51 protein-coding genes (2 of these 51 only partly in view) are annotated in these 57,671 nt (G+C 41.5%); 25 read left to right on the forward strand and 26 right to left on the reverse strand.

Annotated elements, in window-relative coordinates; genetic code table 11:
- Window positions 1-2,648 carry the 5' portion of a transcription-repair coupling factor gene (mfd, locus tag ACN0T8_RS00560; protein WP_417878746.1) on the reverse strand. The gene continues 850 nt to the left of window position 1, outside the view, so 2,648 of the gene's 3,498 nt are visible here — the first part of the coding sequence; the start codon lies at window positions 2,646-2,648; its stop codon lies beyond the left edge, outside the window.
- A gap of 311 nt (window positions 2,649-2,959) precedes the next feature.
- Between mfd and lolC the strand changes: the two genes are divergently transcribed.
- Genes lolC through lolE form a run of 3 tightly spaced genes read left to right on the forward strand, consistent with a single transcriptional unit; the run spans window position 2,960 to window position 6,210 of the window.
- Window positions 2,960-4,183, forward strand: a complete 1,224-nt coding sequence (lolC, locus tag ACN0T8_RS00565) for a lipoprotein-releasing ABC transporter permease subunit LolC (protein ID WP_417878747.1) — start codon at window positions 2,960-2,962, stop codon at window positions 4,181-4,183.
- A gap of 57 nt (window positions 4,184-4,240) precedes the next feature.
- The gene (lolD, locus tag ACN0T8_RS00570; RefSeq protein ID WP_417878748.1) at window positions 4,241-4,963 is read left to right on the forward strand and encodes a lipoprotein-releasing ABC transporter ATP-binding protein LolD; all 723 of its coding nucleotides are present in this window, start codon (window positions 4,241-4,243) and stop codon (window positions 4,961-4,963) included.
- Window positions 4,964-4,965: 2 nt separating this feature from the next.
- Window positions 4,966-6,210, forward strand: coding sequence for a lipoprotein-releasing ABC transporter permease subunit LolE (lolE, locus tag ACN0T8_RS00575; RefSeq protein ID WP_417878749.1), 1,245 nt, complete (start codon window positions 4,966-4,968; stop codon window positions 6,208-6,210).
- 240 nt (window positions 6,211-6,450) lie between these two features.
- Here lolE and ACN0T8_RS00580 read toward each other — a convergent pair whose 3' ends face one another.
- Window positions 6,451-6,960: a DUF2062 domain-containing protein gene (locus tag ACN0T8_RS00580; protein WP_417878750.1), complete on the reverse strand. Its 510-nt coding sequence runs from the start codon at window positions 6,958-6,960 to the stop codon at window positions 6,451-6,453.
- Between the two features lie 5 nt (window positions 6,961-6,965).
- On the opposite strand from ACN0T8_RS00580, the gene ACN0T8_RS00585 reads away from it, so the two are divergent.
- The 7 genes from ACN0T8_RS00585 (at window position 6,966) to ACN0T8_RS00615 (ending at window position 15,189) form a co-directional block, all read left to right on the forward strand.
- Window positions 6,966-9,371, forward strand: a complete 2,406-nt coding sequence (locus ACN0T8_RS00585; RefSeq protein WP_417878751.1) for a DNA internalization-related competence protein ComEC/Rec2 — start codon at window positions 6,966-6,968, stop codon at window positions 9,369-9,371.
- A 67-nt stretch (window positions 9,372-9,438) separates the two neighbouring features.
- Complete coding sequence (gene msbA, locus ACN0T8_RS00590) at window positions 9,439-11,187, forward strand: lipid A ABC transporter ATP-binding protein/permease MsbA (protein ID WP_417879466.1); 1,749 nt, start codon at window positions 9,439-9,441, stop codon at window positions 11,185-11,187.
- 48 nt (window positions 11,188-11,235) lie between these two features.
- Complete coding sequence (gene lpxK, locus ACN0T8_RS00595) at window positions 11,236-12,243, forward strand: tetraacyldisaccharide 4'-kinase (RefSeq protein WP_417878752.1); 1,008 nt, start codon at window positions 11,236-11,238, stop codon at window positions 12,241-12,243.
- Window positions 12,224-12,403, forward strand: coding sequence for a Trm112 family protein (locus tag ACN0T8_RS00600; protein WP_417878753.1), 180 nt, complete (start codon window positions 12,224-12,226; stop codon window positions 12,401-12,403). The genes lpxK and ACN0T8_RS00600 overlap by 20 nt, the downstream gene beginning before the upstream one ends.
- Window positions 12,403-13,152, forward strand: a complete 750-nt coding sequence (kdsB, locus tag ACN0T8_RS00605) for a 3-deoxy-manno-octulosonate cytidylyltransferase (RefSeq protein ID WP_417878754.1) — start codon at window positions 12,403-12,405, stop codon at window positions 13,150-13,152. The genes ACN0T8_RS00600 and kdsB overlap by 1 nt, the downstream gene beginning before the upstream one ends.
- 261 nt (window positions 13,153-13,413) lie before the next feature.
- Entirely contained in the window at window positions 13,414-13,593 is a 180-nt protein-coding gene (locus ACN0T8_RS00610; RefSeq protein WP_417878755.1) for a hypothetical protein, read from the forward strand.
- A 786-nt stretch (window positions 13,594-14,379) separates the two neighbouring features.
- A complete protein-coding gene (locus ACN0T8_RS00615; RefSeq protein ID WP_417878756.1) occupies window positions 14,380-15,189 on the forward strand; it encodes a PhzF family phenazine biosynthesis protein in 810 nt (269 codons plus the stop codon).
- A 23-nt stretch (window positions 15,190-15,212) separates the two neighbouring features.
- Here ACN0T8_RS00615 and ACN0T8_RS00620 read toward each other — a convergent pair whose 3' ends face one another.
- From ACN0T8_RS00620 to pflB, 6 genes are all read right to left on the reverse strand, one after another.
- Window positions 15,213-16,778, reverse strand: a complete 1,566-nt coding sequence (locus ACN0T8_RS00620; protein WP_417878757.1) for a SpoVR family protein — start codon at window positions 16,776-16,778, stop codon at window positions 15,213-15,215.
- 11 nt (window positions 16,779-16,789) lie between these two features.
- Window positions 16,790-18,061, reverse strand: a complete 1,272-nt coding sequence (locus ACN0T8_RS00625; RefSeq protein ID WP_417878758.1) for a YeaH/YhbH family protein — start codon at window positions 18,059-18,061, stop codon at window positions 16,790-16,792.
- A gap of 101 nt (window positions 18,062-18,162) precedes the next feature.
- Window positions 18,163-20,097, reverse strand: coding sequence for a PrkA family serine protein kinase (locus ACN0T8_RS00630; RefSeq protein WP_417878759.1), 1,935 nt, complete (start codon window positions 20,095-20,097; stop codon window positions 18,163-18,165).
- A gap of 322 nt (window positions 20,098-20,419) precedes the next feature.
- Complete coding sequence (locus ACN0T8_RS00635) at window positions 20,420-20,920, reverse strand: YfbU family protein (RefSeq protein WP_417878760.1); 501 nt, start codon at window positions 20,918-20,920, stop codon at window positions 20,420-20,422.
- 81 nt (window positions 20,921-21,001) lie between these two features.
- On the reverse strand, window positions 21,002-21,742 hold the full coding sequence (pflA, locus tag ACN0T8_RS00640; protein ID WP_417878761.1) for a pyruvate formate lyase 1-activating protein: 741 nt from the start codon (window positions 21,740-21,742) through the stop codon (window positions 21,002-21,004).
- Between the two features lie 180 nt (window positions 21,743-21,922).
- Window positions 21,923-24,199, reverse strand: a complete 2,277-nt coding sequence (pflB, locus tag ACN0T8_RS00645; protein ID WP_417878762.1) for a formate C-acetyltransferase — start codon at window positions 24,197-24,199, stop codon at window positions 21,923-21,925.
- Between the two features lie 684 nt (window positions 24,200-24,883).
- Between pflB and ACN0T8_RS00650 the strand changes: the two genes are divergently transcribed.
- The 4 genes from ACN0T8_RS00650 to ACN0T8_RS00665 all read left to right on the forward strand — a co-directional run bounded on the left by ACN0T8_RS00650 (window position 24,884) and on the right by ACN0T8_RS00665 (window position 28,101).
- A complete protein-coding gene (locus tag ACN0T8_RS00650) occupies window positions 24,884-25,654 on the forward strand; it encodes an ABC transporter ATP-binding protein (RefSeq protein ID WP_417878763.1) in 771 nt (256 codons plus the stop codon).
- Window positions 25,655-25,838: 184 nt separating this feature from the next.
- Window positions 25,839-26,609: an ABC transporter substrate-binding protein gene (locus ACN0T8_RS00655; RefSeq protein ID WP_417878764.1), complete on the forward strand. Its 771-nt coding sequence runs from the start codon at window positions 25,839-25,841 to the stop codon at window positions 26,607-26,609.
- Window positions 26,610-26,677: 68 nt separating this feature from the next.
- Complete coding sequence (locus tag ACN0T8_RS00660) at window positions 26,678-27,421, forward strand: ABC transporter permease (protein WP_417879467.1); 744 nt, start codon at window positions 26,678-26,680, stop codon at window positions 27,419-27,421.
- Between the two features lie 2 nt (window positions 27,422-27,423).
- The gene (locus ACN0T8_RS00665) at window positions 27,424-28,101 is read left to right on the forward strand and encodes an ABC transporter permease (RefSeq protein WP_417878765.1); all 678 of its coding nucleotides are present in this window, start codon (window positions 27,424-27,426) and stop codon (window positions 28,099-28,101) included.
- Window positions 28,102-28,170: 69 nt separating this feature from the next.
- Here the strand turns inward: ACN0T8_RS00665 and xthA are convergent, their stop codons facing one another.
- From xthA to ACN0T8_RS00695, 6 genes are all read right to left on the reverse strand, one after another.
- The gene (xthA, locus tag ACN0T8_RS00670) at window positions 28,171-28,977 is read right to left on the reverse strand and encodes an exodeoxyribonuclease III (protein WP_417878766.1); all 807 of its coding nucleotides are present in this window, start codon (window positions 28,975-28,977) and stop codon (window positions 28,171-28,173) included.
- A 199-nt stretch (window positions 28,978-29,176) separates the two neighbouring features.
- The gene (locus ACN0T8_RS00675; RefSeq protein WP_417878767.1) at window positions 29,177-30,337 is read right to left on the reverse strand and encodes a JmjC domain-containing protein; all 1,161 of its coding nucleotides are present in this window, start codon (window positions 30,335-30,337) and stop codon (window positions 29,177-29,179) included.
- Window positions 30,338-30,614: 277 nt separating this feature from the next.
- Window positions 30,615-31,988 carry an adenylosuccinate lyase gene (gene purB, locus ACN0T8_RS00680; RefSeq protein WP_417878768.1) on the reverse strand — a complete coding sequence of 458 codons (1,374 nt, stop codon included), beginning with the start codon at window positions 31,986-31,988 and terminating at the stop codon, window positions 30,615-30,617.
- Window positions 31,989-32,069: 81 nt separating this feature from the next.
- Entirely contained in the window at window positions 32,070-32,687 is a 618-nt protein-coding gene (gene hflD / locus ACN0T8_RS00685; RefSeq protein ID WP_417878769.1) for a high frequency lysogenization protein HflD, read from the reverse strand.
- Window positions 32,688-32,774: 87 nt separating this feature from the next.
- Window positions 32,775-33,917, reverse strand: a complete 1,143-nt coding sequence (gene mnmA, locus ACN0T8_RS00690; protein ID WP_417878770.1) for a tRNA 2-thiouridine(34) synthase MnmA — start codon at window positions 33,915-33,917, stop codon at window positions 32,775-32,777.
- A 102-nt stretch (window positions 33,918-34,019) separates the two neighbouring features.
- The gene (locus tag ACN0T8_RS00695; RefSeq protein ID WP_417878771.1) at window positions 34,020-34,718 is read right to left on the reverse strand and encodes an rRNA large subunit pseudouridine synthase E; all 699 of its coding nucleotides are present in this window, start codon (window positions 34,716-34,718) and stop codon (window positions 34,020-34,022) included.
- A gap of 397 nt (window positions 34,719-35,115) precedes the next feature.
- On the opposite strand from ACN0T8_RS00695, the gene ACN0T8_RS00700 reads away from it, so the two are divergent.
- Window positions 35,116-37,347, forward strand: coding sequence for an NADP-dependent isocitrate dehydrogenase (locus ACN0T8_RS00700; RefSeq protein ID WP_417879468.1), 2,232 nt, complete (start codon window positions 35,116-35,118; stop codon window positions 37,345-37,347).
- Between the two features lie 396 nt (window positions 37,348-37,743).
- Here the strand turns inward: ACN0T8_RS00700 and cspD are convergent, their stop codons facing one another.
- On the reverse strand, window positions 37,744-37,965 hold the full coding sequence (gene cspD / locus ACN0T8_RS00705; protein ID WP_417878772.1) for a cold shock domain-containing protein CspD: 222 nt from the start codon (window positions 37,963-37,965) through the stop codon (window positions 37,744-37,746).
- A 352-nt stretch (window positions 37,966-38,317) separates the two neighbouring features.
- On the opposite strand from cspD, the gene clpS reads away from it, so the two are divergent.
- Both clpS and clpA read left to right on the forward strand, forming a co-directional pair.
- Window positions 38,318-38,638, forward strand: a complete 321-nt coding sequence (gene clpS / locus ACN0T8_RS00710; RefSeq protein WP_027696127.1) for an ATP-dependent Clp protease adapter ClpS — start codon at window positions 38,318-38,320, stop codon at window positions 38,636-38,638.
- An 85-nt stretch (window positions 38,639-38,723) separates the two neighbouring features.
- Window positions 38,724-40,991: an ATP-dependent Clp protease ATP-binding subunit ClpA gene (gene clpA / locus ACN0T8_RS00715; RefSeq protein ID WP_417878773.1), complete on the forward strand. Its 2,268-nt coding sequence runs from the start codon at window positions 38,724-38,726 to the stop codon at window positions 40,989-40,991.
- A gap of 189 nt (window positions 40,992-41,180) precedes the next feature.
- Here the strand turns inward: clpA and infA are convergent, their stop codons facing one another.
- The 3 genes from infA to aat form a co-directional block, all read right to left on the reverse strand.
- Entirely contained in the window at window positions 41,181-41,399 is a 219-nt protein-coding gene (gene infA, locus ACN0T8_RS00720) for a translation initiation factor IF-1 (RefSeq protein ID WP_001040192.1), read from the reverse strand.
- Between the two features lie 118 nt (window positions 41,400-41,517).
- Complete coding sequence (locus tag ACN0T8_RS00725; protein WP_417878774.1) at window positions 41,518-42,210, reverse strand: arginyltransferase; 693 nt, start codon at window positions 42,208-42,210, stop codon at window positions 41,518-41,520.
- Window positions 42,211-42,214: 4 nt separating this feature from the next.
- Window positions 42,215-42,925, reverse strand: a complete 711-nt coding sequence (gene aat / locus ACN0T8_RS00730) for a leucyl/phenylalanyl-tRNA--protein transferase (RefSeq protein WP_417878775.1) — start codon at window positions 42,923-42,925, stop codon at window positions 42,215-42,217.
- 121 nt (window positions 42,926-43,046) lie between these two features.
- Here aat and aroA point away from each other — a divergent pair, with 121 nt between their 5' ends.
- The 7 genes from aroA to pyrF all read left to right on the forward strand — a co-directional run bounded on the left by aroA (window position 43,047) and on the right by pyrF (window position 49,838).
- Window positions 43,047-44,339, forward strand: coding sequence for a 3-phosphoshikimate 1-carboxyvinyltransferase (gene aroA, locus ACN0T8_RS00735; protein WP_417878776.1), 1,293 nt, complete (start codon window positions 43,047-43,049; stop codon window positions 44,337-44,339).
- A 205-nt stretch (window positions 44,340-44,544) separates the two neighbouring features.
- Window positions 44,545-45,225, forward strand: coding sequence for a (d)CMP kinase (gene cmk / locus ACN0T8_RS00740; protein ID WP_417878777.1), 681 nt, complete (start codon window positions 44,545-44,547; stop codon window positions 45,223-45,225).
- Between the two features lie 145 nt (window positions 45,226-45,370).
- Window positions 45,371-47,041, forward strand: coding sequence for a 30S ribosomal protein S1 (rpsA, locus tag ACN0T8_RS00745; RefSeq protein ID WP_027696121.1), 1,671 nt, complete (start codon window positions 45,371-45,373; stop codon window positions 47,039-47,041).
- Between the two features lie 59 nt (window positions 47,042-47,100).
- Window positions 47,101-47,403, forward strand: a complete 303-nt coding sequence (gene ihfB / locus ACN0T8_RS00750) for an integration host factor subunit beta (RefSeq protein ID WP_346656333.1) — start codon at window positions 47,101-47,103, stop codon at window positions 47,401-47,403.
- 201 nt (window positions 47,404-47,604) lie between these two features.
- Window positions 47,605-47,895 (forward strand): LapA family protein, encoded by a 291-nt coding sequence (locus ACN0T8_RS00755; protein WP_417878778.1) that lies wholly within the window; start codon window positions 47,605-47,607, stop codon window positions 47,893-47,895.
- Window positions 47,896-47,907: 12 nt separating this feature from the next.
- Window positions 47,908-49,077 carry a lipopolysaccharide assembly protein LapB gene (gene lapB / locus ACN0T8_RS00760; RefSeq protein ID WP_417878779.1) on the forward strand — a complete coding sequence of 390 codons (1,170 nt, stop codon included), beginning with the start codon at window positions 47,908-47,910 and terminating at the stop codon, window positions 49,075-49,077.
- 62 nt (window positions 49,078-49,139) lie between these two features.
- Window positions 49,140-49,838: an orotidine-5'-phosphate decarboxylase gene (gene pyrF, locus ACN0T8_RS00765; protein WP_417878780.1), complete on the forward strand. Its 699-nt coding sequence runs from the start codon at window positions 49,140-49,142 to the stop codon at window positions 49,836-49,838.
- Window positions 49,839-49,941: 103 nt separating this feature from the next.
- Here the strand turns inward: pyrF and ACN0T8_RS00770 are convergent, their stop codons facing one another.
- Window positions 49,942-50,358 carry a VOC family protein gene (locus tag ACN0T8_RS00770; RefSeq protein ID WP_417878781.1) on the reverse strand — a complete coding sequence of 139 codons (417 nt, stop codon included), beginning with the start codon at window positions 50,356-50,358 and terminating at the stop codon, window positions 49,942-49,944.
- Between the two features lie 187 nt (window positions 50,359-50,545).
- Here ACN0T8_RS00770 and ACN0T8_RS00775 point away from each other — a divergent pair, with 187 nt between their 5' ends.
- Window positions 50,546-51,346: an alpha/beta fold hydrolase gene (locus tag ACN0T8_RS00775; protein WP_417878782.1), complete on the forward strand. Its 801-nt coding sequence runs from the start codon at window positions 50,546-50,548 to the stop codon at window positions 51,344-51,346.
- 27 nt (window positions 51,347-51,373) lie between these two features.
- Here ACN0T8_RS00775 and ACN0T8_RS00780 read toward each other — a convergent pair whose 3' ends face one another.
- The 7 genes from ACN0T8_RS00780 to elyC all read right to left on the reverse strand — a co-directional run.
- Window positions 51,374-51,697: a DUF2007 domain-containing protein gene (locus ACN0T8_RS00780; RefSeq protein WP_417878783.1), complete on the reverse strand. Its 324-nt coding sequence runs from the start codon at window positions 51,695-51,697 to the stop codon at window positions 51,374-51,376.
- Window positions 51,694-52,335: a CDP-alcohol phosphatidyltransferase family protein gene (locus ACN0T8_RS00785; RefSeq protein WP_417878784.1), complete on the reverse strand. Its 642-nt coding sequence runs from the start codon at window positions 52,333-52,335 to the stop codon at window positions 51,694-51,696. The genes ACN0T8_RS00780 and ACN0T8_RS00785 overlap by 4 nt, the downstream gene beginning before the upstream one ends.
- On the reverse strand, window positions 52,328-53,005 hold the full coding sequence (locus ACN0T8_RS00790; RefSeq protein WP_417878785.1) for an ATP-binding cassette domain-containing protein: 678 nt from the start codon (window positions 53,003-53,005) through the stop codon (window positions 52,328-52,330). Before ACN0T8_RS00790 ends, ACN0T8_RS00785 begins: the two co-directional genes overlap by 8 nt.
- Entirely contained in the window at window positions 53,002-54,678 is a 1,677-nt protein-coding gene (locus tag ACN0T8_RS00795) for an ABC transporter permease (RefSeq protein ID WP_417879469.1), read from the reverse strand. The genes ACN0T8_RS00790 and ACN0T8_RS00795 overlap by 4 nt, the downstream gene beginning before the upstream one ends.
- Window positions 54,679-54,718: 40 nt before the next feature.
- Window positions 54,719-55,879, reverse strand: coding sequence for an ABC transporter substrate-binding protein (locus ACN0T8_RS00800; RefSeq protein WP_417878786.1), 1,161 nt, complete (start codon window positions 55,877-55,879; stop codon window positions 54,719-54,721).
- Between the two features lie 131 nt (window positions 55,880-56,010).
- The gene (purR, locus tag ACN0T8_RS00805) at window positions 56,011-57,015 is read right to left on the reverse strand and encodes an HTH-type transcriptional repressor PurR (RefSeq protein ID WP_417878787.1); all 1,005 of its coding nucleotides are present in this window, start codon (window positions 57,013-57,015) and stop codon (window positions 56,011-56,013) included.
- 226 nt (window positions 57,016-57,241) lie between these two features.
- Window positions 57,242-57,671, reverse strand: partial view of an envelope biogenesis factor ElyC gene (gene elyC, locus ACN0T8_RS00810; RefSeq protein WP_417878788.1) — the 3' portion only. 368 nt of this gene lie beyond the right edge of the window; the window shows 430 of its 798 coding nt (coding positions 369-798); its start codon lies off the right edge, out of view — the gene reads right to left on this strand; it ends in the stop codon at window positions 57,242-57,244.

Here is a 57,671-nt window from a genome sequence, read left to right on the forward strand (position 1 = left end):
GTGGTACAAACCAGCAAGTTAAAGCGCTGGTGGTAGAAATCATTCATGATGCCTTCCAGTTCACGTTCGCGCATTTGTCCGTGGGCGGTGATCACGCGTGCTTCTGGAATTAATTTAGCTAAATCTTCGGCAACTTTTTCTATGGTTTCGACATTGTTATGTAAGAAATAGACTTGGCCACCGCGCATAATTTCACGCAGTACTGCTTCGCGAATCACACTACCTTCACTTTGACGGACAAAGGTTTTGATGGCTAAACGTCGTGCTGGTGGAGTGGCGATAATCGATAAATCACGCATACCACTCATTGCCATGTTCAAAGTACGAGGGATCGGTGTAGCGGTGAGTGTCAAAATATCCACATCGGCACGCATCGCTTTTACTTTTTCTTTCTGGCGCACACCAAAGCGGTGTTCTTCATCGACAATCAATAAACCGAGATCGCGGAATTTAATATCATCTTGCAGCAGTTTATGGGTGCCGATAATGATATCGACTTTACCTTCAGTGATATCATTTAAAATCTGCTTTTGTTCCTTAGCTGATTTAAAGCGCGATAACACTTCAACTCGTACCGGTAGGTTGGCGAAACGATCACGGAAGTTTTCAAAATGTTGTTGAGCAAGTAGGGTGGTTGGCACTAGTACTGCAACTTGCTTACTGTTATCCACTGCAAGGAATGTTGCTCGCATAGCTACTTCGGTTTTACCAAAACCAACATCACCACAGACGAGTCTATCCATGGCCTTTGCTTGGCACATATCGGAGAGAACTGCATTAATCGCCATAGACTGATCATCGGTTTCTTCAAACGGGAAAGTGGCTTTAAAGTGCGCGTATTGTTCTTTATCGTGAATGAACTTAAAGCCCTTTTTGATTTCACGTTTGGCGTAAACATCTAACAATTCTGCTGCTACATCACGGACTTTTTCTGCGGCGCGTTGACGAGCTCTATTCCAAGCATCACTACCCAGTTTATGTAATGGAGCGGTTTCTTCTGCACCACCTGAATAACGACTGATTAAGTTGAGGGAGGATACTGGAACATACAGTTTGGCATTATTTAAGTACTCAAGGGTGACATATTCGGTGGCGAGCCCACCAGCTTCTAAGGTTTGTAAACCAATATAGCGACCGATACCGTGATCGAGATGCACTACAGGTTGACCGGGTTTTAATTCTGCAAGATGGCGAATTACGGTATCGCTATTGACCGCTTTACGATCTTTTTTGCGACGCTGGATCACGCGGTCGCCAAGTACATCACTTTCACAGATAAAGGTAAAATCAGGCGAATGATGAACAAAGCCGTGTTCAGTTGAGCCGAGTATTAGAGAGTACTTTTGTTTAGATGCTAATGCTTGGGAAAGGTTGTCACATTCTTTCGGTTTTATTTTTATTGGGCTTAATAGCTCATTTAATGTTTCACGGCGACCTTCTGATTCTACCGAGAAGATCACCTTACCTTGCGGGGTGTCAGTTAAGTATTGCTCAAGATATTGACGCAGTGCGATAAGTGGCTCTTTAAGCTGGTGCTGGGCATGTAAATTAGGCAGAGGAGTAACGGAAGCGTTTTTACGGCCAGCTTTGTCTTCTACCGCTTCAACTGATAAGGCTACTTGAGGCATACCTTTGAAGCAGCTAAATAGTTCATTTTTCTTTAACCATAATTCATGAGGCTCAAGTAATGGGCGAAGTGGATCAACTTTACGTTGTTCAAAACGGTATTCAGCATCGGCTAAAAAGGTATCAATACTTTTTTCAAGTTCACCAAGCGTCAGTAGCAAGGTGTTTTCTGGTAGATAGTCGAATAAGGTATCGGTATGCTCAAAGAACAATGGTTGCCAATATTCGATGCCAGCAGGCCAAGTGCCTTTTGATACTTGCATATAAACGGATTCAGGTTCACGTCGCGCTTCAAAACGTTGACGCCAGCGAATGCGAAAATCTTCTATCGCCGCTTCAGTAGTTGGAAACTCATGAGCAGGTAGTAGACGAATGTCTTGTATATCTTCTATCGTGCGTTGAGTTTCAGCATCAAAGGTACGGATACTATCGATTTCATCATCAAAAAAATCGATTCGATATGGGTTATCACAGCCCATTGGGAAAAGGTCGATAATCGAACCTCGGCTGGCGTATTCACCCGGGCCAAACACTTGATCAACATGGCGATAACCAGAACTTTCCAGTTGCATACGTAGTTTGTCGAGTGAATAAAGATCGCCATTTTTGACCATTAATGTGGTTTTGAGTAGGTAATCTTTCGGTGATTGACGCTGTAATAGTGTGCTGATTGGAATAATGATTAAGCCGTTTTGCTGCGTTGGTAATTGATACAGCTGCGCGATACGGTCTGAAATAATATCTTGATGCGGAGAAAAGTTATCATACGGCAGCGTTTCCCAATCAGGGAATAAAGACACCGAATGATCGGTGAACTGGCTTACTTCGTGCTGCAGCTTTATCGCTATTTGCGGATCAGGTACAGCAAGTAATGTGACTCCTGAATGTTGTTCGCTAAGCTCTGCAATGGAGAGTGCGAGTGAACCGCCGACTAATTGGCCTATGTGCTTTTTGTCACCAGCTTTAGTTGGCAGTGGCAGTTGCAAGAGAGAAGACGCTGACGTGGATGAAATTTCAGACATAATTCGATTAGGCTTTTATAAATTGAATGTTGCGCTAGTTGTAGCACTTTGAGTGGTTTGATTATCGTCATGTAGGCAAACTAATCAAGGGAATGTGCACAATTGTTGTTTTTTAATCAATTTCTCACCACTAATAGTAAGAAGTATGTGAATTATTGCGTTTGCTATTTGTAAAATGGTCAGAGATAGAATAACGATGATCATATTCAATTTGCCTTGCCTAAAGCTTGTTTTATTCTTGCTGAAACTTGCACCTTGAAGTTACTTGGGTATATGCTCCGGTTTCATTATTTTATTCAGGGATTATTGGAATGTTTCACCCAGTTTCGGCCTATATTGGTTTGCGGTATTTGAAAGGTCGATCAGGCGATAAATTCAGCCGATTTGTCTCGTATATGTCGACCGCCGGTATTTCTATCGGTGTTCTATCTCTTGTGACGGTATTGTCCGTGATGAATGGCTTTGAAGGGCAACTAAAGCAAAAAATTCTCGGCGTGCTTCCTCAAGCTGTGATCTCACAAGCCGATGATAAAACCCTAATCTCAGATACGCCACCCGCTTTCCTAAATGCTATCCCCCATGTTGAAGATATTTCTCCCATTGTGCGTAGCGAAGCGATTATCCAAAGTTCAACTAAGTTAAGCGCAGGTTTAATGGTCGGCATTGAGCCAAGAGAGCAAGATCCTATCGCAAAACGTATGATGATGGGGCAAGTCTCACAATTAACACCGGGAAGTTATCACGTCTTTCTAGGTCACACTTTAGCCAGAACATTAAATGTGAATGTTGGATCTAAAGTGCGATTAATGGTGACGAACGCTAGCCAATATACACCGCTAGGGCGCATTCCTAGCCAACGTAATTTTACTGTGGCGGGCATCTTTAATACCGGCTCTGATGTTGATGGCATGTTGATGGTCACTAATATCGAAGATGCAGGACGTTTATTGCGTTATTCCAGTGATCATATTTCAGGTTGGCGATTATTTTTTGATGACCCATTTGTGGTGGCTGGTTTAGCACAACAAGTGAAAAACAATGATTTATTACCTGAAAAATGGTTTTGGTCTGATTGGCGTGATCAACGTGGTGAACTATTTCAAGCAGTACGTATGGAAAAGAATATGATGGGCTTGATGTTAGGGTTGATTATCGCGGTGGCGGCGTTCAACATTATTTCAGCGTTAATTATGGTGGTGATGGAGAAGCAATCAGAAGTCGCCATTTTGAAAACCCAAGGCATGTCGAATCATCAAATATTAGCGATATTTATGGTGCAGGGCGCGAGTAGTGGGGTGATTGGTGCACTAGTCGGTGGACTACTAGGCACACTACTGGCAGCGAATCTAAACAATGTGATGAGCGCTTTAGGTTTGTCATTGTTTGCGCCGGGCACGGAACTGCCCGTGGTGATTGAACCGCTTCAGGTTACGGTAGTGATCATTCTTGCTATTGGCTTGAGCTTATTGGCGACCTTATTTCCATCTTATCGCGCCGCTTCGGTTAAACCGGCAGAAGCGCTTCGTTATGAATAACACTTTCTCAAAGGCTGCGATTATTTACGCGGCTTTTTGGCTACAAGGCAAGACATTATGAATCCTTTATTAAGCTGTCAAAATATAAGTAAAACTTACCAAGAAGGAAACCTTGAAACTGAGGTGTTAAAAGGGGTGAGTTTATCCATCAATAAAGGTGACTTCTTAGCCATTGTTGGCTCTTCTGGCTCGGGTAAAAGTACCTTGCTACATATTCTTGGCGCATTAGATGACGCCAGTAATGGTGATGTAACGGTACTCGGCCAATCTTTATTGCGTTTATCGGGTAATAAACAAGCCAAGTTACGTAATCAACATATCGGTTTTGTGTATCAATTCCATCACTTACTTGCTGATTTTACTGCTTTAGAAAATGTCGCCATGCCATTATTGATTGGTAAGCAGAAAGCCGATGTTGCAAAACAAAAAGCGAAATCGGTGTTAGATAAGGTGGGGCTAGGTCATCGTTTAGAACACCGTCCATCTGAGTTGTCAGGTGGTGAAAGACAACGTGTGGCGATTGCGCGCGCATTAGTTAATGAGCCGGATCTTGTGTTAGCTGATGAACCAACGGGTAATCTTGATCAAAAAACGGCGTTAGAGATTTACGATTTGATGCGTCAACTTAATCGTGATTTTGGTACCGCGTTTTTAGTGGTTACCCATGATAATCAATTGGCCTTAAAAATGGATAAGCAATACACCATGCAAGACGGCGTACTTGATTGGAATGAAAATACTGTCATCACTCATCATACAGAACAAGAGTCGGGCGAGTAATTATGTTTTTATCGTTATTCATTGGTTCTAAATTTAGCCGTGCCAAAGAACGTAATAAGCTGGTTTCGTTTATCTCGCTATCTTCTACTATTGGTATTGCCGTGGGTGTGGCGGTGATTATTGTCGGTTTATCAGCAATGAATGGTTTTGAACGTGAATTAGAAAACCGCGTGCTGTCGGTGATCCCACAAGCTGAAATGGAAGGGGTCAAAGAGCCGATTCAAGATTGGAAAAAAATTGCATCGATTGCCAACAAAAATGAACAAGTGAAAGCGGTCGCACCATATGTTCGTTTTACGGCCTTGCTAGAGCGCGGCAGCAAACTTAAAGCGGTGGAAGTTCGCGCAGTCGACCCAGATTATGAACGTGCGGTCTCCAACCTTTCTAAATTTGTCGATAAACAAGCATGGCAAAACTTTAGAGCTGGTCAAAATCAAATCGTGCTAGGCAAAGGGGTTGCTGACAAACTGAATGTGAAAGTCGGCGATTCAATCACCATATTAATTCCCCCAGCGTCTTCAAATGGTCAGATACAACTGAGTGCACCGAAACGTGTACGAGTTCATGTGGTGGGGTTTTTAACACTAGGTGGTCAAATCGATCATGGTTTAGTGATGATCCCACTAGAAGATGGTCAGAACTATATGAAGATGGGTAAAGGCGTCAGCGGCGTATCTTTAAAAGTGGAACCTGTCTTTGAAGCTGACCGTATCATTCGTGAAGTTGGCGCAACTATTCCCGTTTATGCCTACCTGAAAAGTTGGAAAGAGAAGTACGGCTTTTTACACCATGATATTCAAATGGTACGCACGATTATGTACTTAGTGATGGTGCTCGTGATCGGTGTGGCAAGTTTTAACATTGTATCGACCTTGATGATGGCCGTGAAAGACCGAGCTTCTGATATTGCTATTCTACGCACAATGGGGGCCAGTGATGGTCTAATCAAACGTATTTTTGTTTGGTATGGCGTGATGTCTGGCGTGTTAGGTAGTGTGATTGGTAGTGTCATTGGTGTGCTGGTGGCGTATAACCTTACGCCGATGGTTAAAGGATTAGAAACTATCATAGGCCATCAATTCTTATCGGATGATATTTACTTTATTGACTTTCTACCTTCGCTCGTATCATGGCCGGATGTGTTATTAGTGTCTGGTACCGCAATTACTTTGAGTTTATTAGCCACTTGGTATCCAGCGTCAAGAGCGAGTAAATTGAATCCGGCAACGGTTTTAAGTGCGAAATAAATAACGTAACTCGAACGCTGCGCTTTTCGTTTCTCGTCGCTCGATGTTGTCGCTTTAATCGGGGTGAACAGTTAGGCCTCGAGACACGAGAAGTGAAACGCCCGAGAGCCGAGCGTCGTAAGTTGTCTCAAAAAAAAGAGTGCTATCAAGTTTGTTCATTTAGAACGCTAACTTGATAGCACTTTTTTTATTTGTCTGAATGTTGAGTGACGATAATAGCTGAATTATCTATTTGATAGGTTATCGTAAACGGCGTTTTTTCCAGCTACGAACAACAGAGTAGCGCCATAAACCTTGGATGCCGAAATAGCCGAGGATGGCAAGAACGACACCGCAAACGAAACAACCTAATAATAACGGTGGCCCAATAGTGTTGATTTGTTCAATAAAGAAATTCCAAGTTAGCTCAAAATGGAAAGCTTGTTCAGGGGTTTTCATCAGCCATGCGCCTACGTGATAAGCAAAGTAGAATAAAAATGGCATGGTGATTGGATTACTTACCCAAACTAAAGCAACTGAAAGGGGCAAGTTGACACCACATAAAATAGCGGCACCAGAAGCCATAAGCATTTGGCTTGGCAGTGGGATAAAGGCAATAAATAAACCAACAGCAAAAGCGCCGGCTGCTGAGCGTCTATTTAAGCTCCACAAATTGGGATTATATAAAACGCTACCAAAAATCTTTAAGGCTTTTTGGCTCTTGATTGTCTCATGGTCTGGCATGAAGCGTTTAATCAATTTCTTTGGCATAAATGGTGGCTCATATTAATCGCAATTATATTCTGATCGGCTTGATGTTTGGGGCTGCAAGTGGTGCGTTGTGGCCATTCATGCCGACACTCAATTGGTTGATGCCGATTGTAGTACTATTTCTTGTTCTTTTCTTCATAAAAAATGCTTTCTTCACAAAAGATAGACATTGTATAGAAGATGCTTTCGTTACCCCAAATAGCTATTTTATAAAAGAACGTTACTTCAAAATATTGAGCTATTTAGTTCAAGGTTTACTGTTGGGTTGCTTTACGGTGATTGTTCATGGAAATCATTATCGTCATGTGACAGAAACACTCTTTTCCCAAGGCACCTCTGTCACAACCCAAGCTAAAGTGATCAGTTTTGTTCAGCCTGCGGTGCATGGTCAACAAATGCTCTTATCAATACAACGCATTAATAATATTGATTTACCGATCTACGCACGTCCTACGGTGAAGACATTTTTTGATCGACCAGAAGAGAATCAGCCGCAACTTGGGGAGGTTTGGCAGTTTCAAATTCAAGTTAAACCCATTACTGGTCAATTAAACGATGTGGGTTTTGATAGCGAACAATATTATGTCTCTAATCAATGGCACGGTAAAGCGGTTATTGAGCCAAAAGACGGTTTAAATTTTCGAATAAAAATAAGCGATTCCTGGCGCTTATGGTTACACGAAAAAGCGATCGCCTATCTGAATGAATTGGATTCAAAAGCCTTTATTATTGCACTGGCTTTTGGTGATAGAAGCTTGATGTCCGATCAGCAATGGCAACAGTTACGAGATTCTGGTTTGTCACATCTCATGGCGATTTCTGGATTACATATTGGACTCGCTATGGCTATCGGTTGGAATATCGGTCGTATTATCAAATCACTACTATGTCACCTAACACACTCTTTATCTTCTATCTTTCGACTGATTCCCTTGTTTATTAGTTTTACAGTTGCTTTGCTTTATGCCTACTTAGCAGGCTTTGCACTACCAACACAACGGGCTTTGATTATGGGCGGGCTAGTTTTATTTATGTTGGCAAGCGGTATTCATTGGTCAGTGTGGCAAATCCTATTGTATAGCTTGTGTTTAATACTTGTCTGTCAACCTATGTCGGTTCTGCAAACAAGTTTCTGGCTATCCTTTGGCGCTATCGTCATTATTTACCTATCACTTTGGTTTTATTTATCTCAACATAAGCGGATTAAGTTTAATTGGCGACAAGTGGTAATCGTACAATTTGGATTGTTTGTTGGCTTAGCGTTTCTAAGTATGACTTTTTTTGGTGGCATCAGTTGGGTTTCTCCGTTTGTGAATTTAATCGCGATACCTTGGGTAAGTCTCGTTGTGGTTCCTGTGATTTTCTTTTGCTTGATGATGACCGCTATTTTTCATGGCAGTTGGTTCCTTAGTGACAGCTGGCTTGTGCAAATATGGCGATTAGCAGATTACACACTGCAGCCGATTTTATGGTTATTGCAATTCGTCGAAGGTGCATGGTTAACGTTGTCGAGTTATTGGGGAATCGTTAGTGTATTGATTGCGTTTGCGCTGATTGCTTGGCGCTTTCGTATTTATTCAACGTTATACATTTTTGCGTTGATTGTCACACTGTGGCAACTATTTCCACCTCGTCCTAGACCTGAATGGCAAGTGCAGGTGTTAGATGTAGGTCAAGGCTTGGCAGTGCTTATCCGTAAAGATCAGCAAAGTGTTTTGTATGATACTGGAATGAGTTGGCAGGGCGGCAGTATTGCCAATTCGATTATTGTGCCATTACTGCATAATAGTGGTGAGCAGCAGTTATCCGGCTTAGTGATCAGTCATACCGATTTAGATCATGCAGGTGGTCGTACTGATATTGAATCAGCGTTATCACCACAGTGGAAACGCAGTAGTGAATATATAAATAGTTATCAAGCTTGTATTAAAGGGCAGAAGTGGCAATGGCAACAACTCAATTTCGAAGTCGTTTGGCCACCAAAGCAAGTTAAGCGCGCATATAACCCTCATTCGTGTGTGGTTCAGGTTTCTGATGGGCAATTTGATCTACTGCTTACTGGTGATATAGATGCAATATCCGAAATTATATTAATGAGAGATAGTCATTTATCGGGTATTGATGTTATGACGGTACCGCATCATGGCAGCGCAACCTCTTCCTTTCCTTCCTTTGTTGAATCTTTAAAACCAAAAGTAGCGATTGCTTCATTGGCGCTGAATAATCAGTGGGGATTACCCAGCCAAAGTGTCAAAAGACGTTACCAAGAAAACGGTATTCAATGGATGGATACCGCACATGGCGGACAAATAACGATTTCAATTTATACCAATGGCTGGTTAATTGAACAAAAGAGGCTAAACCAATATCAGCCATGGTATAGGCAGATTGTGCGTAAAGGGTTAGAATGAAAAGAATTGTCTAAATCAAAATGAAGTGTATATGACTCAACCAAAAGACATCGTGTCAGAAAATCAGATGGCGTCCGAAAAAGACGAAACCACATTTCAAACTTTTAAAAAATTATGGCCAATGATCAGCGTTTATAAAGCGGGTTTATTTGTGGCTACTATTGCTTTAATCATTAATGCTGCGAGTGATACTTATATGGTATCGCTATTAAAACCTTTGTTGGATGAGGGTTTTGGTAGTAGCGATTCAAATTTTTTAAAAGTCTTACCTTTCATTGTTTTAGGCATGATGGTAGTGCGTGGTTTAAGTGGCTTTATTTCTACTTATTGCTTGAGTTGGGTATCCGGTAATGTAGTAATGGAAATGCGCCGCAAGCTCTTTAATCATTTTATGCAAATGCCAGTAAGCTACTTCGATAAAGAATCGAGCGGCTCATTGTTATCGCGCATTACCTATGATTCAGAGCAAGTTGCCGCGGCGACCAGTAAAGCATTGGTCAGTATTGTGCGTGAAGGGGCGAGCATCATAGGTTTATTATTCTTGATGTTTTATAATAGCTGGCAGCTTTCTTTGGTACTTATTGCCGTTGCACCTGTGGTTGCGATTGCGATTCGAGTGGTATCAAAACGTTTCCGTCGCATCAGTAAAAACATGCAAGACATGATGGGTAATGTAACGTCATCGGCAGAACAAATGCTAAAAGGGCATAAAGTTGTATTAAGCTACGGTGGTCAGCACGTTGAGAAAAAACGTTTTGATTCAGTCAGTAATAAAATGCGCCAACAATCAATGAAGATGGTGTCCGCTCAAGCCGCTGCCAACCCAATCGTTCAGTTGATTGCTTCGAGTGCTTTGGTGGTGGTGCTGTATTTAGCGAGCATTGATTCCATTAAAGAACAACTGACGCCAGGTACTTTCACCGTGATCTTCTCAGCGATGTTCGCCATGATGAAGCCGCTGAAATCACTGACGAACGTCACCTCTGATTTCCAAAAAGGTATGGCAGCTTGTCAGACACTATTTGGCATTATTGAACTGCCATCAGAAATTGATACTGGCAATAAAGAAGTTGAAAAAGTGAAAGGCAATCTTGCGGTTAAAGATGTCACTTTCACCTATCCAACCAAAGATGCGCCAGCGTTACGCAATGTATCCTTTGAGGTGCCCGCGGGTAAAACTGTCGCACTAGTCGGGCGTTCAGGTTCCGGTAAAAGTACTATTGCTAACTTATTCACGCGTTTTTACGATATCGACTCAGGTGAGATCCACCTAGATAACAATGATATTCGTGAATATACTTTATCGAACCTGCGTACTCACTTTGCCATCGTGTCGCAAAACGTTCATTTATTTAACGATACTATTGCCAATAATATTGCTTATGCCGCGCAAGAGCGTTACAGCTTCGAGCAGATTAAACGTGCCGCTGATTTAGCCTACGCGACCGATTTCATTGAAAACATGGATAACGGTTTCGATACTATGATCGGCGAAAATGGCGTTAACCTATCAGGTGGTCAACGTCAGCGTTTAGCGATTGCTCGTGCTTTGTTACGTGATGCACCAGTGTTAATTCTGGATGAAGCAACGTCGGCATTGGATACTGAATCAGAACGAGCAATCCAGGCGGCATTAGATGAGCTACAAAAGAACAAAACCGTGATTGTGATTGCGCACCGTTTATCGACCATCGAAAATGCCGATGAAATTTTGGTTGTTGATGAAGGTGAAATTGTAGAGCGCGGCAACCATGAATCATTAATTGAAAAAGATGGGGCTTATGCTCAGCTTCACCGTATTCAGTTTGGTGAATAATGCACTCTTGTATTGATAGTCAAAACGTTAATTCAGTAAGGTAGAGTGATGGTTGAAAAAATTTGGTTTCACCATCACCCGATTGGCTGGCTACTTGCTCCGGTTTTATGGCCGCTAAGCCGATTGTTTAAGCTGATTAGCGGTAAACGTCGCAAGGCTTATGCTTTAGGTAACAAGCCAAGTTATCGCGCGCCAGTACCGATTATTGTGGTCGGTAATATCACTGCTGGTGGTAATGGTAAAACGCCAGTGGTGATTTGGTTGGTAGAAACATTGCAATCTCTTGGTATGAAGCCGGGCGTCGTTTCTCGTGGCTACGGCGGTAAAGCTGAACACTACCCATTACTGGTAGAGCTAGAGACTCCGAGCGCGCAATCAGGCGATGAGCCAGCTTTAATCAAACGTCGTACAGGTGCACCGGTTGCTGTCGACCCAGTAAGAAGCCTGGCGGTCAAAGCATTACTAGTGCAAGATGTCGATATCATTATCACCGATGATGGCTTGCAGCATTACGCACTTGAACGAGATATCGAGTTTGTGGTGATTGACGGTCAACGTCGTTTTGGTAATCAGCAGTACATTCCATTTGGCCCATTGCGTGAAGGGCTAGAACGTTTAAATGAAGTGGATTTCTTGATTACGAACGGTGGTGCTGCACAAAACCATGAAATCGCCATGACGCTAGAGCCTAGTGAAGCGGTGAATTTAAAAACCGGTGAGAAAATATCAGTACAGCAACTCCCACAATTGGTGGCATTTGCTGGAATCGGCCATCCACCTCGTTTTTTCAACACGCTAGAATCATTAGGCGCAGAAGTTGTAAAAACTCAGGCATTCGCCGATCACCAAGCATTTGAACAAGCAGAATTACAACAACTTGCGACTCAAGGTCAGCATTTAATCATGACAGAAAAAGATGCGGTTAAATGCTACCAATTTGCAGAAGATAACTGGTGGTACTTACCGGTTTCCGCGCAAATTTCATCGCAAGATAAACAGAATATTATTAAAAAAATCACAGAGGTTAAGAGTCAATATGGATCATCGTCTACTTGAAATCGTGGCTTGCCCAGTCTGCAAAGGTAAAGTGGTACTGGATAACGACAAGCAAGAACTTATTTGTAAGTTTGACCGTTTAGCCTACCCAATTAAAGATGGCATTCCGGTTATGCTTGCGGTAGAAGCCCGTCAAATGTCGATGGATGAGGGGCGATAATGTCTTTTACCGTTGTTATTCCATCTCGTTACCAGTCATCACGTTTGCCGGGTAAACCGTTAGCAGATATCGCCGGTAAGCCAATGGTTCAATGGGTACATCAACAAGCCTTACAAGCCGGTGCTGAGCGAGTGATTGTAGCCACCGATGATCCGCGTATTGAAGCGGTAGTCAAAGGTTTTGGTGGTGAAGTATGTATGACGTCTCCAGACCATCAATCGGGTACTGAACGCTTAGCTGAAGTCGTTGAGAAGATGGGCATCGCCGATGATCACATCATTGTGAACGTGCAAGGTGATGAACCATTAATTCCACCGTCAATCATCAAACAAGTAGCCGAAAACCTAGCTAACAGTACCGCACCTATGGCAACGCTGGGCGTGAATATTGATGAGCCGGAAGAAGTGTTTAATCCCAATGCAGTAAAAGTCGTGACTGATGAACAAGGTTACGCATTGTACTTTAGCCGAGCTTCGATTCCTTGGGATCGTGATGCATGGGCAAAAAAAGATAAAACGATCCGCCAACCACTTATGCGTCACATTGGTATTTATGCTTATCGCGCTGGCTTCATCAATACGTATATCAATTGGCAGCCAAGCGCCCTAGAGCAAATTGAATCTTTAGAGCAACTCCGCGTACTTTGGTACGGTGAAAAAATTCACGTTGCTTTAGCCAAAGAAGCGCCAGCCGCAGGTGTTGATACTCCAGAAGATTTGGAAGTAGTGCGTAAGATTTTAGCCAAGTAAGCGCTCTTTAATTAGTATGAAAATGATGCTCAATTCAGCGATGGATTGGGCTTTTTTAGGTCTTTATTTTGGTGAACAAAACGAATTTCTCCGTATTTCACCCTGATAATGTATTAAATAAGTTTGATTTTATTAATTAATTTAGGTGATTAGCTTGTTAGCCGAAAAAATGAATGGAATGATAAACGGAAGGAATAGAGGAATTATTTCTGTCTATTAAATGGTTGTATGCTTTTCGAATCATGGAGTTTCAAAAATAGTATGGAAGCAAATTTAAAAGTCATAGAAGCTTTAGCTAATGGTATAGATCCACTAACAGGTGAGGCTTTACCTGAAGAGTCTCCTTACAATAGTCCTGAAATTATCAGAGCTTTATTTGCTACATTGGATTTCATAAAACACCCGCCTACACAGCAACCTAAAGTTAAAAAAAAGTATTGAGCAAAAGCAAGCTGAAAACCTTGAAAAGGGTTTACCTAAAAATGCTGGTTTACCTTGGACTGAGGAGCAAAAAAATGATGTAGCAGAGCAATTCAAAAACGGTAAATTAGTTTCGGTTCTTGCAGATGAGTTTGGGCGTACAAATGGTTCAATTCACTCTGAGCTCAAAAAGCAAGGTCTAATAGAAGAGTAAGCGTGGGTGTTCATAATTCTGTGTCAGTTAATTTTTCCACATCGATTTGCTTATTTGAGCTATAAAAACTTATGTAACAACCGCTTCTCAAACACAACAATAGTTTGAACCTAGACGGAAAGCGCTCTGATGCAATCAATTTGATATTGTTTCACAGCTACTCTCAACCTGAATTTTTATCAACAATTTAGGTGAAACGATGGTGATGAAATATTGCGACTGCTGCAAAACGGATACAGAACACACTGAAAGCTTAGAAAGAAAACCCTCAAGTTACGATCAAAATAAGTCATTGTTCGGGCGACTAGCATTATTTGTCCATGAGTTTGTTAATGGTGGGCAGTACTACAATATGAACCGTTATTTTATCTGTGCTGTTTGTAAGAAAAAATCATTAGAAAATGTCGGCAAAGAATTCGAGTAGATTGAGCATAATAGATACCCAAATAGGTAAGTAGATTATTCCTTCAATCCATCACTCCATAGAGCTTGCTAAGCTAAAAGTAATACCGTATATATTCTGTTTGTTATGCGTTCAGAAAGAGATTTAAGAAAGCTTTTGCTGAGTAAACCCTAACGATTAAGGACTCCTCGTGGATTTAGAAATTTACCAAGTCGATTCATTTAGCAACCAAGCATTCAAAGGCAATCCGGCTGGAGTTTGTATCAGTGACGAAGGGTTAAGTGAGTCACTAATGTTGTCTATCGCTGAAGAAATGGCGGTATCGGAAACCGCCTTTTTATCGCTTAATGATATGAGATTAAGATGGTTTACACCCAAAGCCGAGGTGAAGTTGTGTGGACATGGCACGCTGGCGGTGGCTCATGTATTAAAACAAAAAGGGCAAGTTAAGGTTGGAGATAGCGTTAATTTTGTAACCTTATCTGGCACTTTAACCGCCCAGATTAAACAAGAGACTATAGAGCTTGATTTTCCGTCACCAACGATTGAATTCGATATTTACCAATCCGCAGAGTTATTAGAACATCTGGGTATCCCTACAAATGAAGTGATAGCGTTTGGTGAGTTTGATTCAAAAGTCTTTATTGAAATTAGCAGCGAAGAAACGTTATTAAACCTTGCGCCAAATTTTGATGCTTTAAAGCAGATGAATGGGCGTGGTGTGTTGGTAACTACTCGTTCAACCAATGACAAATTAGATTTTATTTCACGCTATTTTGCACCTTGGGTTGGGGTAAATGAAGATCCGGTTACTGGCTCTGCACATTGTGCGTTAACGGTCTACTGGGCGGATAAGTTGGGTAAAATAAAGTTCAAAGCCTTTCAAGCATCCGCGCGAGGAGGGTATGTGGATACTGAATTGCTGCCGAATGGCCGTACCAAACTAGTCGGTTCAGCCATTACAGTGATTAAAGGAGTAATGCACGTAGCACAGGGGTAATATAATTGAGCACCTTGAATAGTTTATGAAATTCCATAGTCGGTATAGTTGTCTGTTTTGGGTGGACACGTTGCCAGTACTTCTCTGCGGCCTGAGTCTTTGACTTCTTCCAAAATAACATCGAAGCCCCATAAGCGGTGTAGGTGTTTGAGAACTTCAGGGTAGCCATCATTCAGTGGGATTCTGTCTTGTGGAACATGCTGCAAGGTAAGGGAACGGTCGCCACGCACATTAACATTCCACACCTGAATGTTGGGCTCTAGGTTACTGAGATTGTATTGTGAGGCAAGTTTTTCACGGATGGCCTGGTAGCCGGTTTCATCATGGATGGCGCTGACTTGAATGTAGTTCTTTCTATCGTCATCTAGTACAGAAAAGAGTTTAAAATCCCGTATTACTTTTGGCGATAAATATTGGCTGATGAAGCTTTCATCTTTGAAGTTATGCATGGCAAAGTGAAGCGTGTCTAACCAATCACTACCTGCAATTTCAGGAAACCATTCTTTATCTTCTTCGGTAGGATGCTCGCAGATACGACGAATATCTTGGAACATGGCAAAGCCAAGTGCGTAAGGGTTGATACCACTGTAGTAGCGGCTGTTATATTCCGGTTGAGCCACGACACTCGTATGACTATGTAGGAATTCTAAAATGAAAGAATCCGTCACCACACCTTCATCATATAAGTGATTCAAAATAGTGTAATGCCAAAATGTTGCCCAACCTTCGTTCATGACTTGGGTTTGTTTTTGTGGGTAAAAATATTGGCTTACTTTTCGGACAATTCGTACGATTTCTCGTTGCCAAGGCTCTAGCAGCGGCGCGTGTTTTTCAATGAAATACAGTAAGTTTTCTTGAGGTTCACTTGGAAAACGGGTGGTTTCATGTTGTTCATCGTGATCGGATTTCGGCACGGTACGCCATAACTCGTTGACTTGTGATTGCAGGTAAGCCTCGCGTGATTCTTGGCGAGCTTTTTCCTCTAGAATGGAAATCTTTTCAGGGCGCTTGTAGCGGTCGACTCCATAGTTCATCAATGCGTGACAAGAGTCGAGTATCTTCTCAACTTCACTAATGCCATATTTTTCTTCACATTCAGTGATATAAGTACGAGCAAACAGTAGGTAGTCAATGATCGAGCTTGCATCGGTCCACGATTGAAATAAATAATTACCTTTAAAGAATGAATTATGGCCATAACTCGCGTGTGCCATCACTAGCGCTTGCATAGTAATGGTGTTTTCTTCCATAAGATAAGCAATACATGGATCGGAATTGATGACAATTTCATAGGCAAGTCCCATGTGGCCATGCTTATAGTTTTGCTCAGTTTGAATAAAACGTTTACCAAAAGACCAATGATTATAATTGATTGGCATTCCCACGCTGGAGTAAGCATCCATCATTTGTTCTGCGGTGATCACTTCAATTTGGTTTGGGTAGGTATCAAGGCGATAGTGCTCCGCCACACGTTTGATTTCTGTATGGTAGAGATCTAATAAATCGAATGTCCAATCTGGGCCGGTTGGTAATGGGAACCCCGGATGTGCATTTTGTTTTTCTAGTGTTTGTTGTGTTTTGCTCACCATAATGCATCCCCTTAAGATTGAGTTTGCTTTTGAAATAACTCGCGGAAAATTGGGAAAATATCGTCAACCGATTGAATGTTCTTCATGGCAAAATTATCAAAAGCTTCGCCAATTTTTTCATATTCATTCCATAACGTTTGATGCGCCCGTTTGGTGATTTCAATATAAGAATAGTATTGGCAGTAGGGCAGCAATTGTTTAAGGAGTAACTCTTTACAGTGCGGCGAATCATCAGCCCAGTTATCGCCATCGGAAGCCTGCGCCGCATAGATGTTCCATTCATTCGTTGGGTAGCGATCTTTAACGATGTCACTCATTAATTTTAGTGCACTGGAAACAATGGTGCCGCCGGTTTCTTGAGAGTAGAAGAACTCATGCTCGTCGACTTCTTTGGCTTGAGTGTGATGGCGAATAAACACGACTTCCACGTTTTCATAGGTACGAGTTAAGAAAAGATAGAGCAAAACATAAAAGCGTTTCGCAATATCTTTGGTGGCTTGATCCATTGAACCTGAAACGTCCATTAAGCAAAACATCACCGCTTGGCTTGATGGAATTGGTCTACGTTCATAATTTTTATAGCGCAAATCGAAGGTATCAATAAAAGGAACGCTGGCGATTTTTTCTCGCAGTTCCGCTATTTCACTTTTTATTCGTGTCTCTTCTAATGGTTGAGCAGGCTCACTCATCATAACGTCATCTAGCATGCTTTCTAATTCGCGAATTTGACGGCGTTTAGAGGCGGTCATCGCAGTACGTCTTGCGAGTGATTGTTGCAATGAACGGACAATCGCAATATTGGAAGGGATCCCTGCGGTTTGATAACCAGAGCGATGGGTTTTCCATTCGGTGATTTTATTGACTTGGTTTTTTCTTAAATTGGGTAGCTCAAGATCTTCGAACAAGATATCGAGATATTCATCTTTGGATATTTGAAAAATGAAATCGTCTTGACCTTCACCATCATTACTGGCGTCACCTTGCCCTGAACCACCGGAACCACCTGCTGGTGGACGATCAATACGGTCACCAGTAATAAATTGGTCGTTACCTGGGTGAACACGTTCTTTGGTGCCGCCTTTGCCTTGATGGAAGGAAGGTTCGCTGATGTCGTGGTTCGGAATAGACACATCCTCACCGGTTTCAGTATTGGTGATAGAGCGTTTCTTGACCGCCTCAGCAACGGACTTTTTGATTTGCTCTTTGTTACGGCGAATAAAGCGCTGCCGATTGACAGTGCTTTTATTTTTACCGTTTAAACGTCGATCAATAAACTGTGACATAATGCCTCCCCCAAGCAGTGTCCTCAACATGTTGAATAGCGAAGTAGGGCTAACTTGACCTTGTGATAGTACAAGTTAGCCAATGCTAAATGCTGGTTCAGTTATGAGGACTTACGCACGCGTAAATACCACTCAGCCAGTAAACGAACTTGTTTTTTGGTGTAGCCTTTCTCCATCATACGGGCAACAAAGTTGTCGTGTTTTTTCTGATCATCACTGGATGTTTTCGCATTGAATGAAATGACAGGAAGGAGTTCTTCAGTATTCGAGAACATTTTCTTCTCAATCACAGTGCGCAGTTTTTCATAGCTGGTCCAAACTGGGTTTTGGCCGTTATTATTGGCGCGAGCACGTAAAACAAAATTAACGATTTCATTACGGAAATCTTTTGGATTACTAATACCGGCGGTTTTTTCTATTTTTTCTAACTCATCGTTTAGTGCAGAACGGTCAAATAACTGTCCAGTTTCAGGATCTCGATATTCTTGGTCTTGAATCCAAAAGTCGGCATAGGTGACATAACGGTCAAAGATGTTTTGTCCGTATTCCGAGTAGGACTCTAAATAAGCGGTTTGAATTTCTTTACCAATGAACTCGACATATTTAGGGACTAGGTAGCCTTTTAAGAATTCAAGGTAACGATCCGCGGTTTCTTGCGGGAATTGTTCGCGTTCGACTTGTTGCTCGATGACATAGAATAAGTGAACGGGGTTGGCGGCGACTTCCGTTTGGTCGAAGTTAAACACGCGCGATAAAATTTTAAATGCAAAACGTGTCGATAGTCCAGACATGCCTTCGTCTACACCCGCATAGTCACGGTATTCTTGGTAGCTCTTAGCTTTTGGATCGGTGTCTTTGAGGGTTTCACCGTCATAGACACGCATTTTGGAGAATACCGATGAGTTCTCTGGTTCTTTCAGACGAGACAGAATACTGAATTGCGACAATATCTCTAGGGTACTTGGTGAGCATGGCGCTTGTGATAGCTCACTATTGAGTAGTAATTTTTTATAGATTTTCATCTCTTCAGACACACGTAAACAGTACGGTACTTTGACAATATAAACCCGGTCGAGGAAAGCTTCATTGTTTTTATTATTACGGAAGGTTGTCCACTCGGATTCATTGGAGTGAGCGAGGATCATACCGTCAAATGGCAGTGCAGATAGTCCCTCAGTACCGTTATAGTTACCTTCCTGTGTCGCCGTCAGTAGGGGGTGCAAGACTTTAATCGGCGCTTTGAACATCTCCACAAATTCCATTATCCCTTGGTTCGCTTTACAAAGTGCGCCTGAATAGCTGTAGGCATCAGGATCATCTTGTGAATAATGTTCTAATTTACGAATGTCGACCTTACCAACTAGTGATGAAATGTCTTGGTTGTTCTCATCACCTGGTTCAGTTTTAGCAATCGCGACTTGATTCAAAATAGAAGGGCGAACCTTAACCACTTTAAACTTGGTGATGTCGCCTCCGAACTCTTGTAAGCGTTTTGCTGCCCAAGGTGACATGATTGAACGTAAGTAGCGTTGATCGATGCCGTATTCGCTTTTTAGCAGCTCTCCGTCCTCATCGACATTAAATAAGCAGAATGGATGATCGTTAACTGGGCTACGAACGCCATTGGCAGAAAGGACATAAATTGGCATTTGCTGCATTAATGCTTTTAGTTTTTCGGCTAACGAAGATTTACCGCCGCCCACTGGGCCGAGTAAGTAGAGAATTTGCTTACGTTCTTCCAAGCCTTGTGCGGCATGTTTAAGGTAAGAAACAATCTGTTCAATCGCTTCTTCCATACCGTAAAAATGCTCGAATGTTTTATAACGAGAAATGACGCGGTTGGAAAAAATTCGGCTTAATCTTGGGTCTTTCGAAGTGTCAATAATCTCTGGCTCACCTATCGCGAGTAGCAGCCGCTCTGCGGCATTCGCATAAGCACTTTTGTCCTTTTGGCACAACGAAAGGAAGTCTTGGAGAGAAAGTTCTTCATCTTTAGAAGCTTCATAGCGTGATTGGTAGTGGTCAAAAATACTCATAGCGAATCCCCTTGAATATATTGAATGGCGAAATGTACACACCCTATTATTAAGACTAGACTCGATTTTTTATTCTGCTTAATAATTATACCCAAGTGACGTCAAGATGCAGAATTCAGAGCTATCATCCAAACCTTTAGGCAAGGAAGATTGGCGAAGGAATGAGGTACCTTTCAAACCAATCTTATATAACCTTATTTGTGTAAGCATTTGCGGTTTATCACGCATAGGAGAAGGCAAGAATAGGAGAGGGGAATTCACAAAAAGAAAAGGCAATATCCGAAAATATCGCCTTTAGTACATCGTTATAATGTATAAGAAATTATGCGTTAAAGATTTGGGTAAGCTCTGTCGCCGATAGGTGGTATTGACGAGGGCAGTTACGCCATGTGCTAATCATGCGGCGATATTTGTCTAACATCGGCATTTGAGCATTGAAGTAGTGATCGCTTTTATCAAACTGAGGGTACATGCCTTCAGAATCCGTTAGGAAGCGAACATAGTTTACTGCTTGATGTTCAGTGGCAATATCGAAGCCTAAGAATTGTAAACGGCGTTGGTCGACGTTGGCTTTATCTGCATCAGAAAGCATGTTATTTGACTCTTGCATTGCGTGATACATTTCCATGATATCGATAATTTCGCGGCAATCTTCTTCTTCCATACAACCAAAATTTTTATTCAACTCACGCATTTGTAAGCCGTAGCCACGCTCTACGATAGTTTGTAGACGTTTATATTTTTCTGCGTTATTTGGCTCTAGTTGCGCCATTAGATTGTATTGGTTTGATAAGATCAAACGTTGTGCGTTAGTCATTTCCATGGTGAACCTCGATAAATTGAATTGAATTCGTTTCGCTTACTTTTCGTTTAGCTTGTTTATAGCGTGATAAATGGAGAATACTTAAAACATCACGTTATCGTTGTATTTGCTGAGTATTGAGACTACCTTTTCCATGGTTTCTTTTGATGGTGGCTCCACACCTTCAAGTGGGTAGTCATGACCTAGCGCTTCCCATTTGTGTGCACCGAGTTTGTGGTAAGGAAGAAGCTCGACTTTTTCAATGTTGTCCATGTCTCGAATGAACTCACCTAGTAGCTCTGCGGCTTCAAGGTCATCGGTATAACCAGGAACAACAACGTAGCGTAACCAGGTCTTTTTACCTATCTTATGTAAGTAACGAGCAAAATCTAACGTTCTGCGGTTGGAAACACCAATAAAGTCGTGATGTATTTCATCTTTCATGTGTTTGATATCGAGCATGACGAGATCCGTGGCTTCTAATACTTCATCGATCACTTCAGTATGCTTTCGGACATAGCCATTGGTATCAAGACAAGTGTGTATGCCTTCGGCTTGAGCTGCTCGGAATAAATCTCGGACGAATTCTGGCTGTAACATTGCTTCGCCACCAGAGCAGGTAATACCGCCGCCAGAAGCACTCATAAAATGGCGGTAAGACTTTGCTTCAGTAATAATCTCTTCTACTGTCACTTCTTTTCCTGCATTGGTATCCCATGTATCGCGATTGTGGCAATACATACAACGCATCAAGCAGCCTTGCATAAAGACGATAAAACGAATACCAGGGCCATCGACGGTGCCACAAGATTCATAAGAGTGAATACGACCAGTTGTAGACATAGGAGAATTCCTTTGCTGTGTAATGTGTTTATTTTATTACAAAAGTTAGGATTAACCTAGTTTCAGTATGGTTAATACACCAGTTTTTTATATGAAAATCATCACAGCAAAAAAAGCCCCACTCAAACAGAGCGGGGCTAAAGTTTTACTGTTTAATCATAAGTTTATTTGTAGCCAAACTTATAGAGACTCAGTAAAAGTACGTGCGATAACGTCTTGTTGCTGCTCTGTAGTAAGAGAGTTGAATCGTACAGCGTAACCTGATACACGGATCGTTAGCTGAGGATATTTCTCAGGATGCTTAACGGCGTCTTCTAGAGTTTCACGGTTAAGAACGTTCACGTTTAGGTGTTGCCCACCTTCAACACCTGCTTCATGGTGGAAGTAACCATCCATTAGGCCAGCAAGGTTCGCTTTCTTCTGGTCGTCAGACTTACCTAGTGCGTTAGGGACGATAGAGAAGGTGTAAGAAATACCATCTTGTGCATCTGCAAACGGTAGTTTTGCGACTGAAGTTAGGGAGGCTACCGCACCTTTCTCATCGCGACCGTGCATTGGGTTAGCACCTGGAGCGAATGGAGTGCCAGCACGACGGCCATCAGGAGTGTTACCCGTTTTCTTACCGTATACCACGTTTGACGTGATAGTAAGGATTGATTGAGTAGGAATAGCATCACGGTAAGTCTTAAGCTTACGGATTTTACCCATGAATACAGAAACAAGCTCACATGCGATGTCATCAACGCGTGAGTCGTTGTTACCAAATTTAGGGTAGTCACCTTCGATTTCGAAATCGATCGCTAGACCGTCTTCGTCACGGATTGGCTTAACTTTTGCGTATTTGATTGCAGATAGTGAGTCAGCTGCAACCGATAGACCAGCAATACCACAAGCCATTGTACGACGAACGTCACGGTCATGAAGAGCCATTAAAGACGCTTCGTAGCTGTATTTGTCGTGCATATAGTGGATAGAGTTCAACGCGGTTACGTATTGTTTTGCTAACCAATCCATGAAGTGGTCCATTTTGTCCCACAATTCGTTGTAATCTAAGTATTCACTTTCGATTTTGTCCATTTTTGGACCAACTTGGATTTTCAACTTCTCATCCACACCACCGTTGATGGTGTAAAGCATGGTTTTTGCTAAGTTAGCACGAGCACCGAAGAACTGCATTTGTTTACCAACTACCATTGGAGATACACAACAAGCGATTGCGTAGTCGTCCGATTGTAGGTCAGGGCGCATTAGATCATCATTTTCGTACTGGATAGAAGAAGTATCGATAGACACTTTCGCACAGAAGTGTTTAAAGCCAGCAGGTAGTTGCTCAGACCAAAGAACCGTGATGTTTGGTTCTGGGCTTGGACCCATAGTGTATAGGCTGTTTAGGAAACGGAAGTTTGTACGTGTTACTAGTGTACGTCCGTCAAGGCCCATACCACCCATTGATTCTGTTGCCCAGATTGGGTCACCAGAGAACAACTCGTCGTATTCAGGAGTACGTAGGAAACGAACCATACGTAGCTTCATTACGAAGTGATCAATCATTTCTTGCGCTTGTTCTTCAGTGATGCGACCTGCAGCGATATCACGTTCGATGAATATATCTAAGAAAGTAGAAGTGCGGCCAAGAGACATTGCAGCGCCGTTTTGAGATTTAACCGCTGCTAGATAACCGAAGTAAGTCCATTGGATAGCTTCTTGTGCTGTTTCAGCAGGACGAGAGATATCACAACCGTATTTAGCCGCCATTTCTTTTATTTGGCCTAGTGCACGGTGTTGCTCTGCAATTTCTTCACGAAGTTGCATTGTTGCTGTTAGGTCTTCGCCATTTTCGAAACGTTCTTGTAGAGACGTGAATTGAGCGAATTTGTCTTTCATCAAGTAGTCGATACCATATAGCGCTACGCGACGGTAGTCACCAATGATACGTCCACGGCCGTAAGCATCAGGAAGACCTGTTAATACGCCAGATTTACGACATTTCATGATGTCAGGAGTATAGATGTCGAAAACACCTTGGTTGTGTGTTTTACGTAGTTCTGTGTAGATCTTAGAAACTTGTGGGTCTAAAGTCCGACCGTAAGCTTTACAAGAACCCTCAACCATACGGATACCACCGTTAGGGATGATGGCACGTTTAAGCGGTGCTTCAGTTTGAAGACCAACAATCGTTTCAAGATCTTTGTTGATGTAACCTGCATCGTGAGCAGTGATGGTAGAAATAACAGAAGTGTCAAAATCTAGAGGAGCAAGAGTTTTGTTCTCAATTTTGATACCTTCCATTACTTGAGCCCAAAGCTTGTTAGTTGCTTCAGTACCCTCAGAAACTAGGAAAGATTCATCACCTTCATACGGTGTGTAGTTCTTTTGAATGAAATCACGAACGTTTACCTCATTTTGCCAATCACCGTTAGCAAAACCTTCCCAAGCTTTAGCAAATTGCTCTGCCATGACATACCTACCTTTTTAGTAGAAAAAATACGCACTGTTGTGAGTTGCTAATGGATTAACTGCTCACGGCCCGAAGGTTCCAGTGCACTCTGATTAATAATACTGATGGGCTAGTGTTTAACCCATTAGTATTAGTGCTTAGCGGGGTGTCTTGTGATGTGGTAGAACGCTAAACACACTAAATACCTATTTATAACCCTGATCTCTTGCTGCAAATTCTGACTAATATAAGGCTAGTTTATTCCTAAACATCTGCATGAGAATTTCTGGGGAAGTTTCAATTTATCATCAAACTGTTTCATAGATATTTATTATGTAGAAAACTTAACAATACATTCTCTCTGGAGTGTTGATCTCGATCACTTTATGTCAACAATATCGATAAATTTAAAAAATATTTTATAAATTATACAAGATTTGTTGAGTTATTTATCAGCTTCACGAAGGGAACTAAAGGTGTTATACGATAAGTTGCTTTTTTGTTGATATTTTAATCAATTGGTAGGATGGCGAGTATATTTACTTGATGTAAGTGGAAATGCCTATATCATGCATAAAAATTCAAAATAAACATCTATAATAAGACTTTTAAGCAATTCGCTTTGTTTGCAAGCCTTAATCAGTGGTGTTAGGTTATTTTTAGCATCAGGAAGATGTGTATCAATAATAAGGGAGTAATAGCGCATGACGGATGTACCCGCGCTAAATATCAAAGACTTACACAAGACCTTTGGCCACAATGAAGTCCTTAAAGGCATTTCATTGTCGGCAAACAAGGGGGATGTGATCTCTATCATCGGATCGTCAGGATCGGGTAAGAGTACTTTTCTTCGTTGTATCAACTTGTTAGAGACACCTACTTCGGGTGAGGTTTGGGTGAGTGGCGAATTGATTCAAATGAAAAGCAATCGAAAAAATGACGTTTCACCTGCCAACGATAAACAAGTTCAAAGAATTCGCTCACGTCTTGCTATGGTCTTCCAAGGTTTTAACCTGTGGTCACATTTAACTGTGCTAGAAAATGTGATCGAAGCTCCAGTTCACGTATTAGGCGTCCCAAAAGCTCAAGCGATTGAAAATGCAGAATTGCTGCTTAAAAAAGTGGGCTTGTATGATCGTAAAGATTATTACCCAGGGCATCTTTCTGGTGGTCAACAACAACGTGCCGCGATAGCCAGAGCATTAGCCGTTGATCCTGAAGTCATGTTATTTGATGAACCAACTTCGGCACTTGACCCTGAATTGGTCGGTGAAGTGTTGGGGGTAATGCGAGATTTGGCTGAAGAGGGGCGCACTATGCTGGTAGTGACTCACGAAATGGCTTTTGCTCGTGATGTATCAAGCCATGTGATGTTTCTTCACCAAGGAAAGGTGGAAGAACAAGGTGCTCCTGAAAAACTGTTTAATAATCCTGAATCGGAACGTTTTAAGCAGTTTATATCTTCGGTTTACTAGTTCCATTAAAAGAATTCAGCAACAGACCTAACTTGGTAACAGATTCAGTTTTGTAACCGGTTCATTGGTCAGTACGCTGATATGAACTTTATACCCTCACATTTCACTTAAAAAACGTTTAAGGGTATGAAGTAAATGATAAAACATACAACATAACAAAAGTCATAATCACAGGAGTATGGATATGAAAAAGTGGTTTTTAGCAGCAACAATTGCGGCTACAGCTTTATCTGGAGTGGCACAAGCCAAGGATTGGAAAACCGTGCGCTTTGCAACTGAAGGCGCTTACCCTCCGTTTAATTATACGCAAGCCGATGGCACGCTAGCTGGCTTCGATATAGATCTGGCTAACGCTCTATGTAAAGAGATGGAAGCGAAGTGTCAAATCATTGCTCAAGATTGGGATGGTATTATTCCTGCTCTGCTTGCTCGTAAGTACGATGCGATTATTGCTGGCATGTCGATTACCGAAGAACGTAAAAAGAAAGTTGCCTTTACTCATAAATACGCTTTGATCCCGAATAAATTTATTGCCAAAAAAGGCGCAAATATTCAGTTCACCAAAGAAGGATTAAAAGGCGTGAAAATTGGTGTTCAGCGCTCAACGACTCATGACCAATACATTGAAGATAACTACAAAGGTATCGTGGATGTTTCACGTTATGGTACTTTTGATGAAGCTTACCTTGATCTAGAAGGCGGACGTATCGATGCTGTATTTGGTGATGCGTCAGCTCTGAAAAGTGGCATGTTAGATAAGAAAGACGGCTATGAATTCACGGGGCCATCACTAACGGATGAAAAATGGTTCGGTGATGGTTTTGGTATCGCCGTTCGTAAGCAAGATAAAGATCTCGCTGAACAGATAAACAAAGCCATTGATTCATTACGCGAAAAAGGTATTTATCAGGAAATCGCTGCTAAGTACTTTGCGTATGATGTATACGGTGAATAATCCGCTTTAATATTATAGAGGCAGTACCAGCTTAAACTGGCTGCCTCTCACAAAATTAGACCTTTATGATGTTAGATTTTTTACAAGGTTATGAACAAACCATTTTACAGGGCGCTTTGGTTACGATTGAAGTCGCGTTGTTATCTTTGGTTGTAGCAGTATTGCTTGGCATTTTAGGGGCATTGGCAAAACTTTCTCCTTATCGCTGGGCTCGCGTGATCGCGACCACCTATACCACCATTATTCGTGGCATTCCTGATCTCGTATTGATGATGCTTATTTTCTTCGGTGGTCAGATTTTATTAAACAATTCTCTCTACTCACTGAATGAGCAAATTAATAGCTGGATGATTAGTTATAATGAAAATCATGAGTGGACGGCTTATCTTCCTGACTATATTGATGTCAGCCCATTTACGGCAGGTGTACTGACTATTGGTTTTATCTTTGGCGCTTATATGGCAGAGACTTTCCGTGGTGCAATCATGGCGGTTGATAAAGGGGAGTTAGAAGCGGCTAAAGCCTATGGTATGAGTAATGTGATGTCTTTTCGCCGTATTTTATTACCGCAGATGGTTCGTCATGCCATTCCGGGGTTTGGTAATAATTGGCTGGTTCTACTTAAGACCACAGCGTTGGTGTCTATTATTGGACTAGATGACATGGTACGCGTTGGGGCACTGGCAGTCGGCTCGACCAAGATGCCATTTACCTTCTACATGACGGTATCAGTTATCTTCTTATTTTTTACTAGTGTTTCTATTGGCCTACTTAGGTTGTTAGAGCGTAAATACACATTACATACGAGGTAAGCATGGATTTTTCAGTCATCATTGACAGCTTGCCTTTATATTTTGAAGGCTTATGGACCACGTTTTGGTTGGTCGGTTTAGCATTAATTATTGGGCTAGTGATTGCGATTCCTGCCGGTATTGCTCGAACAAGCAAAAATTATTTTATTAACTTTCCGGTATGGTGTTATAGCTACTTTTTCCGAGGCACGCCGTTACTGGTTCAGCTGTACTTGATCTACTACGGTAGCAACCAGTTTATGCAAGTGCGAGATACGTTGTGGGAGCATGCTTGGTTTTGTGCTCTAGTGGCTTTTGTACTGAACACTGGAGCATATACCGCAGAGATTTTTGCTGGTGCTATTAAAGGGCTTGATAAAGGCGAGATTGAAGCGGGGAAAGCTTACGGTATGTCTACATGGAAGATATATCGCCGTATTATTTTGCCAAGTGCATTGCGTCGCGCGCTACCTGCTTATAGCAATGAAGTTATCTTTATGCTGCATGGTTCTGCGGTGGCCGGTATCGTTACGGTCATGGATATCACAGGCGTGGCACGCTTGGTGAACTCACGTACTTACGCACCGTTTGAAGCATTCTTTACTGCGGGGATTTTCTACATGATTTTAAGTATGTCGATTATCTATGCTTTCAAGGTAACGGAAAAACGACTATTGGCTTATGCAAGACCATTAAGTTAACAGGTCACTGCATTGCGATAAAATAAAACGCCGTTAGTTCGCCACTAGCGGCGTTTTATTTATGTGGGATTATTTGAACTCAGACCAAATAGGCGCGTGATCGGAAGGCTTCTCAATGCCACGCAATTCGTAATCAATGCCCGCATCAATACATTTAGCCGCAAGAGATGGTGTCGCTAAAATCACATCAATGCGTAGGCCGCGATTATCATCAAAGCCACGAGAGCGATAATCAAACCACGAGAACTGATTATCGACAGTTGGGTGAAGATTACGGAAGGTATCCTCAAAGCCCCAATCAAGCAGAGTTTTTAACCATTGACGTTCTTCTGGTTGGAATGAACATTTACCGGTTTTTAGCCAGCGTTTTGCGTTTGGTTCACCGATGCCAATATCCAAATCAATTGGACTAATATTAATATCGCCCATCACAATCACTTGCTCATCGTTGTGGTGATGAGTGTTCAGGTGCGTCATAAGATCTTTATAAAACTGGCGCTTGTATGGGAATTTGGTTTCATGGTTAATGTTGTCACCTTGTGGGAAGTAACCATTCATCACCGTCGTTTTCTGGCCGCTTTCATCTTCAAATGTCGCCATGATCATACGCTTTTGATGTTCTTCGGTATCAGTTGAAAACCCTTTTTGTACCGAGATAGGCTCTTGCTTACATAACATGGCAACACCGTAATGGGCTTTTTGACCATGGAAGTAAACGTGGTACCCCATGGCTTCTACATCGGCAAGTGGGAAAGCTTCATCATGCACTTTGATTTCTTGTAGGCCAATCACATCTGGTTGATGCTTATCGATAATGGCTTGTAGTTGATGAAGTCGCGCGCGTAGGCCGTTTATATTAAAGCTAATTACTTTCATAGTAGATAGTCCAATCCGTGAGTATTGTTTATCGCTCTATCATACAGAGCATTTTATCGATAGGGTATGTTGGCGTGATTGATTGTTGGATTTGTATTCAATAAATAACAATACAAGGCGCTGAATGAAAGATTCACTCAGCGCCTTGTATTGGTTTATCGGTGTATTTACTAGCCGTTTAGTTTATTACGAGCATAGATTATTCGTAGAACCAGTAACCTTTATTAATCAGCTCAGTTAATAGAGTGATTGCCGCAGGGATGCTAGTCAGAGATGACAGTGTTTGTGCTTCGATATCATCATAGTCACATAAGATGTTAGCTAAAGGCTCTAATCCAGCTTCAAGCTCAAATACTTCACCATTGATGAATAAAGTATTTGGGTTGGTCTCATGGTAGTTCGCACGTAGACCAGCGACTTTATATAATGGCTGTTCAGTTTGGATGCACTGCATCATATCATCCATAGTGAGAGGCTCTTCTGGTACGATGATGTTTAGCTGATGACGCGATTGACTCAACATGCAGCCTAAGAAATCTTCAATTCTAGCAGGGTCTTCAAAGGCTTTTTTCAACATGCCAGTGAGTAGTTGCGTATCGGTCGTTTGGATCATACCAGAACCTGATTGCGTTTTTTGCTCTGGGTTGTGTAGATGAACATCGCCAATATCGTGCGCCAAAATGTAATCAGCAAAGTTGCTTAATAGCTCTTGTTCTTTTGGTGAGCGGAAGCCAACAGAGTAGCTCATTGATGGCTCTAGAGCATAGCCACCATGTGGGAAACCCGGCGGGATATATAAGATGTCGCCCGGTTCGAGCACGTCATCAATAATCGCATCAAAACCTTTGATTTGACGTAGAGCTTGCGCTTGGATCACTTCTTCATATTGACCTTCATCCTTCTCGCCGACACGCCAATGACGCTTGCCTAGACCCTGGCAGATGAATACATCATATTGATCGATATGTGGACCTACGCCGCCACTTTCGACCGCAAAACTGATCATCAAGTCATCAAATAACCAACCCGGCATCGCTTTGAATGGTTCAACTAATTGCGCTGCTTCTGGGTGCCAATGGTTTGCCGCTTGTACGATCAAAGACCAATGGCTTTCTGGTAGTTGAGCGAACTTATCTTCATCAAATGGACCATGTTCAGCGCCCCATTGTTTGTCTTTGTTCGACACAAAACGTGAATCAATGACTTCTTCCATAGAAAGCCCAGCTAGATCGTCAGGAGTAAGAGGATCGACGAAGCCATTTTCTGGAGAACCGGTAAATAGGCCACCTTTAATGATGGTTGGTTTTTTTTGCCAATACTCGGCTAAGAATTCTTCTAGAGAAAAAGAAAGTTGATACATGAGGTGCCTACAAGTTGTATTGAAACGAAACAGGGCGAAGAGTGTAACAGAAAGCACAGATTAAAGGGAAATGTAGAGGATAAGGGGGAGAGTGGATAGCAAAAGAAAAGGGCCAGCCGGAGCTAACCCTTGAGCTGTCATCCTGAATAACGACGAAGGAGTGTAGTTCAGGATCTCCTAAAGCTATCGACTTCACAGCTTAACGTAGGAGATTCCAAACAGTTCGTTCCTCACTTTTGGAATGACGAATGTTGTTTTTTCGGGTAACGACCTTTGTTTATTTCAACAAATCCGTCAGTTTAACCGCATCACCGATGTAGTTTGCTGGGGTCATTTGTTTTAGGCGTTCTTTTTCATCCTCAGGGATGTCAAGGCCATCAATAAATGCGCGCATGCCTTCGCCATCTACACGCTTACCACGAGTCAATTCTTTTAGTTTCTCGTATGGTTTTTCGATGCCGTAACGACGCATCACTGTTTGTACTGGTTCAGCTAGTACTTCCCAGTTCTTGTCTAGCTCAGCTTCAAGAGCCGCTTGGTTTACTTCAAGCTTGCTGATACCGCGCATCACTGAAGAATAAGCGATCATTGCATAACCACAACCAACACCTAGGTTACGAAGAACCGTTGAGTCAGTTAGGTCACGCTGCCAGCGAGAGATAGGCAGTTTTTGTGCAAGATGACCAAAGATCGCATTAGCTAAACCTAAGTTACCTTCCGAGTTTTCAAAATCGATAGGGTTCACTTTATGTGGCATGGTTGAAGAGCCAATTTCGCCAGCAATGGTTTTTTGTTTAAAGTGGCCTAATGCAATGTAGCCCCAAATATCACGATCGAAGTCGATTAAGATGGTGTTGAAACGCGCAATCGCATCGAACAATTCTGCAATGTAATCATGTGGCTCGATTTGCGTTGTGTACGGGTTCCAGTCTACGCTAAGTGACTTGGTGATGAACTCTTCACTAAATGCATGCCAATCTAGCTCAGGGTAAGCAGAAAGATGAGCGTTGTAGTTACCGACGGCACCGTTGATTTTCGCTAGGATTTCAACGCTAGCGATTTGCTTGTATTGACGTTCCATACGGTATGCCACGTTTGCCATTTCTTTACCCATAGTCGAAGGTGAAGCTGGTTGGCCGTGGGTACGAGAAAGAAGCGGGATATCACGATACTCAACCGCTAGTGCTTTAATCGCATCAATGATTTCACGAATGGCAGGAAGAATAACCTCATCACGTGCTTCTTTAAGCATAAGCGCGTGAGATGTGTTGTTGATATCTTCAGAAGTACAAGCAAAATGGATGAATTCGCTTACTGCATGCAATTCAGGTAGTGCTTCTACTTTTTCTTTTAGGAAATACTCAACCGCTTTTACATCGTGATTAGTCGTACGTTCAATCGTTTTGATACGATTGGCATCATCTTCGCTGAAGTTCGCCGCAATCTCGTTAAGATATTGGTTCGCTTTGTCACTGAATGCAGGCACTTCTGCAATTGCAGCAGTCTCTGCAAGCTTTTGTAACCAACGAATTTCAACGATAGTACGGTACTTTAGTAGGCCGTACTCGCTGAAGATGCTGCGTAACGCAATCGTTTTACTTCCGTAGCGGCCGTCTACCGGTGAAACAGCAGTCAATGCTGACAGTTCCATGTGTATCTCCTGAATTAAATTGAGTTAGATTGAAATAGGGTAAATAGGTTTAGCATGTCGCTTATTATTAGGTGCGTGTTATTAAGTACGTGCAAGTAAGATTTTAGCTTGTTCAAGCATCTTCTTACGACCAAACAATAAGTGACGACGTTTACCACCAACTTGACGCCATAGCACCGCACAACGTACGCCTGCTAATAATAAGGCGCGAACTTTGTGTTGGTTAGTCGTTTGTTGTAATACGGCTGGTGTGCCAGAAACTTGGATACGCGGACCAACAGGGCTAATCACATCGAGATAAATACTGGCAAGGTTGCTGATCATTTGATCTTCTAGCAAGTCATAATGTTCAGTTTGGCGCTCGATGGTAGTCAAACGATCACCGAGTTGAGACATCGAATCAGGGCGAGCGTTGAGTTTGCGCTCTAATGACATAATGCTAATGATATAGCGGGTTGCTTCGCTGCCTGTTGGAGAGCCATCTATGCCGTTAATTAGGGTTTCAAGCCCCAGCTTAAGGTTTGATTCATCACCAAAGACATCCAGCGTATTACGTGGATTCATATTGACGATGGTTTTTAACGTTGTTTCAAGAGCCGCAGAATCACAATGCCCGTTTCGCGCGACCTGTTGAACAAGTGCAACCGCTTGGCAGATGCCAGCAAAAGCGATGGTACGGTCATAAAGAGTGTTTGCCACGTTAACTTCTCCTAAAAACAAACTTAATTGATGCTGTTTACTATAAACGAAAGGGCCACGAAGAGCCCTTTAAATGTTAATAATCGATTAGATTCTCGCTTCAATAATACCGCCGCCTAAGCAGACATCTTGCGAGTAGAATACTGCCGACTGCCCCGGAGTCACTGCTACTTGAGGTTCATCGAAAATCACTTTGATATTGTTTTCATCGATAGGCTCAATAATACATGGAATATCTTGCTGGCGATAACGTGTTTTAACCGTACAGCGTAGAGGTTCAGTAATTGTTTGACGATCAACCCAGTGCAATTGCGAAGCAATTAAACCCGTAGATTTTAGAAGTGGATGATCGCCACCTTGTACTGCGATAAGCACATTACGTTTGAGATCTTTTTCAGCGACATACCATGGATCTTCATTACCACCACCGCCTTTTTGGCCACCAATATGTAAGCCTTTACGTTGACCTAGGGTATGGTACATCAAGCCTTGGTGTTCGCCGATTACTTTGCCTTCTGGCGTTTCGATTTTACCCGGTTGAGCAGGTAAATAGCGTGATAAGAAATCAGTAAATTTACGCTCACCGATAAAGCAAATGCCGGTTGAATCTTTTTTCTTCGCCGTAATTAAATCTTGCTCTTCCGCAATGCGTCGAACTTCTGGTTTTTCTAAATCACCAACAGGGAATAAGCTCTTAGCCACTTGTTCATGGCTTAGCGTGTATAAGAAATAGCTTTGATCTTTATTGCTATCTAAACCACGAAGCATTTTCGGTAATTCACCCGCTTCGATTTGCTCAGCAGTAGGGAAGGTACGACGAACGTAGTGACCCATTGCGATATAATCTGCATCAAGCACTGCATCAGCAAATTCTAAGAAAGCTTTAAACTTGATTTCTTTGTTACATAGAATATCAGGGTTTGGCGTACGGCCAGCTTTGTATTCCGCTAAGAAATATTCAAAAACATTGTCCCAGTATTCAGATGCAAAGTTAATGGTATGCAGTTCAATGCCTAACTTGTCACACACAGCTTGCGCATCTGCAAGATCTTCTGCTGCCGTACAATATTCTTCGTTATCATCTTCTTCCCAGTTTTTCATGAAAAGCCCTTCAACTTGATAGCCTTGTTGTTGAAGCAAGTAAGCTGAAACGGAAGAATCGACACCACCGGACATTCCGACGATTACTTTTTTATTAGCATTTTCTAGCTTTTGGCTGTTATCTGACATGCAATGAATACCACAAAATTAATCTGGTCCGAATTCTAACAGAAAGTTATCACAGGTGACAGATCCGAGAGGGGGAGAAATAATGCATACTGTACTGTTTGCTTAAACTTTAATAACTTTGTAATTACCAGGCTGTAAATTACCTAAAGACCAATCACCAATTGAGTAACGAATTAGCCTTAATGTTGGAAAACCAATATGCGCCGTCATACGTCTGACTTGTCGATTACGACCTTCAATAATAGTCATTGCTAGCCAGGTTGTTGGAATGTTTGCACGAAAGCGAACTGGGGGATTACGAGGCCATATTTCAGGCTCGGGAATAATTTCCACTTTGGCGGGAAGTGTTATGCCGTCTTTGAGTTCAACACCATGGCGTAACTGTTCTAAATCCTCTTCAGAGGGTGCCCCATCCACTTGCACCCAATACGTTTTTGGCGCTTTGGATGTTGGCTGAGTGATTTTAGCTTGTAGAATACCATCGTTCGTTAGCACCATTAGGCCTTCGCTGTCTCTGTCTAATCTACCGGCGGCATATACATCTTTAATATCAATATAGTCAGCTAGCGTTTTTCGTTTCTCACCGTCAGTAAATTGGCTAAGTGTATCGTATGGCTTATTAAACAAAAGGACGATGCGGTTTTCTGCGGTCACACGCGGTGAGTTGTGAGTTATTTTTTGTTTAGGGCGTTTAGTAAAACGATGTGTTGAGCTGCTTTTTTTTCCTCTTGATTTGGTCGGATCTGTTTGAAACTTACGACTCGATTGGGTCTTTTTAGAGAGAGAGTTTGAGCTCGACATGTTAACTACCTTGCAAAAATGTAAACAAATTAAGAGGCTAAGTTTTAATAACTTTAGAATTGATCTAGTATGGTGCCGCTAAAAGAAGAAGATAATAGACCATTAACTTGAATTTGTTTAATTCATTCTCGAATTTCTTACCCAAAAGAGTTCGGATGGAATGCTAAATAATATCTCTATCATCAAGTTATCGTGAAATGACTTTGACGTGACTTTGAAGGGGTATAAGTGAACGAAAGCAGCTGTGCTAAAAATTATCTGGTATAGCTAATATCTATTATCTACCAACATAGAGAAAGGTCGAATGAGATGACCGTTTTCTTGAGCCACACAGCCAATCTCATCTATTAAGGCTGTTCGAAATATATAGGGAAATTCAATGCCTACCACAGATCAAATGAAAAATAAGCAGCCAACTATTATTTACACTATTACTGATGAAGCACCAGCGCTGGCAACTTACTCACTATTGCCAATCATTCGTGCTTATACCGCTTCTTCAGGTATCAATGTAGACACTCGTGACATTTCATTAGCGGGTCGTATTATTGCGAACTTTCCTGAATACCTAACAGAAGAACAACGAATTGGTGATGCGCTTTCTGAGCTAGGTGACCTGGCTAATACTCCAGATGCAAACATCATTAAACTACCAAACATTTCTGCTTCTATTCCTCAATTACGCGCAGCGATTAAAGAGCTGCAAGCCAAAGGATACGCACTACCTAACTATCCTGATGAGCCAAAAACAGACGAAGAGCGTGCAATTAAAGAAACTTACGATAAGATTAAGGGGAGTGCAGTAAACCCAGTTTTACGTGAAGGTAACTCTGACCGTCGTGCACCACTTTCTGTTAAGAACTACGCGAAGAAAAACCCACATTCAATGGGGGCTTGGGATGCAAACTCAGCATCACATGTTGCGAGTATGTCTGAGCAAGATTTCTACGGTAGCGAAAAATCCGTCACTATTGATGGTGCGCGCAATGTACGTATTGAGCATGTCGATGCGGGTGGTTCAGTTGAAGTGCTTAAAGCGCCATTTGCTCTGTTAGATAAAGAAATTATTGATGCGGCTGTGCTTAATAAAACTTCTTTAGTTGAATTCTTTGAAAAGCAAATTGATGAGGCTAAAGAACAAGGGATCTTATTATCCTTGCACTTAAAAGCAACCATGATGAAAGTTTCTGATCCAGTTATTTTCGGTTATGCAGTTAAAGTGTTCTATAAAGATGTATTCGATAAATACGGTAACTTGTTTGAAGAGTTAGGCGTTGATGTGAATAATGGCATCGGTGATGTATATAGTAAGATTGAAAACTTACCCACTGATCAAAAACAAGAAATTGAACAAGCATTAGATGCCGTTTATGCCACTCGTCCTTCATTGGCGATGGTGGATTCTGATCGTGGTATCACTAACTTGCATGTACCAAGTGATGTGATTGTTGATGCATCAATGCCAGCAATGTTGCGTTCTTCTGGTAAAATGTGGAATAGCGAAGGTCAGCTGCAAGATACTAAAGCAATGATCCCAGATCGTTCATATGCGGGTGTGTATCAAGCAGTTATCGACTTCTGTAAAAAGAATGGTGCATTTGATCCAACGACTATGGGTAGTGTTCCAAACGTAGGTTTGATGGCACAAAAAGCAGAAGAATACGGTTCACATGATAAAACTTTCGTTGCGAAAAAAGCGGGGGTTATACGTGTGATTGACGAAAATGATACAGTTCTACTTGAGCAAAATGTTCAAGAAGGCGACTTATTCCGTATGTGTCAGGTTAAAGATGCTCCAATTCAAGACTGGGTGAAACTGGCCGTTACTCGCGCACGTGATGCAGGTGTACCTGCGGTATTCTGGTTAGATGAAAATCGTGCTCATGATGCTGAGTTGATTAAAAAGGTCAATGCTTACTTGCCACAACATGACACTAATGGTCTTGAGATTAAGATTTTAGATCCAGTATCGGCAACCAACTACTCCCTTGATCGTATCAAAGACGGCCTAGATACTATTTCGGTAACAGGTAACGTATTACGTGATTACCTAACGGATTTATTCCCAATTCTTGAACTAGGTACATCAGCGAAAATGTTGTCAATTGTTCCTCTGATGAATGGTGGTGGTTTATTTGAAACGGGCGCGGGCGGCTCGGCTCCTAAGCACGTTCAACAAGTTGAAAAAGAAAATCACTTACGCTGGGATTCTTTAGGTGAGTTCCTTGCTTTAGCAGCCTCTCTTGAGCATCTAAGTAGCGTTGCGAATAACCCTAAAGCAAAAGTATTAGCTGAAACGTTAGATAAAGCGACAGGTCAATTCTTAGATGAGAACAAATCACCATCTCGTAAAGTGGGTGAGCTTGATAACCGTGGTAGCCACTTCTACCTAGCGGCATACTGGGCGAAGGCATTGGCTGAACAGTCGAAAGATGCTGATCTTGCTCAGCAGTTTGCACCGATTGCAGCCGAGCTTGCTGAAAAAGAGCAGCAGATTGTAACTGAATTAAATCAGGCACAAGGCGTTGCAGGCGACTTAGGCGGTTATTACTTATTTGATGAAGACAAAGTAGTAACACTAATGCGTCCTAGTGAGACACTAAACCAAGTGCTAAATGCTTTACGCTAAGCTGAAGAGTCTTAAATAAATGATAAAGCGCTCTATATGGGCGCTTTTTTTATGTCTGTTATAACAATCAACATAATTAGGTGATCAATAATTGCGCAGGAAGAATCCTTGAGAATAAGGCATAAATTTTCGATAAGCAGTCGTTCTACAATTAAAACTGATAACGGAGTTATCGAGGCTTTTCACAAGAAAGAATGATCAGATAATTAGTACGATTGGCATTAGTACATGTAGGGATTAATTTAGCTGCTTACTTTGCTTGGTATTTTAGATTTAAGGGGGAGTGATGCATAAAAAGCCATACAAATTGATAAGGTCATTTGTATGGCTTTATACTTGAATATAGATAACAGAAAAGTCTATAGAAAGGTGTGATATTTAGTTATCGTAATTGGACTATTTTACTTGGTCGCCATCTAGTGGCATGACAAGACTAGCATGAGAGCCTTTAGGGCCTTTTTCAACTTCGTAGGATACTTGTTGTCCTGCTTTTAACGTTCTATACCCGTCCATTTGAATTGTCGAGTAGTGAGCGAAAATATCACCTTCTTCTCCTTCTGGACAAATGAAACCAAATCCTTTGGCATTGTTAAACCATTTAACGGTACCTGTAGCCATGCTTTACATCCCTCATGCTTTTTAACGATATAACGGTTAGTTTTTTAACCACTCTAAGAACACAATTTAGACAATCATGGCTAACAGTCAATAGTTGATGGTGATAATTATCGGTCGAATAACAAAAATAGCGATGTGAGTTTAACTTTTGCTTAACATTGAGTTTTCTCATTTACATCGTTTAATGATAGTTTGAGAGTATATTGCTTTCTTTTTAAGCTGTTAGTCTGCAAGTGTAACGGAATAGCAATCTTTTATTTGCAGGGATACAATTGGTGGATTAGTCTCTAAATAAGAAGGCAGGTTGATAGGTTTGTTTTCTATCAATGTTGGTCATAAAGTAGAATTAAGCATGAATAAGCAATACCAATGGACTTCACCAGATATCGATCTTCTGGAAGATGAGAAGACCAAACTGAAGCCACCGGCGATGTATCATGTGATACTTAATAATGATGATTACACGCCAATGGATTTTGTAATTGAAATACTGAGTCGCTTTTTCTCTATGGATTTGGAGAGTGCGACTCAAGTAATGTTAAAAGTGCATTTTGAGGGAAAAGCAAGTTGCGGCACATTTACGGCTGAAGTTGCTGAAACAAAAGTGATGCAAGTCACCATGTATGCTCGTGAAAATGAACATCCCTTGTTATGTACTATGGAACAGGTGTAGTGCCTTTTATTTTGATTGGTATCACCTAGATGACTTAGGCTTTAGCTGAATATGAACATAGTAATTGTTCTTTGGGGAGGTAGCTATGCTAAATAAAGAACTGGAAATGAGCTTGAATAGCGCATTTATGCGTGCTAGAGAGAAACGTCATGAGTTTATGACTGTTGAGCACCTTTTATTAGCGCTGCTTGATAATGATTCTGCTCATGAGGCTTTATCAGCTTGCCAAGCAGATATTGATACATTACGCCAAGAACTCGATGCTTTTATTGAGCAAACGACCCCTTTGATCCCAACTGTTGATGAAGAACGTGAAACTCAGCCAACATTAAGTTTTCAACGAGTACTGCAACGCGCGGTATTCCATGTTCAATCTTCTGGCCGCAATGAAGTCGCAGGTGCTAACGTACTTGTTGCCATTTTTAGTGAGCAAGAGTCACACGCCGCCTATCTTCTAAAGAAAAATGATGTCAGTCGACTTGATATCGTTAATTTTATTTCACATGGTATTCGCAAATCAGGAGATGACGTTGATGGCAGTCAAAGTGATATCACTGGTGATCAGCCGCAAGAAAATAGTTCTGAAGAGCGTTTAGATAGTTTTGCTACAAATCTTAATGAAGTGGCTAAAAAAGGGCAAATCGATCCGCTCATTGGTCGTGATGTTGAACTTGAGCGCACAATTCAAGTGTTATGTCGTCGTCGTAAGAATAATCCATTACTCGTCGGTGAAGCGGGGGTTGGTAAAACGGCAATAGCTGAAGGGTTAGCGTGGCGTATTGTTGAAGGTAACGTACCTGATGTGATTAAAGACAGTGTGATTTATTCACTTGATATTGGTTCGTTATTAGCAGGCACAAAATATCGCGGCGATTTTGAAAAGCGCTTTAAGACTATTTTGAAGCAATTAGAAAAAGAGAAAGATACCATTCTCTTTATTGATGAAATTCATACTATTATCGGTGCTGGAGCCGCTTCTGGTGGCCAAGTGGATGCAGCGAACCTCATTAAACCATTACTGAGTAACGGTAAATTACGCTGCATTGGTTCAACGACTTATCAAGAATACAGCAGCATTTTTGAGAAAGAGCGTGCGCTGGCTCGACGTTTTCAAAAAATTGATATTTTAGAGCCTTCTATTGACGATACGACGAAAATTCTTATCGGCCTTAAGAGCAAATATGAAGAGCATCATCAGGTTCGTTTTAGCAATAAAGCGTTACGTGCTGCTGTGGAGCTTTCTGCTAAGTACATTAATGAGCGTCATCTGCCAGACAAGGCAATCGATGTTATTGATGAAGCGGGCGCACATTGTCGACTAGCACCTGTGAGTAAACGTAAGAAAACCGTCAATGTTGCTGATATTGAAGCTATCGTAGCCAAGATTGCTCGGATCCCAGAAAAGTCAGTTTCTTCTTCAGACAAAGAAGTATTGTCACGCCTAGATAGCCGACTCAAGCTACTGGTATTTGGACAAGATCCTGCGATTGAAGTGTTATGTGAAGCGATTAAGTTAACTCGTGCCGGTTTAGGCCACGATAATAAACCGGTTGGTTCATTCTTGTTTGCAGGCCCAACAGGGGTAGGTAAAACAGAAGTGACGGTGCAATTATCTAAGCTACTAGGGGTTGAACTACTGCGTTTTGATATGTCGGAATACGGCGAGCGTCATTCTGTGAGTCGTTTGATCGGTGCCCCTCCTGGTTATGTGGGTTATGACCAAGGTGGTTTGTTGACGGATGCGGTGATTAAACACCCTCATTCAGTTGTCCTACTTGATGAAATTGAAAAAGCGCATGGCGATATATTCAACTTGTTATTGCAAGTAATGGATAACGGCACACTGACTGATAACAATGGTCGTAAAGCCGATTTCAGAAATGTTATCTTGGTAATGACAACCAATGCGGGTGTTCAAGAGACTGAGAAACAATCTATGGGCTTGATTCAGCAAGATAATAGTCATGATGCGATGGCTGAAATCAAGAAAGTCTTTACACCAGAGTTTAGAAACCGTTTGGATAATATCATTTGGTTTAATAGCTTGAGTGAAGAGATGATTCATCAGGTAGTGGATAAGTTCATTGTGGAATTACAAGCACAACTAGATGGACGTGGTGTTTCAATGGAAGTGTCGGAAGAGGCTCGTCATTGGTTAGCCAAAAAAGGTTACGATAAAACTATGGGCGCAAGACCTATGGGACGTGTCATTCAAGAGCAATTGAAAAAACCACTGGCAAATGAGTTGTTATTTGGAGTTTTGGTTGATGGCGGAACAGTAAAAGTAGCGCTCAATCACAATGATGAAGAACTGGAATTCACTTATTTAAATCAAGAAGAAGCGGTTCACTAATCTTGTATGAGATGGCGGCTTTAACTTATGAGTGACGTTGAAAGCTCTTACCTAAAAAGGTAGGAGCTTTTTTGTGCTTCCAGCCTTGATAGAGGGGAGGGGAATTGAAGTTATAAAAAACCGAAGCCTAAGCCTCGGTTTTGAAATTAGGTTTAAACGGACGTGATAGCCACTTAAACATTTAATTGATTAACGTGCGCGGAAGACGATACGGCCTTTGGATAAATCGTATGGAGTCATTTCTACAGTCACTTTATCACCCGTTAGGATACGGATGTAGTTTTTACGCATCTTGCCAGAAATGTGTGCCGTTACTACGTGACCATTTTCTAATTCTACGCGGAACATAGTGTTTGGTAATGTGTCAAGGACAGTGCCTTGCATCTCGATTACGTCTTCTTTTGCCATTTAATCCTCTTACCGAAATTTGGCTTATTCTTAACCGCTAGATTGAGCAGTCAATTTAGGGGTAATAATGCTCCAACAATGAATAATTATATGCAGGAGATTAAAGTTGTTGCGTATTCTACCCTTGCCAACGCTGATTTACTAGCTTTTGATGACGTTGAAAGCGAACTTTGTAATTCATCGCTGGGCAATCATCAATTTGATAACCCAAATAAAGCCAGTGTTTATGTATTTGTTCACATTGCTTCAATTGCAATAACACACACAAAGTACCTAGTGATAATGGGTGTTCAGGTTCATAAAAGGTATAAAATGCACTTAGAGAGTTAGGTAGGCAATCTGTTACCGCTACTGCGATGAGCGTACCGTTCTCATAAACATGTAAGAATTGAGGCTGCATCCAATCTGCGAGAATAAAGTTTTCGAAAACATCTTTATTGGCAGGATACATACTGCCACTTTGATGTCTCGCTTCAATATACTTCTCATACAAATCAAACCAATTATCATCTAGTTGCGACTTTAATTGCCATGAAAGTCGCGCTGCTTTATTCAGTAATCGTCGCTGACTCTTTGAATATGTAATATTTGGGATTGAGACTCGAATGGGTTGGCAGGCCTGACAAGCATCGCAATGAGGTCGATAGATCATATTGCCACTACGACGAAAGCCATTAGCAAGAAAGAGTTCATATTGACCAGGAGTATGTAACGCTTCATCTAAAATAACCGCGACCCGTTCTTGTTGATTTTCTAAATAGCTGCATTGGCTAGAAGGAGTTAAGCCGATCTTTATTTGGTTTGATTCCATCCGTTTATCCTTCTGTGAGCTTAAGTGTACACGGTGTAAAGTTGCTATTTATTGGCTTATTTTGTAATTGCTTTATTAGCGATATGAAGTGAGAACGTGGAACCTCGTTGACGCCTAGCCTTTCCAAGTGAGGATTCATGATCTGACAATCGATCAGTTGACCTCCAACATGAGAAAAGTGATCGCATAGATACCAGAAGGCAACTTTAGATGCATTGCTTTCAATTGAAAACATCGATTCACCACAAAATAGTTGGCCTAATTTAATGCCATATAAACCACCAATCAAAGTGTCATCGCGCCAAACTTCAACAGAATGACAATGACCTAATTTGGCTAATGTAATATAAGCATGAATCATCTCTCGAGTGATCCAGGTTTCTTCGATAGGGCGAGTGCTGGCGCACAGTGTAATTACTTGTTCGGTTGCTTGATTTAAAGTGACGGTTAAATGATTACGACGAAGATGCTTTTTTAGACTTTTAGAGGGAGAAAATTGATTAGGTTCGATCACCGCCCTAGTCGCAGGACTCCACCATAGAATGGGGTCTTGCTGTGAAAACCAAGGGAATATGCCATGCTTATACGCGTTGATAATTCTCTCTGGACTGAGATCGCCGCCGAAAGCTAATAACCCATCCGGCTCAGTGAGTGCCGACTCTACATCAGGAAATGTTTCTTTATAGTCATCTAAGCAAGGTAAGTAGATAGTCACGGCAAGTATTCTATTTATTAATCAACTCTTGAGATGATAGCAAGATTTACACTAGCACTAAATCTTGTTTTTCGTTAATCTCAAATGCATTAATAGCTTTTAGCAAGGAATATGAAAACCAATGGAAAGCCTTACTCTTCAACCTATCTCGAAAATCTCCGGTGAAATTAACCTTCCGGGGTCAAAAAGTGTTTCAAACCGGGCTTTATTATTGGCCGCTTTGGCGACTGGCACGACGCGCTTAACTAATCTTTTAGATAGTGATGATATTCGACACATGTTGAACGCTCTGACCAAACTAGGCGTCGCATTCCAATTGTCCGAAGATAAAACCGTGTGCGAAGTGCAAGGTATCGGTGGTGCTTTTGATATAGACACTTCTACTCCTCTTGAATTGTTTCTCGGCAATGCAGGTACAGCAATGCGACCTCTCGCAGCGGCTTTGTGCCTAGGAAAAGGGGAGTTTGTATTAACCGGTGAACCACGGATGAAAGAGCGTCCAATTGGTCACTTAGTTGATGCGTTGCAGCAAGCCGGAGCCTCGATTGAGTATTTAGAAAATGAAAATTATCCACCAATCAAAATAACTGGCACAGGGTTGAAGTCTGGTTCAGTGACAATTGATGGTTCTATATCAAGCCAATTTCTAACCGCTTTCCTCATGTCTGCGCCGCTTGCTGAGGGGGATATTACCATTCACATTGAAGGTGAATTGGTTTCTAAGCCATATATAGATATTACCTTAGACATCATGGCTAAGTTTGGTGTTAATGTAATCAATGATAATTACCAAACATTTACCATTCTTGCAGGTCAAACTTATCAAAGCCCAGGTCAATTCTTGGTTGAAGGCGATGCGTCTTCGGCTTCTTACTTCCTCGCCGCAGCGGCAATTAAAGGCGGAGAAATTAAAGTAACCGGTATTGGTAAAAACAGTATTCAAGGTGATATTCAATTTGCAGACGCACTGGAAAAAATGGGCGCAGAAATTGAGTGGGGCGAGGATTATGTTCTTTGCCGAAAAGGGCAATTGAATGCGATCGATATGGATTTTAACCATATTCCAGATGCCGCGATGACGATTGCAACGGCGGCGTTATTCGCCAAAGGCACTACCTCGATTCGTAATGTATATAATTGGCGAGTAAAAGAAACTGACCGTTTATCTGCGATGGCAACAGAATTAAGAAAAGTTGGCGCAGAAGTAGAGGAAGGTCATGACTACATTACTATTACACCTCCAACACAGCTAAAGCATGCTGCGATAGATACCTATGATGATCACCGCATGGCAATGTGTTTTTCACTTGTGGCGCTAGGTGATACCGCAGTGACGATTAACGATCCAAACTGCACCTCAAAGACTTTCCCTAATTACTTTACAAAGTTTAGCGAATTAAGCCAGTTGGTCTAAAATTAAACATAAGTAGAATATTTATTCGGCCTCACTTAGCGTGGGGCTTTTTTGTATTGGGATAAAATTTCAGTTGCTTTGACTAATCTTGGATATATTGACTAATAATCCATGCATAGACGGTCTAATTTCGCTATAATTTTGCGCTTAAAAACCGTCATGTTTCTTGAGCATAGCTTGCTCACATAGATCCCGGAGAAAATGTATGTCATCTCAAAGCCCGGTTATCACCGTAGATGGGCCAAGCGGCGCAGGTAAAGGTACCTTGTGCATGATGCTTGCGGATAAGTTGAATTACCATCTACTTGATTCAGGCGCAATCTATCGTGTATTGGCTTTAGCCGCTATTCATCATGGTGTGGACACAGAATCAGAAGATGCACTAGTACCACTAGCAAATCACCTTGATGTGCAATTTATTGCGGAAGGTGACTTGGTGCGAGTCATTTTAGAGGGTGAAGACGTATCGAAAGAATTACGTAAAGAAGAAACGGGCACTGCTGCCTCAAAAGTCGCTTCTTTACCTCGAGTGCGTGAAGCATTACTACGTCGCCAGCGTGCATTTAGTGCGGAACCAGGCTTAGTTGCTGACGGTCGAGATATGGGAACGGTTGTTTTCCCGAATGCGGAAGCGAAAATTTTCTTGGATGCAAGTGCCGAAGAAAGAGCACAACGCCGCTTGAACCAGTTGCAACTAAAGGGGTTAAGTGGTAAATTCGACCAACTTTTATGCGATATTCAGGAACGTGACGATCGTGACCGCAACCGTGCTGTTGCTCCTTTACGTCCAGCTGATGATGCATTAGTGATTGATTCTACATCACTTTCTATTGAAGAAGTGGTAGAAGTCGCGCTAGAATTTATAGAATCTAAACTCACTAAGTAATTGTTTGTTTTTAGAACGTCTGGTTTTTAAAAACATCGCTATTTAGTGATAAGGACTGTCGGTCGCAAGGATGATGACTGGCTAATTTATCAACCCCATGCGGTAGGATACCCATGGACGTTTAATTAATTGAAGATCATATATAATGACTGAATCTTTTGCTCAACTCTTTGAAGAGTCGCTAAACGAACTAGAATTCCGCCCAGGTACTATTGTTAAAGGTACTGTTGTTGCTATCGAGAACGGTTTCGTTCTTGTTGACGCAGGCCTAAAATCTGAATCTGCTATTCCAGCTGAACAATTCAAGAACGCTGCTGGCGAACTTGAAGTTGAAGTTGGTGCTGAAGTAGATGTAGCACTTGACGCGGTAGAAGATGGCTTCGGTGAAACTCAACTTTCTCGTGAGAAAGCTAAGCGCCACGAAGCTTGGATCGTACTTGAGAAAGCATGTGAAGAAGCTGAAACTGTTGTTGGTATCATCAACGGTAAAGTTAAAGGCGGTTTCACTGTTGAACTAAACGGTATCCGTGCATTCCTACCTGGTTCTCTAGTAGACGTACGTCCAATTCGTGACACTGCTCACCTAGAAAACAAAGAGCTAGAGTTCAAAGTAATCAAGCTTGATCAGAAACGTAACAACGTTGTTGTTTCTCGTCGTGCTGTTATCGAATCAGAAAACAGTGTTGAGCGTGACGAACTTCTTGAAACTCTACAAGAAGGTACTGAAGTTAAAGGTATCGTTAAGAACCTTACTGACTACGGTGCATTCGTTGACCTTGGCGGTGTAGACGGCCTACTTCACATCACAGATATGGCTTGGAAGCGTGTTAAGCACCCATCTGAGATCGTAAACGTTGGTGACGAAATCCTAGTTAAAGTTCTTAAGTTTGACCGTGAGCGCACTCGTGTTTCTCTAGGTCTTAAGCAACTTGGTGAAGATCCATGGGTAGCAATCGCTAAGCGTTACCCAGAAGGTCACAAACTAACTGGTCGTGTAACTAACCTAACTGATTACGGCTGCTTCGTAGAAATCGAAGAAGGCGTTGAAGGTCTAGTACACGTTTCAGAAATGGATTGGACTAACAAAAATATCCACCCATCTAAAGTGGTTAACGTTGGTGATGAAGTTGAAGTTATGGTTCTTGATATCGACGAAGAACGTCGTCGTATCTCTCTAGGCCTAAAACAATGTAAAGCTAACCCTTGGCAGACTTTCGCTGAAGCGCAAGCTAAAGGCGACAAAGTTACTGGTAAGATCAAGTCTATCACTGACTTTGGTATCTTCATCGGTCTTGACGGTGGTATTGACGGTCTAGTTCACCTATCTGACATTTCTTGGAATGCTCAAGGTGAAGAAGCAGTTCGTGACTACAAGAAAGGCGACGAAATCTCTGCAGTTGTTCTAGCAGTAGACGCTGATCGTGAGCGTATTTCTCTTGGCGTTAAGCAAATGGAAAACGACCCGTTCAACAGCTATGTTGCTGACAACAAGAAAGGTACTCTTGTAAACGGTACTGTAACTGCAGTTGACGCGAAAGGTGCTACAATTGAATTACAAGAAGGTGTTGAAGGTTACATCCGTGCTTCTGAAGCAGCACGTGACCGTATCGAAGATGCATCTCTAGTATTCAGTGTTGGAGACAGCGTTGAAGCGAAATTTACTGGTGTAGACCGTAAGAATCGCGTAATCAACCTATCTATCAAAGCTAAAGATGAAGCTGAAGAGCAAGAAGCAATGGCTACTCTAAACAAAGCTGATGAAGCTGCGTTTGGTAATGCTATGGCTGACGCATTCAAGGCTGCTAAAGGCGAATAATTTTTTGCCTATAGAAGGGGGCCTGAAAGGGCTCCCTTTTTTCGATAAGAAAGAGAAAAGTGAGGGAATCACCTATGACTAAGTCAGAATTAATTGAAAGACTTTGTGCTCAGCAAACCCATTTATCAGCAAAAGAAGTAGAGGATGCCGTAAAAGATATCCTGGAACATATGGCTTCTAAGTTGGAAGAGGGCGATCGTATTGAAATTCGTGGTTTCGGCAGTTTTTCTCTACATTATCGTGAACCACGTATTGGTCGTAACCCCAAGTCAGGTGAAAAAGTGGAACTGGAAGGTAAATACGTTCCTCACTTTAAACCAGGGAAAGAACTACGTGAGCGTGTAAATAGTAGCATTGCGTAAGTGGTGCCGTGTTATGACGTTACATGATTAGAATTTAAAGAAAGCGGCATTCGTTAGATTGCCGTTTTTTTATGGGTAAAATTCAAACGACTGACAATTTAATTAATAATATTTCCATCTTTCAATTAATTGGCAATGGAGTGTCAGGCAAATTTACTGCATAATCAAAGAATCATTTCGCTGTATGGAAAGGTGGTAATTATGAAAATTATAAAAATCATACTGGTTATCGCACTTTTTCTGATTGCTTTAGCGTTAGGCGCACAGAATCAAGAAACAGTGACATTTAATTATCTCATTGCTCAAAACGAACTGCCGCTCTCTTTGTTACTCGGCATCGTTTTTGTGGTTGCTTTTGCGATTGCCTGGTTGATTTTTGGTAGTTTATATCTGAAATCAAAACTCACTGTGCTTCGTTTACGCAAACAATTGAATAAAGCACAGGCACCTTCTGCAAAGTCATCAGAGCAGCTCCCTGAAATTAAAGGCTAGGTTTATTCGTTAATGCTAGAGCTACTCTTTCTGCTATTGCCCATCGCCGCTGCTTATGGCTGGTATATGGGTAATCGTAGTGCTCGACATGATAAGCAAGAACAATCTCATCAGATCTCTAGGCAGTATGTCAGAGGTCTAAACCTCCTATTGTCTGAACAATCAGATCAAGCCGTTGACCACTTTATCGAACTACTTCAAGTTGATGATGAAACGATTGATACTCACTTAGCCTTGGGTAACCTGTTTCGGTCACGTGGTGAAGTCGATCGCGCTATTCGCATACACCAAAACTTAATTTCTCGTGATGGTCTTACGGTTGATCAAAAAAATCTTGCACTGCAACAGTTAGCGAAAGATTATATGGTGTCGGGCTTTTTTGACCGTGCGGAGAAAATCTTTGAACAATTGATTGAAGAGCCTGAACATAGAGAACAAGCCCTTCAGCAACTTGTCACCATCTATCAGCAAACTCGCGAATGGAATAAAGCCATTAAATATGGCGATGACTTAGTCGCGATGGGACGTAAGAAAATGCGTCGTGACATTGCTCATTATTGGTGTGAGATCGCCATGCATGAATTGAGCTTAACCAACACATCAAAAGCAGTTCTCTACTTTAAGCGAGCACTAACTGAAGATCCTAAATGTGTTCGCGCTAATATCGCATTAGGTAATATTTATCTTGAGTCGGATAACTATAAGCAAACCATTCAATGCTTAGAGCAGGTTATTGAGCAAGACATCGATTATATTTCAGAAATTCTTCCAACTTTAGCAGACTGTTATTACCAAATTGACCAAGAATCAGGAATGCTAGAGTTCTTGAAAAAGTGCATCGCTAAGAAAGCTGGCGTATCTGCTGAGTTAATGCTCGCTCAAATGGTCGCCCAACACGAAGGTATTGCCGCTGCGCAAACCTTGTTAACCCAACAATTAATAAAGAACCCAACGATGAAAGGGTTCTATCGACTGATTGACTACCATATTGCCGAAGCTGAAGAGGGCCGAGCAAAAGACAGTTTGACAACCTTACAAGAGATGGTAGGGGTGCAAATGAAAGCTAAGCCTCATTATCAGTGTCGTCAGTGTGGCTTTGCTACTCATTCTATTTACTGGCACTGTCCATCTTGTAAGGGGTGGGGAACCATTAAGCCGATACGTGGTTTAGATGGTGAATAATTCGTACCTTTTTTGCACAAAATAACGCTAAAATTCGTTTTAATTTATTGAGAGGAAAACCAATGTTAGACCCAAAAGTGATTGTTGCCTTAGATTATGAAAATCAAAATGATGCATTAGCTTTCGTGGATAATATTGATCCTACCCAATGTCGCTTAAAAGTCGGCAAAGAAATGTTTACTCTATTTGGCCCTGACTTTGTGCGTGAATTACATAAACGAGGTTTTTCAGTCTTTCTAGACCTTAAATTCCATGATATTCCGAATACTTGTTCGAAAGCGGTTAAAGCGGCGGCAGAAATGGGCGTTTGGATGGTCAATGTTCACGCCAGTGGTGGTGAACGTATGATGTCGGCATCACGCGAAATCCTTGAATCTTACGGTAAAGATCGCCCATTATTGATTGGGGTAACAGTACTAACCAGTATGGAGCAATCGGATCTTGCGGGTATTGGGCTGGATGTGGCTCCGCAAGAGCAAGTGAAACGTCTTGCTAAGCTCACTCATCAAAGTGGTTTAGATGGCGTGGTATGCTCAGCTCATGAATCTTCGATTTTAAAGGCTGAACTCGGTCAAGAGTTTAAATTGGTGACTCCAGGCATCCGTCCTGTAGGTAGTGCAGCAGGCGATCAGCGCCGCATCATGACACCAGCTGAAGCAATGACTGCCGGTTCGGATTACTTAGTTATTGGTCGTCCAATTACTCAAGCAGAAGAGCCAAACCAAGTGCTAATTGATATCAACGCTTCTTTGAATGCGTAAGCGGACTTGTTCACGCAAATAGTTCATGTTCGTATATACCAAAGTTATTAGGGTATTAAACACAAAAGCCAGTGCTCATTTTGACACTGGCTTTTATGTTGGTTTATAAATCGTAGTTTCGCTCACTTGGAATATCGGTTAGGTATTCAACAAACTCAACTTCAAATCCAGCAGGGTCAACGAAGTAAACGTTTTTCCTAAATGGGTTTTCTGCTCCGGGTTTCGCTATTTGGTATCCGTTACTGACTAACCTTTCTATTATGCTATCTATGTTCTCTACCGAATAAGCAAAGTGTGCTAACCCTACTTGGTAACCATCTAAGTCTCGGTTTTGCCCTTCACCATGATTACTGATGGCGAGATATTGATAATCATCGCCTAGATGTAACCAGTGCCTTGGCTTTCCATGCCACTCATCATCACCTTCGCTGCGGATTGTCCAATGAGGAAACACAGTTTGATAAAAGTGAATCATGGCGGGAACATCACTCACGACTAAATTGACATGTTCTAAGTACATACACATTCCTTTGATTGATGGCTTGAATGAATTTAAGACAAAGATAAAACCTCAAGCTAACATGAGGTAAAGTGTTTTTTATGCAACATAAACTCACATAATAGACTTTAGTAAAAAACGCAGAGAAAGGGTTTGGTATGGTATAATCAACAGATAAATTTTAACCATAAGACGTAGTATTTTTATTATGACAAAAGAGCTTTTGTTTCATAAAACATATTTGCATCCAACTAGCCAAGAATGGGTTGTATTTATTCATGGTGCTGGCGGCAGCTCGTCTCTATGGTTCAAACAAATTAAAGACTACCGTCAGCATTACAATTTACTTCTGATTGATTTAAGAGGGCATGGGCGCTCAAATCAATTACTCAAGGATATCATTTCAAAGCAATACTCATTCCAAGATGTAACGATAGATATTCTGAACGTGTTAGAACATCTTAATATTAAAAAAGCACATTGTGTTGGCATGTCTTTAGGAACGATCTTAGTGAGAAACCTAGCTGAAATTGCGCCAGGGAAAGTCCAAAGTATGGTGCTTGGTGGGGCAGTGACGCGACTTGATGTCCGCTCACAACTTTTAGTTAAGCTCGGCTATTGGAGTAAAAATATTATTCCTTATATGTGGCTATATAAATTATTCGCTTACATTATTATGCCACAGCGCGGACAAAAAGAATCCCGTCATTTATTTATTCGAGAAGCTAAAAAGCTTTGCCAGAAAGAGTTTAAACGTTGGTTTAAGCTATCGGTTGATGTTAATCCTATGATGCGTTATTTCAGAGATCGTGAGTTACCAATCCCAACTCTTTATCTGATGGGAGAGATGGATTACATGTTTATCCGCCCAGTGAAAGAGATGGTAAAGCAGCATAAATTTAGCCACTTACTTGAGATTCCAGGTTGTGGGCATGTGTGTAATGTTGAAAAACCGGTAGAGTTTAATCAACACTCTTTAGCTTTTATTCAGCAAAACAGCCAATCTTAAACCGGTAAGTTTAACTAATCTCGGTGGTCATGCGTTCTGATCTTGTGATGGATTTGCTTGACCACAATTCCAACATACTGCAAATTGAGCTTCAATATTTTCTCCACATTGTTGACAATCCCAATTGGCTCTCAACTCTTCTTTTTCATAATCTTCTATTAGTTGCTTAGCGCTTTCCTCATCTTGCGCATCAAGTAGCCAAACATAGGGATCGGTGTCATTAGTTAGTGGAATTTCCCCCTTTAAGCTGAAAATCTCACCTGAATGCACCTTGGCCTCAATTTGATGGCTCTTGAGTAACTCGCAAACAATATGAGCTTCAACAGGGTTACCCGCACTGAATATTTTCATAAATTATCCTCTTTTTGCTGCTGAATCTCAGATGATTGAATAGTTCGATAACCCGCCAAAATTCTATTGAGTGTGGTAATAAAACATAATGCAACAAAGATGGCAGCAAGTATTGGGAAAAGATCAGGCCATAGACAAAAGGCAATAAAAAAGCCTATGGTCTCGCTCCCTTCTGCAATACCTGACATGTAATATAAAGATTTGTTTTGATAAACCGGATTGCTAATATTTCGTTTGCCCGCAATAGAAGCAAATGCTAAGAAGCTACTACCTGTGCCCACAAAGCTGACAATCAATAGTGCTCCCCAAAGTGCATTTTGTTCTGGATTAGCTAAGATAAAACCAAATGGGATCAGAGCGTAAAAAATAAAATCCAAACAAATATCAAGAAAACCACCGGCGTCAGAGGTTTGTGTCTGTCTCGCGATCGCACCATCAAGACCATCACCTATACGGTTCAATACGATGAATAATAAAGCAAGAAGGTAATGCTCACCCCATAATGCGGGAATAGAGAGTAGACCAATTAGAAAGCTTGCTAGCGTGATGTGATCAGCTTTTATATGGCGCTGAACGCATTGCTTTGCCAAGGTGTCTAATGGGCGTTTTATTAGTGGGATAACATACCTATCAAGCATTGGCATTCTCCTTGGTAAATTGCTCCCAATGTATAATTTTTCCGTTGAGAGGAGCATCGGTTTTATCATGTGTGACCATCAATGTTGGAACCTGAGCTGCAGCTAATTGTTTAAACACCCAATCTCTAAAGTTAACTCGCAGTTCGGGGTCCAATTTACTAAATGGCTCATCGAGTAAAACTGCCTTAGGTTGCGCGCTTAGCATCCTAATCAAGCTGACTCGGGCTCTTTGTCCACCTGAAATTTGATGTGGCATAGAATTGGCGATATCAGATAATCCAACCTTATTTAAGGTTGCTAGAGCTTCTAATTTTCTTTTTTTTGCTTTGATATTATTTGGCAGAGCAAATGCAATGTTTTCCCATATGTTCAAATGTGGAAACAGTAAGTCATCTTGAAATAGTATGCCGATTGAACGTTTATGAGGTTCACTAGTTTGAATCTCTTGTTTATCTAACATTACTCTACCTTCATAATAAAACTCTTGACTAAGGTGCCCTGCAATAACATTAAGTAATGTTGACTTACCACAACCACTTGGGCCCATTAAGGTGACTATCTCACTGGGGGCAATACTTAAATTGAGGTTGTTAAGTAGTGGTATTTTTTCCGACTCGGATGCTTTTGATGCCCGATAAAAAATAGATAGTTGTTCTAATGACAAACTCATAATGAAGGTGGCTCCTGCTTCTTATAGCGGCGCTGAAAAATACGGTTACCGATAAGCGCTAAGCTGAAAAAAATAAAGGGTAGTATTGCTTGCCATAATGCATAAAGTGCAATCACTCTGCGGTCATGTCCACTGGATAACGCAACGGCTTCAGTGGTCAAGGTAACTATTCTTCCTGAACCTAGCATTAACGTTGGTAAATATTGCGCTAAACTTACACTTATCCCCATCGCCCAAGCAAATAATATTCCACTGGCAAGGGTACGTAACTTTATTGTGAAGAAGACCTTTAGCGGTGAAACACCGAAGCTTACTGCGGTTTGAGATAGTCGACTAGGGTAGCTTTTCCATGGTCCATCTAAAGATAGATAAACATAAGGAAAAACAAAAAAGATATGTGCCCATATTACCCACAACCAATAATATTGTTGATTAATCCAAAGGCTGGTGATTTGTAAACCAAAAAGTAAAGAGAGTTGAGGGGCCAACATAGGCAAGGCAATCACATACATTGGAATATGGTAACGAAAATGATGGCGATATTCGTGAGCAATCAGGGCAAGCACTAGAGCTGTCCCAGAGCTGAATAGCGCCAGCCAAACACTGGTTAAAATGGTGTCTTGAATATAGGTCCATTCACTTAACCAAAATCGAATACTCCAAAATGTAGGCAGTAGGTTTGGGTATGGCCAGCGTAGTGCAAACGTCCAAATGATTATTACCGGAATGGTCAATAAACTAATGATGGCGATTAGGTGAAAGAAATAAGGTTTTATGGGTAAGGAAGCATTTCGGCCAGAGATTAACCAAGATCGAAATTTTCCTAGTACTAAATGTTCTGTTAGCCAAATGAGGCCAATTAAAACAGAACATAAAAAAAACATGAGAAAAGCGCCAGCTGCCGCTCTTGGGAGTTGAGATAAATCTGGATCGTTAAACCATTGCCATACTAATACCGCAAATGTCGGAGGGTTAATGGGACCTAAAATCAAACTAACATCAACCACCGAGCAGGAATAAGCCATGATAGCGAAAAGTGGAAAGCGCATGTGATGCAACCATTGAGGGAAAATCGCTTTCCACCATGATTGAGCCACAGAGTATCCCAAGCCTTGCGTGACTTGCAGTGTTTGTTCGACTTTTAAGTTGTTTAGTATCGCGACACTCATTAATAACAAAAAAGGCGTTTCTTTAATGGCCAGAGCAAGGGCTAAGCTAATACCAATATTATCTTGTAAAGAGTAAAGCCAAGTAAACCATGCATGGAGTTCACCATAAGTATTACTTACCATTAAGTTTAAAAGGCGGGCTAACCAACCAGTATCAGAGAATAAGAATAGAAAACCCACCGCAAAAGCGACATGAGGTAGCGCGAGGATTGGGGATAATATCTTCTCGATTCGCTGCCATGAACGACTCCCCCAATAGGCTTGTAAAATGGCAAAACTCATGATGGTGGCAATGACGGTGCTGACGACCGCGGTCATGATAGTTTGCAGGATCGAACGTTCAATTCCCGGCCAGTTGATGGCTGATATGAATCCATCCAAAGTGAATATATTCAGACCAAGCGGTGGAATAATACCAAAAGCAGGGATCACCATGCCTACCCCCCCCGGAAGAAGAGGGAAAAAGCAGATCAAAATCACCAGTAAATAACCGATGCTTAGCATACGTCTTTGCTTGCTTTGCATAAGTTTCCTTAATTCGTTGTTATCGGCTATATCGCTCAATCCAAGCCTGTTCTAGGGCGGTTTGCCAGCTAGGGTGAGGCTCTTCAATTGAGGGAGATAGTATGGTTTTATGAGCGCTACCTGTTAAGTATTTGGCTTGCAATACTGATGGATCGCCCCAGACATTGATATCCCCTTTACGTGATTGTGCTTGTGGGCTGAGTAGAAAGTTAATCACAACCAATGCGCCTTCTTTTGCATTGGCATTCCATGGGATAGCGAGAAAATGAATGTTAGACAGAGCACCATTTTTCCATGCGTAGCTCTGAGTGCTTGGCGCTAATTTGCCGCTTGCTTGGGCAGAAAAAACTTCATTCGGATTAAAAGTAATCGCAATATCGATTTGGTCATCATCAAGCAGTTGTAGCATCTCAGGTTGAGTGGTTGGAAATTGACGACCTTGTTGCCATAGATAAGGCTGAATCGCATCTAAGTAATTCCATAAAGGTTGAGTTATTTGAGTAAATGAATCTTCATCAACAGGCTTAGATAGCGCACTCTTTTCATCAGAGAGCTCTATAAGTAAGGCTTTTAAAAAGCTAGTGCCATGAAACTGAGGTGGCTTAGGGTAAGTGATACGTCCTGGATGTGCTTTAGCATAATCGAATAATTGTTTTGCTGATTGTGGTGGGGCCGGTAATTTTTTTTGATCATGAATATAGACTAATTGACCGACTCCCCAAGGTGCTTCCAATCCTTCTGTTGGTTCAGAAAAATCATGAGTAACCGGTAGGCTAGAATCGACTTTTTGCCAATTTGGTAAGCTTGAAGTGAAAGGGCCGTAGAGTAATTGACTATTCTTCATTGATTTGAAATTCTCACCATTAATCCAAACCATATCGACACTACCGCCAGAGTGTTTTCCGGCAGTTTTTTCAGCGAGTAAACGAGTAGTGGTTTCGGAAATGTCAGAAACTTTTACATGGTGAAGTGCTACGCCATACTTTTGCTTCACTTGCTTCGCAACCCAACGAAGATAGTTATTAATTTCTTGGCTGCCACCCCAAGCATTAAAGTACACATCTTGTCCTTTTGCTTGTTGCTCAACTTGTTGCCAATCCAACTGGCGAATAGAGCCATCTTTAGCAGAAGAAAGCAGTGGGAGGGTGAGAAAAGCGAAGCTAAGTAATAGACGTTTCATATATATCCTCATACAAAATGGATAGAGAAATTTAACTTAAAAATATAGACAGATGATAAGCCTAAAAAATTTCAAAAAAAAACCAACGACATCAGCGTTGGTTTTTATTAATTATTTGTTTAAGGTTACTACTATTTCAGAGATTTTACCGAAGAACGTTCAAGAATCTCAGGGAACATCTCAAATGTTTGTTTAGCGTGGTTTTTATCTTTAATACGCTCTAATAAAATCTCTACGGCATTTTTACCTAAACGACGTTTTGGTTGGTGAACTGTAGTCAAAGGTGGTGAAAAGTAAGGTGAGATATCAATATTATCGTAACCAATCACTGAGATATCTTCTGGTATTTTCATGCCTTTTTCTTGTAAACGACTCATTAAGCCAAGTGCCATAATATCGTTAAAGCAGAAAACTGCGGTTGGTTTTTTATCCATCGCAAGAATTTTATCTGCAGCAATTACTGCGGTATCACACTCAAAATTACCTTCAAGTAACCACTCTTCTGGAAGCGTTAAACCCTCTTCCGCTAATGCGCGCTTACAACCAGAGATACGTTCTTTACAGGCGACTTTCTCGAAATGACCACTGAGGCAAGCAATGTCTTTATGGCCCTGATCCATCAGGTAGCGAGTAGCTAAATAGCCACCTTCTTCAGAGTTATCGATGATTTTATCCGCTTGAGAGCTTTCTGGGCCCCAGTCCATAACAACTTTAGGAATATCAGGGTGACCGTCTAGCATTTCTTGTAGATCAGCATCTAAGTCTGAACACATCACTAAAAGACCATCAACACGTTTGCCGGCGAGCATGCGGATATAATCACGTTGTTTGTCAGCGCGACCACCTGTATTACATAGGATTAGCGTATAACCTTTGCGGTAACAATAACTTTCTACACCATCCACTACTTCGGCAAAAAATGGGTTAGTAGATTGTGTTACCAACATCCCAATAGTGCTGGTGGTATTGCATTTAAGACTACGGGCAACGGCACTTGGGGCATAATTCAGTTCTTTCACTGCGGCCATGACTTTTTCTTGAGTTGCTTCTGCAACAAAGCGAGTCTTATTGATGACATGTGACACTGTTGTGGTGGAAACACCTGCAATACGTGCGACATCTTTGATTGTAGCCATAGTGAATTTCCTTTATGCCGACACCTTCGCCGGATTTATTCTAATCTAAAAAGATAAAAGTCGCCTTCAATCAGCGACTTAATTTTATTCTGTATGTTATGCTTGAATATATGATCTACGATTTTAGTCTTAAATGCTATGCCTGACAATCAGATATGGCATTTTTATGACTAAACGGACATCGCACGTTAGCGACAACGTTATCGATTGCTCGAGTATTATCTCGTTACTCTAACGTTGTAGTGGTACCAGAGTTCTTTTGGTTAGTCAGTGTATCGCGCAGTGAAGACCACCAACGACCTAGTTGCTCATACCAATAACGTTCACTTTGTTCAAGATATTTCGCTTGTGGAGAATACTTATCCCATGGTTGCTTAATATCATCAAAAGCCAAGTAATTGGTTGGTGCAGGAATAGGTTCAAGCCCGGCTTTTTTAAACTCAACAATTGCACGTTTCATGTGACTAGCAGAGGTGATTAAAACCATACGTTTATCCGCAACGAAACCTGCTGCTTGATGTGCTTCATCCCAAGTATCTTGAGCGCTTTCTAATAAGATAATATCCGACTTCGCAACCCCTAATGACACGGCAACATTAGCCATCATTCGCGCATTGCTTACTGATGTGCCACCGTCATAACCTGACAAAATTAAT

The sequence above is a fragment of the Vibrio sp. genome, from assembly GCF_048266485.1.
Lineage (GTDB): Bacteria > Pseudomonadota > Gammaproteobacteria > Enterobacterales > Vibrionaceae > Vibrio.

Coding starts and splice junctions, on each gene's coding strand:
- pyrF (WP_417878780.1), top strand. CDS start 49,140: ATGTTAGACCCAAAAGTGATTGTTGCCTTAGATTATGAAAATCAAAAT.
- ACN0T8_RS00675 (WP_417878767.1), bottom strand. CDS start 30,337: ATGTATCAACTTTCTTTTTCTCTAGAAGAATTCTTAGCCGAGTATTGG.
- ACN0T8_RS00660 (WP_417879467.1), top strand. CDS start 26,678: ATGTTAGATTTTTTACAAGGTTATGAACAAACCATTTTACAGGGCGCT.
- ACN0T8_RS00700 (WP_417879468.1), top strand. CDS start 35,116: ATGAAAAATAAGCAGCCAACTATTATTTACACTATTACTGATGAAGCA.
- lolD (WP_417878748.1), top strand. CDS start 4,241: ATGAATCCTTTATTAAGCTGTCAAAATATAAGTAAAACTTACCAAGAA.
- ACN0T8_RS00625 (WP_417878758.1), bottom strand. CDS start 18,061: ATGTCACAGTTTATTGATCGACGTTTAAACGGTAAAAATAAAAGCACT.
- xthA (WP_417878766.1), bottom strand. CDS start 28,977: ATGAAAGTAATTAGCTTTAATATAAACGGCCTACGCGCGCGACTTCAT.
- ACN0T8_RS00785 (WP_417878784.1), bottom strand. CDS start 52,335: ATGCTTGATAGGTATGTTATCCCACTAATAAAACGCCCATTAGACACC.
- purB (WP_417878768.1), bottom strand. CDS start 31,988: ATGGAACTGTCAGCATTGACTGCTGTTTCACCGGTAGACGGCCGCTAC.
- aroA (WP_417878776.1), top strand. CDS start 43,047: ATGGAAAGCCTTACTCTTCAACCTATCTCGAAAATCTCCGGTGAAATT.
- lolE (WP_417878749.1), top strand. CDS start 4,966: ATGTTTTTATCGTTATTCATTGGTTCTAAATTTAGCCGTGCCAAAGAA.
- pflB (WP_417878762.1), bottom strand. CDS start 24,199: ATGGCAGAGCAATTTGCTAAAGCTTGGGAAGGTTTTGCTAACGGTGAT.
- clpS (WP_027696127.1), top strand. CDS start 38,318: ATGAATAAGCAATACCAATGGACTTCACCAGATATCGATCTTCTGGAA.
- ACN0T8_RS00795 (WP_417879469.1), bottom strand. CDS start 54,678: ATGCTAAGCATCGGTTATTTACTGGTGATTTTGATCTGCTTTTTCCCT.
- cmk (WP_417878777.1), top strand. CDS start 44,545: ATGTCATCTCAAAGCCCGGTTATCACCGTAGATGGGCCAAGCGGCGCA.
- mnmA (WP_417878770.1), bottom strand. CDS start 33,917: ATGTCAGATAACAGCCAAAAGCTAGAAAATGCTAATAAAAAAGTAATC.
- ACN0T8_RS00755 (WP_417878778.1), top strand. CDS start 47,605: ATGAAAATTATAAAAATCATACTGGTTATCGCACTTTTTCTGATTGCT.
- msbA (WP_417879466.1), top strand. CDS start 9,439: ATGGCGTCCGAAAAAGACGAAACCACATTTCAAACTTTTAAAAAATTA.
- ACN0T8_RS00790 (WP_417878785.1), bottom strand. CDS start 53,005: ATGAGTTTGTCATTAGAACAACTATCTATTTTTTATCGGGCATCAAAA.
- lolC (WP_417878747.1), top strand. CDS start 2,960: ATGTTTCACCCAGTTTCGGCCTATATTGGTTTGCGGTATTTGAAAGGT.
- rpsA (WP_027696121.1), top strand. CDS start 45,371: ATGACTGAATCTTTTGCTCAACTCTTTGAAGAGTCGCTAAACGAACTA.
- ACN0T8_RS00695 (WP_417878771.1), bottom strand. CDS start 34,718: ATGTCGAGCTCAAACTCTCTCTCTAAAAAGACCCAATCGAGTCGTAAG.
- kdsB (WP_417878754.1), top strand. CDS start 12,403: ATGTCTTTTACCGTTGTTATTCCATCTCGTTACCAGTCATCACGTTTG.
- pflA (WP_417878761.1), bottom strand. CDS start 21,742: ATGTCTACAACTGGTCGTATTCACTCTTATGAATCTTGTGGCACCGTC.
- ACN0T8_RS00770 (WP_417878781.1), bottom strand. CDS start 50,358: ATGTACTTAGAACATGTCAATTTAGTCGTGAGTGATGTTCCCGCCATG.
- ACN0T8_RS00665 (WP_417878765.1), top strand. CDS start 27,424: ATGGATTTTTCAGTCATCATTGACAGCTTGCCTTTATATTTTGAAGGC.
- ACN0T8_RS00630 (WP_417878759.1), bottom strand. CDS start 20,097: ATGAGTATTTTTGACCACTACCAATCACGCTATGAAGCTTCTAAAGAT.
- ACN0T8_RS00610 (WP_417878755.1), top strand. CDS start 13,414: ATGGAAGCAAATTTAAAAGTCATAGAAGCTTTAGCTAATGGTATAGAT.
- ACN0T8_RS00775 (WP_417878782.1), top strand. CDS start 50,546: ATGACAAAAGAGCTTTTGTTTCATAAAACATATTTGCATCCAACTAGC.
- ACN0T8_RS00780 (WP_417878783.1), bottom strand. CDS start 51,697: ATGAAAATATTCAGTGCGGGTAACCCTGTTGAAGCTCATATTGTTTGC.
- infA (WP_001040192.1), bottom strand. CDS start 41,399: ATGGCAAAAGAAGACGTAATCGAGATGCAAGGCACTGTCCTTGACACA.
- ACN0T8_RS00800 (WP_417878786.1), bottom strand. CDS start 55,879: ATGAAACGTCTATTACTTAGCTTCGCTTTTCTCACCCTCCCACTGCTT.
- purR (WP_417878787.1), bottom strand. CDS start 57,015: ATGGCTACAATCAAAGATGTCGCACGTATTGCAGGTGTTTCCACCACA.
- ACN0T8_RS00580 (WP_417878750.1), bottom strand. CDS start 6,960: ATGCCAAAGAAATTGATTAAACGCTTCATGCCAGACCATGAGACAATC.
- ACN0T8_RS00635 (WP_417878760.1), bottom strand. CDS start 20,920: ATGGAAATGACTAACGCACAACGTTTGATCTTATCAAACCAATACAAT.
- cspD (WP_417878772.1), bottom strand. CDS start 37,965: ATGGCTACAGGTACCGTTAAATGGTTTAACAATGCCAAAGGATTTGGT.
- ACN0T8_RS00725 (WP_417878774.1), bottom strand. CDS start 42,210: ATGGAATCAAACCAAATAAAGATCGGCTTAACTCCTTCTAGCCAATGC.
- lapB (WP_417878779.1), top strand. CDS start 47,908: ATGCTAGAGCTACTCTTTCTGCTATTGCCCATCGCCGCTGCTTATGGC.
- lpxK (WP_417878752.1), top strand. CDS start 11,236: ATGGTTGAAAAAATTTGGTTTCACCATCACCCGATTGGCTGGCTACTT.
- ACN0T8_RS00620 (WP_417878757.1), bottom strand. CDS start 16,778: ATGGTGAGCAAAACACAACAAACACTAGAAAAACAAAATGCACATCCG.
- ACN0T8_RS00600 (WP_417878753.1), top strand. CDS start 12,224: ATGGATCATCGTCTACTTGAAATCGTGGCTTGCCCAGTCTGCAAAGGT.
- ACN0T8_RS00655 (WP_417878764.1), top strand. CDS start 25,839: ATGAAAAAGTGGTTTTTAGCAGCAACAATTGCGGCTACAGCTTTATCT.
- ACN0T8_RS00650 (WP_417878763.1), top strand. CDS start 24,884: ATGACGGATGTACCCGCGCTAAATATCAAAGACTTACACAAGACCTTT.
- clpA (WP_417878773.1), top strand. CDS start 38,724: ATGCTAAATAAAGAACTGGAAATGAGCTTGAATAGCGCATTTATGCGT.